Below are 41,674 nucleotides of genomic sequence, written 5' to 3'. Positions count from 1 at the left end.
AAAACACCTCATATTGTTATAATTGCCGCCCTATTGCGTGCAATTGTTCCCTGTCTTAAAAAGTCCAGGGCATTTGCTATATAATAGTAATGGAATTTAGAAATTTTTTAGAAACGAATTTAACGACTCAGCAGTGGCAATCTGTTAATAATTATATGGTTCGGAAGGGTTATGATTGGCGTGGTGCTGAGGATGCGAAAAGAATAATGACTGGTATGATGAGGGATGGGGAGATTGATGAAAAGATATTTCCCGACCATGCCGCTGCACTTCGGTCATTACATCGTAAGTCTGTGGAGCGAAGCCCAGATGAGAAGTTATTAACTCGAATAAAGCGGTATTATGGGATTACGAATAATTTTGCGGTAGCGGGTTATATTTTGGCTGATGGAAGTATGCTAAATTTTTCTGGGAGCAACAAGGGTGCTCCCGGTGACGTGCGGGGGATTGACCATCGAGAGGTTGGTCATTTTCTGCGGGATGATGTTGGTATTGTTAGTGGTTCTTGGGCCATTAGGGAATTTTGTGAGCGGTTTGGGTCGATGAGTTTACATTATGGCAATGATTATGCGAATTTAAGGATTTTTAAAATGCCAACGAGGCAGCAGATAAAAAGGATTGACGAATTGCACCGAGCAGTATCGAATTTACAACTGGGTATGTATCGTGGTGGGGGGGAGAGTATTTATGATAATGGCACGGGTAGGAAGGATAAGATGTATGGCCCCAAGGACTATAATTATGCAATAGATTTAAGGAGATTTTTTGGAACATGAAATTTAGAACATGGTTAGAAGCGACTGTGAAGTTTAAAGACATAACGGAAGCGATCAAGAAAACATTGGAGTTTGTTGTAACGGATGGAGAATGGAAATTTGAACCACGTCCATACGGATTGAGTGGCATAAAAACGGTAACAGTTGCTGGTCATTTTTATTGTACCAAGGGGCATTTCTTTTTGACGGCGAATGCTGTAGATGAGCGACCGATTGATTCTTACGATTCGATGACTGGGGAGATTGATGGTAATTCCAAGGTTGAAATTATAGGAAATATAACGGTAATGATGGGCAAGAATAGTTGGGGTGGTTACAATCTCAAAAAGGTAGGGGAGCGAAGCAATACTTCGGGAGGAAGATTGCATACGCCCCATGAATTAGCAATTTGGGTAAAAAAAGTAATAGATGATTGGCAAAAGGATGATGATGGCGATGATGAAAATGCTCCCAAACCTGAGCCAACTTATTGGGATGAAAAGCCAAGCGGTTCGAGGTTAGTGACGGTTTAAGCGAATGGAAATGCATTTAATAAATGTGCCCCGAAGTTGGGACTATATTAATTTCTACCTTTGGCCAATTGCATTTTAAACCAATCTATTTCTTTTTTTGTATCTTCTACACCATTTGCTTGTAGAACTGCATTGATCCAATCGAAAACTGGGTCTTGGTGTGCTTGATAGCTATCCAAGGTTTCCCATTCTGGATAATCGGCTTGATTATGGAAGATTTTATAGATAGCCATAGCGAAGTCAACTGGGACGTTGCTTGGATGACGAAAACTTTCTATCCATTGTTTGAAGTTCATTCTTTTTCACCGAATCCTTTTTGTTCATATCGTTTTTTAACCCAATTGATTGCAATATCTACCATAGCGGGTGTAACCTGTCCATAGGATTTAGAGTCAAGTGTAATGACTTTCATTTCTGATCGATAGCTACCTTTGTATTGGTAACGATGGATGATAGAGAAAACTCTGGGGCTAGTTTCGATAAGGTAGCCGATAGGGGTTCGTCTTCCCATATGTTCTGCAAGTCCCCAATAATGATCTTTATTAGCTGCCAAAAGTTTCATACCTTTTTCTCTGAGGTAGTTTTCGACATTAGCTCGATTTTTCAGAGCATCTTTAGGTTTGGCTACTGGTTCGGTTGGTTTGATGAATTCGATGGTGCGGACGTAATAATCGGCGGAATAGGCACCGAGGAATCGTTCCCAGCTTCGATCAGCGGACCAATAGTAGGTAATCCAGCCATAGGGTTGTTGGGCTTGTGGGATTGTTTTGATACAAACGATACCTTCTGGGTATTCGGCTCTATCTTTGGACATGGTGTTGAAGATGAAGGACAGGTATTGATCGGCGTTCCAATCTTTGCCACTTATTTTTTTCTCTTGGCTACCTAATGGTCGGCTACCAACACCGTCACCGAATTCTGCATCCATTGGCATACGATCTACTTTTGTTTTAACGAAGACATTGGTGGCACCCATTTCCATAACGGAGTGGATAAATGCTTCTAAATCTTTGACGGTATAGGATTCTGAGCCTCTGGGTTTTTCTTTTTTAGTTGTTGTTTTTACAGATGTGCCGGTATCCCAGAAGCTTTTTTGTTTTACATCGGGTTTAGTGGGTAGTGGTTGGCCATAGGATTGGAGGAAATCTTTGGCTGCGTTTACCAGGGACATTTGTTGATTACTGCCACCGGCATCGGGATGAGCGTTTTTGGCAGCGGATCGATAGGCAGCCATAAGTTCTTGTGGATCGAGATTTCCGCCCGATTTATTTGTAAGACCCAGGATTTCCATAGCGGTCCAGGGATCGTTAACCATACCTTGTGCTTCTATCCACTGTTTAAAGTTCATCTCAATAATTTCTCAGTTTACGATATATATCAACATGGAGTTTAAATTTAGACTATGGTTAGAAGAAGAGGAAGAAGACCCTGATCGTTATTTATCGAGTGATGAGGTTCGTCGCAAATATCGTAAGCCAGACAAGCCATTAGAACCAATCACATTAAATAGCAGGATTGATACGCTTTGGCTTCCAAAGAGTTATGATTATTCTGCTTCTGAGGTTATTGCCCAACTAGGTTGGTGGAACAAGCCGCTTGGTGAGATTATTAAGACGCCATATGAAGCATTAAAAAAGGCCATGTGGGACGTAACTGCCACACGATTCGGTTACATACCTTCGCTTTATCGCACGCATGCTCCTGATGAATTTCATAAAATGGGGGATGCTGAGAAGCGAATTTTTATATCTGATCGTTCAATGGGTGGTCTCCACAATGCTATTTTTGAACTACATTGGTGTAAACAGAGGACGATCACAGATGATTACAGTTACAAACAAATAGAACGCCCGCCACTTCCAGAGCCTGTAATAAAATGGCTTGATTATCTGAACGATGAGTTGGAGCATGATGAGGAGCATTTACAACACATGCATCGATTTGATGCCGACATAAAGGCTCAAAGTGAGCGTTGGGCAATGCAAAAGAAAAAGCAAGAAGATGATGCTCAAAAGTTATCAAAGGCATTATTCAAAGCAAGAAACAATCTTTCTGGCTGGGAAGACGCAACAGAACAAGAGGCTTTGACAACTGCTCGTGAGTATATGAAGGCCGCACCTCATGAGCGTGGACAATTTCAGCGATCAATTCAAGACATTGCTAGAAAAGTATTAAACAAACGATTGCCCACAAAATCTTTTTACATGGATGACAAGGAGGCAAAGCAATATCTTCAACAGGTTGTGAACACAAATCTTGTTGCGGCAACAGATCAAGAAATTTCAGACATATTAAACAAAACCATAGGCATAACAGACAGTCAAGATTTACAAGGAAATGATTGGGGAGAAAACGTTCATCCAGCTTTATCGGCGGGAGATTTGAACACAGCTTCTGGACTACGCATTAAATCTGGTGAGGAGATAAGCAATCGCATAAAGGATGCGTGGTCGAAGAAGAATGAAAAACAGATGAGACATATTTATTATGCTTTGGACAAAGAAAATAGAAAGTTGTTTTTTAAGCAATGAATTTTAGAAATTTCATAGAACGAACGTTGTATCATGGCACAGTGGTGGATAATGAGCCCTCTATTCGTCAAATAGGTTTATTTGGTCAAGTTGGTGATTTTCAAAGTAGTTCTGGATACGACGATGAAACCTACGGACAGCCACCGACCGAGAGCGATGAAGTAATATTTATGGCGGATAAGAAGGGATTGGGCAGGGCTGTGAATGCTATGGTGCATCATATTAGCAAGAAATTAGGCAAAGGATTTCAAGATGTTACGGATGACGACATAAGAAACTATGGTTTGTTATGTGTGATGCATGATGAGATTGGACCACAAGACAATATGGATAAATTTGCTGGCGAAAGAGCAACAGTATCTCGTCGTCCAGAGGAAGACAAATGGGGAGAGGAATATCCAAGGGGGGCAGAGCCTGGGGATTATTATAGTGATTCGAGGATGCCGGATCAGTTTATTAAAGGATCGGCATTATTGCGTTTATTGCAGAGATATGGGGAATGGCCAAGGGATTGGGGAAAAGAAGGCTATCGTTCAAGAGATAAGCAGTTGCGAGGAAGGTTGATGTCGGCAGCGATGCGAGAACATCCAGAATATTCAAAAGAAAAAATAAGAGCAAAGATACAAAGTTTGTCTGGGCGTGAACTTGAAAGATATGCGAAAGATTATTTACAATGGCAGCAGCATCGATAATAGCAATTATATTAGTGGTAATGGTTTCGGTTGAGTTATTATTTGGGAGGAGGATTTTCCCAGAGAAGATAAAAATATGGGGAAACATGGAAGAATCTTCCAGACAGATGTTTGATTGGTATTCTCCTTCGCACATCATACATGGTTTTGTGTTTTTTTGGTGTGGTCAATTGTGGATAGCCGTATTATTAGAGGCCATTTGGGAGATGATGGAGAATTCACCTTTTGTTATCAATCATTACAGAACTAAGACATCATCAACAGACTACACTGGTGATACCGTCTTAAATTCAGTGTGTGATATTTTGTGTGTAATAGCTGGTTATACTTTATGTCTTTATGTGCCTTATTATACAATTGTGGCATTGATAGTGGCGATGGAACTCACAACATTATGGTTGATTAGTGATAATTTGACATTAAATATATTGATGTTTGTATTACCACTTAAATCTATTAAAGATTGGCAAACTAAAAGGAATAAAAAATGATAGGTTTTTGTTTTTCTGGGGACGGCTCTAGGGGAGCGATTCAAGCTGGAATAGCGTTAGATTTATATCAAAAGCATGGAATCAAGGCTGATTTTGTCATGGGGGCATCATCTGGTTCTGCATGTTCGACAGGCTATGCATACGCTGGTCCGCAGGGCCTTGTTGATATGTGGAATGGTGTTACCACCATTCTTAGCTTATTTGGTTTTAATTGGAATTTTTTATGGAATCGTGGAATATTCAATGAGAAGCCTGCTGAAAAAGTGGTTGGCAAAATTGTGCAACAGGGTCCATTTTGCACAGGGGTAGTCACAAGACTAAATATTGTGAGCGGGGAAATTGAGTACATATGGAGCACAAAAGTTTCCAGAGAAGAATTTGCCGACGCTGCACTAGGTGCAGTGGCAATACCTGGAATTGTGCATGACAGAAATGGGTGGGTAGATGCTGGTGCTCGGCAGATGGCACCACTACAACAATGTATTGATGCTGGTTGTGATGAAGTCTATGTCATTTTGGGCAGACCATTAATAACTCCACCGTGGCAATATCCTACTGGGTTGTTTGCATTTGGCTGGATGAGTTGGCGGGCAGTAGACTTGAGCTTATATGAATTATTAGTGCGTGATATTCAAGGCTGTTTGAAGAAGAACGCAGATGGTGTCAGTCGAAAAATAAAGATACATGTAGCCGAGCCCAATGAATGGCTATATGATTCTATTTTCTTTCGTTATTGTCAACGTGGTGTAAAGTATGCATTGGATGGAAATTATGTAATTAAAGATGAACAAGCCTTACGGATGGCTTTACTTTAATTTATGCTTTTGAGATATTGTGCATACAACGAGTCCATTTGACAAACTGTGATGGCGGGCACGTAGGCATTATTTATCAGAAGGGACTTGGTACATCTGCTATAGGTGCTGCAATAAAACTTTTGTTCCGCCCGACAAATAGCGGGTGTTTTTACTGTAACGACGGGTGCTACTGCAATGCAAACATAAAAACTGTCATCAAATTCTGTTGCTGAAAAGCATGTCATACTTTATATATGTTTTAGAACAGTTCTTTATTTGCTATTTTGACCACGGGATGTGGCTTAAGAGACAGTCCTGTTGTTTCCAAGAGTGTTCTATAGACTAATCGATTTGGGCAATAGAGTTGAAAATACAGATTGTCATTTTCATATTTTTTTAATGCAATAGCGGCTGCAACTGCTGGAGAGCGAGAAGCACCTGCAAGGCAATGCACCATAAGGAGTTCAACTTTATCCCAATTTTTTTCTACAAAATCCCAAATTTGCTGAGCGTGTTCGGGAGTGAATAGAATTGGGTTCAGCTTGTGGCTTTTGTGACTTTCGGCATAATCAGTTGACTCTTCTTGATTGAGTGGTCTATCAAGATCGGCAAAAGCGATTTGAAGAAGATCAACTTGTTGGCACTTGTTGATTTTAGGCCAATCACCCGGTTCACAGCCAATAGAGATACAAGCCCACGGCTTATCGTAGGTGAAATTACTAGCAGCAGACTTTGGCAAAACCAAGAGTTTGCCATTGGTGGGTTGTCCAAAGTATTCGCATTCATTTTCGTCGCAACTTATCATTCCTCTATTATACTCCAGAATTTGGTGGTTGTAAATCACTATTTGCGGTTTCAAGCAGTGCATTTGCGGCCCAAAGCAGGATTTGGGAGACTTCTTTGGTGTCTAATTGGCTGTTGAAGGACACAGAGAAATTTTTATGTTCGGTGTTATGGGGATCATCTTCTGAGGAAATGACCACACCCAAAAAGGTGGTACGTTCCAATAATTTTTTTATCAACTCGTTGTTTGGCAAAAAGTCTATGTCTTGACAATCACATGCCATAATGTATGTTCCTTGGGTGATTCCCCGATGAGGTTTCTGGGTGATTCTCTTAGGCAAATATAAATAAAATGATTACCATTGTCAAGTTGTGTTTTTTTGGTAGGCTAAGATTACGTTTCGAACGTGATTGGTGCAGAAATTGGGGTTGTGATCTATGAAGGCGTTATAAGGATTGATGATTTGAAACTCAGGATTGTAGGCATGTTTGCTGAAGTAGGGTGGCAATCCTGCTTTGTAGTGGACAAAAGGCAGCAGAGCAGAAGAGGTTTGAGTTAGTGGAGATTCTATAGCAGCACCAAGAATGGAAAGATTGTGTTGATGCGTGATGGAATTCCATGCGGCAAGACTTGCGGGCCATTCTGTTCCATACATGTCTATTAGGATTTTGGTTGCTTCCAAAACGTTGTCAAAAAATATGGTTGGCACTTGATTAAAAATAGTTGCTCCATCGAAGGATACCCATATAGAATCAGATGGTAATTGAAGCATATCAACTACTTTTTGTGGTGGTGGAGATGGGGTAAAGCAGATGTTTTGTTTGACATTGGGTACAGGTCCAACCATTACCATATCTGTATGCAGCAATGTGAAGTTAGAGTCCAAAGCATGCAGAGCGGTTCTAAGGCAAGCTATTTTATTGATAGGTGGATAATTGAGTCCAGAAGATTCATTAAAATCCGAGCAAAATATTTTTCTGGAGTGGTTGTGGAGATTGGTGGGCAATGAGGTTGGGGCACCAACGATGGCCACAAGCAGCCTATCTTGCATTTTTAGCATTTTGAAGCTTTCGATCAGCAGTTCAACTTGCCAAAAGTGTTGATAGGAGGGCACAACGGTAACAAAGTAATCCATAGTATCAAAAGAGTTTAGTTCTGATTTTCTTTTTCAATCCAATCTTTTAGATACACCCGATAAATGCGACTATATGCTTTGCCCCATTCAATTCCGTGGTCATCTCCTCTTGCCTGCCAAGAAAGAATGTGAGACCACTCATGCAAAAGGATTAAAATAGCTGCGTCTTCATCTAGACTGTGATCTATTTTTATCATGAATTGTTTGCATTTTTTGCGTGTGGGCAACAAGCAACATTCGCCAGCAATATCAGGTGGAACAACAACTCTTCTGATGCTTACCTTGTAGTTGGGAAAATGTTTCTTTAACACATTGGATACTTGATGAAAGTTTTTCACGCAGTATTTAGAGCATAATAACAACAAAAAATATTTGCTTTGTTTCTAAATACTTATCAATTAAAGACTTGCGACTTTACTGATTGGTAATAACTTCTTGAATTTTTCTGCTTCTAGGTTATTAAGAGCCTGTGGTTTTTGGATATCTGGAACTTGTCCAACTTCTTTAGGTCCAGCTAATGGGAGATCATTATCAGCAAAGGTTCTGACGTGAAGAGCCCAAACTGGTCTGCGGTTTCTTTTTACACCACGACCATCTGTGATATTGAACATTTCTACCCAGTCTTTAATTTGTGTTTTAGATAGACCTGTACCTTTCCAAGAATTGAGGGCTTGGGGTCTATCATCCGGGGAGAATTCTTTCAAAGCCAACAAGAAAAGAACGGCTCTTTTATCTTGGGAATTCCAACCAGCTTCAGCAGAGAGGACTTTATTGACTGTTTGCAAATCATTATCTTGTAAAATCCATGCCAGAGCGAGTGGTTTGTCTTTTCTGCTTGAGAATTCAGGCGGCACTTCTCCATGAATGGTGACATTAGGGAATAATTTATTGAACAAACCGGCTTGTTGATAGATGCTGATATATTTCTTTGCATCTGTATCTGGGTGTAGCAAGCCTTTTAGAAATTCTTCCCGTACTTCGGATAACGATACACCTTCAAGATTTTTGAATCGATCCATAGCTCGTCGGATATCGGGGTCCATTTTTTCACCCTTACCAAATCTTGCGTGGAATCGAATGGCACGCAGGATACGAATTGGGTCTTCTTTGAATCGATCTTCGGCACTACCAACTGCTCTCACCAATCCATTGGTTACATCGTGCCAGCCTTTTTGAGTTGGATCAAATAATTTATTGTTTTCACCATCTGGTTTTGACAATTCGATATAAAGGGCATTGATAGTTAAATCACGTCCATTTGCATCATCATTGGGATTATCGACAAATTCTTTTGCACTGGCGACTTGAGATGTTTTGGGGTCTTTCATCATGGTGCAAATTTCGAATGGCTCTCCCTTGTAGGTGGCAATCATAGAATAGCAACCACCTTTTTTATCGGCATTGCCTACTCGCCAGCTACGTACTGCTCCTTCTTTCATGGGGCGAGGCTGAAAAGTCAGTTTAAGTTTTCCTGGGTCGCCACCTTCAAATCTAAAACCAGCACTATGAAGAATGAGTGCGGTTTGGGCTGGGGTGGCGTTTGTGCAGAGGTGGAATTCATGTGGGGACTTGCCCTTTAGGAAATCTCGGACTGAACCACCGCAAAGGAATAGGGATTTTTTGGGCAATGTAACATCTTTGCTAGTATCATCAATGACTTTAATTTCACTACTATTAAGAAAAGCTTCGATGACTGGTTTCATTTTTGGAGGGGGAATAAAGCCTTTTTCCAACGAAATGAATTCTTTTTTCCAGTCTTTTTCAGAGCTTTTTTCTTCTTTGAGTAGAACGTAGTCTTTAAAAGATCGATTCATATATAATTTACCTTTGTATTATCTATACTTAACGTAGTAGAAAATATGAAGACATTTTAGTAACTTCGTTTACTTCTTTGTGGTGCTTTGCGATGGGTTGTCACCCAGTTATTGTGGGGAACAAAAATTATTTCAGTACCATCCTGTGTTACGGTTTTCCCCGCTCTATACCAATTTAAGTTACGGATAGTTTCTAAATCAGCAAGCTCCTTTTGTTCCCCTGGTGTCAGGGTATTTACACTTTGTTTTGCTGAAAGAGAATTGTATTTTGCTTGGTTTTGCACTTTGTTTTGTAAATCTTTGGGCGTTATGGAATGAATAGACGGCCCAGATACTATCAATCCATCGGGGACAATATCTACTTGCAATCCCGGCATTATCTCGCCAAACCATTGTTTGATTAAATCGTGCTGTGGTTCTTGTGGAGGTTCGCCCAATCTATCATATTTTTGCAAAAATGTTTTCATGGTGCCAGCATGTATATTTGCGGCAGCATATGCTGGTGCATTGGTCCATGCGGGTATTTCTATGTCTCTTCCATCAATATTTGCGGTTTTTGTTTTAGAGCTAACATATGGTGAAATGCCATATTGTTGTTGCAAATAATATGGCACACCTTTTTGGTTTGGTCGGAAGTAAGCAAAATGAGCGGGGTGCTTGGAAGCTTCGATAAAGTCTCTAAATTCCATAACTTTTTCACCTCTATACTCTATATAATCAATAGAATGCAAAATCAAAATGAAATAGCGGCTATGGAAGAGGATATTAAAGACCTTATTCCACAAATGAATGTTAGTCTACCTGCGGAGGTTCAGGAAAAAGAACAATGTTTGGTAGGAGACGAAGAGCTTCTTGGAATTTATGGAGAAATTATCAAAAATCTGCGGGATGACAGAACACAAATTGATGAGTGTTTTGTTGAGTTTAAAGAAATGGTTATCAATGGTGGTGATGCTTCCACATCAAGCAAAGAGGCATTGGTCAATTTATTAAAAATAAAAACAGAAACAACGGATAAGATGTCTAAAGTTGCTGATTTGATGACCCGTATTAAATTGAAGTCTCCTGACACTTATAAACCATACTTGAATGCCAAGCAGGAAAACAAAACAACCATCAACATAACTAATAGTAAGCGACAACTGTTGAAATCAATTCAGCAGGCAGCCAAAAAGGCACAATACGATGAAGAATAAAGATATATTCGAAGATTGGTTGGTAGAACAAGACATGCCAACGATGGGTGGACAGCCTGATGCTGGCGGGATGCAGGCCCCAGGAGTTGATCCCACAGGTGGACAAATGCCACCGGGTCCAGCAGGGCAACCAAGTGGCATGAACCCCAATCAAAATGATCCCAATATTGCCAACATGCAACAAACACAGGCATCTGGAGAGGATATGTCCCAAGACCCTCAGGCCCCAGAAATGCCAGATCAAAAGGGTGTGGAAGAAGATTTTGAAATTTGGAAGAACAAATATTTCAAAGAATCCATCAAAGGCGACACCAATCAATTGATTGACATTTTGAATGAACAAAGAAACAAAGATGATTTACAGCCATATCAACGAAAATTCATTGAAGACAATTTTAATGTTCAGCTTTTGAGACAAAATTCTAACATTGAGAAAGCCAGCAATGAAATCAGAAGAAACATGAAGGATCAATTGGATCAAAACAATCCAGCTACTTCTGTTGTCAATCATACATTTAATACTTTATCCACAATGCCCATGCTTAATGCTATTTTCATTAAAATGAGTGGCTATGGCAATTTAAAGGGTGATCTACACCGCAAATTCATTGCATCGCTTACAGGTGCGGTACAGGTGGGATCAGGATCGAATACTGAAGATATTATTTACAATGAGCGTGAGTATTCAGTTATGATGTCCACTCGTTTTAATGCAGAGTGGGGTGCTATTAATTTAGGCAATTGGTCACTGAAAGAGGATGATCCTGAAAGATTCTTATCAGAACCAGAAGCAAAGCGTTTGCAGGAAGGCAGCCCTGAGGAGAAAGAGGTTTTGCGTAGAAGAGTAGTTGTCGAATCTATTGCAGATTTCTTTAAGACTAGAGCTTTTATTATCAATGTTGTAGCCGATGATGGAACGGTTTACACATTGGGTATGGATTTCTCAAACGCCTTGAAGGGTGCCTACAAGGATGGCAAGCTGGTAGTCCGCACAAGACACTCGGACAATAGTGAAGCAATGATAACAGACGATGGAGAAATAATTCCTTATATTGATTTGAACATTTATTTTGTTAAAGAAACTGGCGAGCAGGATGAAGATGGCATGCCAGCCACAGAAGAAATTGAATTTGTTGAGAGAAGGAATGGAATCTTGTTTTTGAAAGCATCTTATCAAACGATCAAAGATGCGGCTAGCGTATTGCCAGGATTTGTTTTCAAGGAAACCCCTTATACGGGTAACCCGAGTGATTTGAGAACATTACGGCGATGCGTATATTCAGCACACGACTTATTATTGAGGCAATGCTAATGAAAGATTTTGAACAATGGGTTACGGAAAAGCATCCTGAATACGGCGAGGAGCCTGTTGAGCAGGAAACGCAAGAGGAGCCGACTGAGGAGGGCCGAGGTCCAGTGGTTAAAGGCAAACAAAAGCCAATTACACCTTGGAAGGGTTCTTGGGCTCAAAAAGAGGAAGAAAGACGAAAAAATTACAACCATGAGGGCATGGATCGTGATCGTCGTCAAATTCCACTCAATGCTATTCCCACAAAGAAAAAAACATGAAAACTTTTCAGCAATTTTTAGAAGCAAGACATTGGCGAGACTGGCCACCGGAGGAACCCGATGATGCCAACTATCAGCAATATGTGCAGCAGGAAGAGGATTTGGCTGAATTAAACAGAGAAGTAGAGAGATACAATCGAATGCATGCTGGTTCTGGACAAGTTATGTCTATTTCCACTTCTGGGGATCATCGTATTCCTAGAGATTCCGATCATTTTATTCTATATATAAACAGAGAAGAAATCACCAGTGGTGACATTCCTGAGTTAATGCAAAGGATTCGACAGATTACAAAGGAAGAAGGATACTAATGAAAACATTTAACCAGTTTGTGGACAAAAAGACTCGCAAAGCCAAAAAACACCTCAAGATGATTGAGCAAATTCTTTCCAAGCAAGGATTGACAATCAAGAATCACTTGGATGAGGGCGAGGAACCCTTTTTGTTTGTGGTTAGTCCTGTTAGCAAGGTTTCTTTTCAGGGAATCAGAATTTATCAAACTGGTGAATCCATAGCTTACAGGATTCAAAAAGAGGAAAAGACACATCCTTACGGCAGGGCTTATCGTTTAGATATACAAGAAATGTATGATGACTTGGTATCTGATGATATAAATGAAGAGCAAGCAGCTAAAGAGGTAATGCAAGCAATTGTGAAAGAGTTGCAACAGTTCTTTGAAAAGAGTTATGAAGCCGAACGAGAATTAAGAACTGGTGATTATGATAGAGATGGCGATCCGTTAGGCAGAGTTATGATGCGAAGCACGGGCACCGATTACAGTAATTCTGTCATGGGGCACAATGCTTCCAGGGGTCGTTTCTAAGTTTGTCAATGAAGCATATATATTATGTAAATCCCGCCCATTTGACTACATAATAATATGCCACTAAATGTTCAAACTGCCCGACAAATACTGAATAATCTTTTTCAAAACATTCAACCAGTTCGTGGTCCCAGGTCTGTTGGTGTAGGTGGGCAGATTCCAAGAGGATCAATTATTCGTTTTGGATATCGAAATTGGAAGCATGATCCTTATCCTGTGGTGATTGTAACTGATGTAAGTTGGGCTGCACGTCAAAGAACGAATGGGGGAATCGAACAACCTTTTATTAAGGGCATTAATCTAAATTATTTGACATCATTTGATTTTCAAAGAATTGTCATAAATTGTGGTAATGCCGCTTTCTCTTATAACACTATTATGGGTGACAATCAGTTGAAAAGAGCATATCGTCATTATGTGGTCGGATTTGACAACATTCAAAATTTACAAATGTTGAATTGCGATGATATTGTGGCGGCTCGTGACATATCCAGAGCATATGATCCTAATCAAATGGATGCAATCAAGCAATCTATACAGAGACAGTTAGAACAACAAGTCAATATTAAGGCAGAAGAACTATCGCAACCACAGCAACAAAAATTTGATTTTATGCAAACACCAGGGGCTGGGCAGCAAATGGAACTACCTTTTGGAGAAGCTGAAGAATAATGGCAGACACCACCAATCCTACACCTCCTGAACTCTCGCCTGCTGATCTTTTGGGCAAGTGTTGTAATGTTCTGCGTGCCAACACAACAGAATATAATCAAAGAACAAAAGAATATGGCGAAAAAACAGATGCATTGGTCGCTGCAATGGGCGAACTAGAGGCGGGATTTAAAGAGGGTGTTGACAAACTTGGGGAATTACTCAATTTGATTACAAAACAAATGGATCAAATGAGAAAATCCACGGAGGCCACCAAAAATTTAACCAAAGAGGAAAAAAAGCTTGCGGCTGAAGGTAAGGCAGAAAAACCAAAGGGAGAAGTAAAGGCGGCAGGGGGTGGCAGTGGGGGTAAATCAAAAGGAACAGCCAAAGCAGATGGAGAATCCTGGGGAAAAGAATTTAACACGGGAATTAAATCAGCCTTTAGTTGGGGCTCAATACTTGCTGGTTCTATTGCCATTGCTGACAGTTTTAAACCTCTTAGTTCGACATTTGGTGGACTTATTCAAGATGAACAGTCTTTCATGATACACATGCGTGAAATTGGTTATGTTACCCAAGGTATTACTGGAAATTTTGGAGAAGCACAAGAAGCATTTCAAAAAATTGGCAGAACTGTGGATATTACGGGATTGAATTTATCTAAATTCCAAGGAGCATATCTTGCCAACTTACAACGTGGTGTTAAGACCCAAAAAGAAATGATAAGTGTAACCAAGACTGGACTACATGTTTCCACAATGGTTGGAGATGAAGCAGGTGATATAGCCAATACTTTGTCTGTTTGGCACATGAAGATGGGCTTATCAGTAAATCAAACAGCACAATTAGGAAGGGGAATACGAGCAGTAGCCAGAGAAACTGGAGTTTTGGGTGCAAGTTTAGCAGCAGTGGTCAAACAGGCCGAACCTCTTATTGAAACAATGAGAAATGTCGGCACTTTAACTGCCGACTCAGCTTCGGGCATCATACGTTTATTGACTGCTGCATCGAAGATTGGTGTCGATAAACAAATGACTGAAATGGCTGAGGGAGCCAGTAGTGTATACAATTTCTTTAATAAGACTAGTCCGCAAATGAAGAATTTGCTCATTATGATTGCTGATGCCACTGGAAGATTGCACGACAAAAAGGGTGGTTTGTTGAGCGGAACAATGATGGGAACTCGGGCTGGGCAAAAAGATATAGCCGCAGGATTGGAAAAGAAGGTTGCCGAAATTCTTAATGGCGTTTCTCTAAAAGGCACAGAGGCAGTAGATCAATGGCAAAATAATCTATTGCAAACAATAACAGGATATACTTTTGGCGAACTTAAACGAATGCAAGAATCGGCTGCTAATTCTGGGAAGTCTCTTACCACTCAGATGGATGAGCTTACGGGAAAAATAAATGACCAAAATACCACCGCAAAACAAAGATTATTGTTAGAGAAACAATTATCAGATTTACAATTAGGTCGTGGTATGAACCTTGTTAGCACTTTCCAAGAAGCCGCTGAAAAATCTGGCGACATGAATGAAGCTATGGCGAAGTTTTCTACCAATATATCTAAAAACGAAGACATGATGCAAGACATCAATGATCTTGGAATTAATACATCTGATTCATTTAAGATGGCAAGTGAATCTTTGATGTACGGTGCCGACAAGTTAAAGAAGGCTGGTGGTAAAGATTTTACTGGCGAAATTTCAAAGGCTCTTAGTGCTGGTAATTTAAAGGGAATAAAAACAATTGGCGAAGCAATGAATGAGGAGTCGCAGCGATTGGCAATGAAGGAAAAGAAAGCTGCCGATCCATTTAGTCACATGACTCAAATATTAGACACAATTAATGAGAGGATACGACTATACTTTGGTGGTGCTGTTAGACGTTGGTCTGGCTTGTATTTACAGGTCATGATGATAGTCAAGTTAATGGCTGAACTAGTGGCATTTTCTTATGGAGCGGGCGTAATCGGGAAAAGCTTGGCAACTTTTGGCAAAGGTGTGAGAGAAGGATTTGGAACATTCCGCACCAATGCGGCTGAGGGTGGTGGTGGTGCAAAAGGTGCGTGGAGTGCCATCAAGTCCATGTGGAAAGGCAAAGAAGAAAAAGCGGAACCTGAGGGCGAGAAAAAAGGAGTGTGGGCTTCTATCAAAGATGCTTTCAAGAAAAAAGAAGATAAGGCACAGCCCACATTAGAAAAGATTTCAAAATCCAGTGCCAATCTCTATAAAGCAGCAACAAGCAAACATACCATTTATGTGTCTTTGGCACATCTTGAAGCTCGGGCTAAGCAGGAGTTAAAGCAAATAATGGGAGGTCACGGACCTACGTCTAAGACTCAGCAAAAAACTCAGCAAATATTGGGCGGCAAACCAAAATTAGGTAAAGTTGGTGGTGTGGTGGAAAAAGGCTTGGAAGATGTCAAGATGCTTCCCGGTTCTGGACAGGTGTTATCAGGAATAGAATCTGAATTGACTGGACTTGGCACTACCGCACTGCAATCCTTGCCTCAATTAGTGGGAATGGAAGAAGTAACGGCTGGCGTTGGCAGTGCTGCATTGAAGACTTTGCCGACACTGGTTGGAATGGAAAGCAGTACAGCGGCATTGGCACCTGCCGCATTACAAGCAACTTCCACATTAGCAGGAATAGGAGCAGAGACAACAGCATTAGGTACTGCTGCATTAGGCACCACTTCCACATTAGCGGGAATAGGAGCAGAGACAACAGCATTAGGTACTGCTGCATTAGGCACCACTTCCACATTAGTGGGAGTTAGTGGCGTGGTAGAAGGTGCTGCTGGGGCGACTGCTGCTGCTGCTGGCACAACTGGTGGGGCTCTCGCTGGTTTAGGGGCTACTATTTCTGCTTTGGCATGGCCCGTGGCAATAGCTGTAGCTGTTATTGTCGCTGCTGTTTCGGTAATTGGTTCTCTTATTCAGGGATTCAAATCAATGAATAAGGCCGCTGAAATTTTCAACAAGAAACAAGAGCAACTTAGTATGCACGAAAAATTATCAGCCGGTGCTGCTGGTATGCTTACGGGTGCTTTGAATTTCATGACATTTGGAATATTCAGCAAATACATTGGAGCTACTGGAACGTTGACGGTGGCACTTGCCAAAATCTTTAGAACATTCGGCTACTTTATTCCTGTGCTAGGTCCGATAATGCTGGTATTAGAAGTTTTATTAGGCATATTGGTTGGAATTTATAGATTTATAAAGAATGTGTTAATTGGTGTTTGGGAAGGCTTAGTAGCTGCTGTAGAACCAGTTATAGATGCTGTAAAGGAAGTTATAAATCTCTTCACGGATGCTTTGAGTCCAATTCTTGAGGCGTTTACCACGCAAGGAGGTGAAGCAGTCGGTATATTTGAGACAATTGCTAATGTTCTTGGTTTCATAGGCAAAGTAATTGGTGGAATATTTAAAGCCATTGGCAAGATTGTTGGCTTCTTGATTAAGGTTATTTTGACACCTGTGATGTGGGTTGTGAAAGCCATAGCTTTTGTGGTGAAACTAATTGCAAAACTATTAGCTCCAGTGATTAAGGGTATCATTGGTTTCTTTGAAGATGTCTATGATTTGACGATGGCATTATTGAACTTTGACTTCCCATCAGTAGGCAAAATTCTTTACAAGATGTTTGTTTCCCCGTTTGTCAATGTTGGGAAATGGCTATGGGATCATTCGTTTGGTTACTTTACAGATGCTGGTGCTTGGCTTTGGAAGACAATTTCTGAGCCATTTGCAGCATTTGGTGGTTGGTTATATGACCATACAATAGGTGCATTAATTAGCATGATGCCTGGATGGCTAAAGAAGTGGCTTGGCATCAAGGAAGAAGCAAAACCAGAAGCTGCTGCCACCAAAGCTACCGAAGCTGCAATCGCTCCAGAATTTGATGCTACAGAATCAGCAGCAACAAATCGCAGAGCATACAGAGATTATCGAACCGAAGAAGGCAGAACTTATCGACAAGAAATGGGACCAAATGGACCACGCTTGGCAAGAATAGGTCCAGAAGCCACTCTTGGTGTTGATGGTCTTCGCAGAACTCCTAATGCAGCATTGCAATCCGCCGAAGTTGCTGTGGAGCCGCCTGCTGTTGGAATTCTTGGAAAGACATTCCAAATGCTGGGCAAAGTTGTGGATATATTGCTTATTCCACTTAGGGCTTTGATACAGGTTTTAGGAGCTTTGGGCACGTTTATATGGAAATACGTACTGTTGCCATTCAGAATTTTATGGACGACTCTGGGTAGTCTATTCAGTGTTTTGGGCAAATTAGCCACACTTGATTTTAGTGGAGCATGGGCAGAAATCAAGGCATTTCCTGGCAAGATTGCGAGCATGATTTGGGATGCAATAGTGAGCATACCCGAAATGATTTGGGATGTTTTAACTGCTGTGCCAGGAATGATATTGGAGGCATTTGGTCTTGAGAATATATTTGCCAAAATAAAAGAAACCTTCATGGCTGGAATGGATGCTTTATTTGGTGGCATATGGCAGGGTTTTGAAGATGGTTTAAGCGAAATATTCAGCGGTATTTGGGAAGGCATTCAATCATATGCTAGCGGAATATGGGAAGGAACTAAAGCAATATTTGCACCTATCATAGAGGTATTTACAGACCTTTGGGATACGGTTGTAGACATATTCACAGAAATTGGAAGTGTGTTTAGCACTCTTTGGGATACGATTAAATCGATATTCCAACCAATCATAAGTTTGTTTGGCGGCGGTGGTGCAGGTGGCGTAGGCGGTGAAGCTGGTGCTGCTACTGGCGGTTTTATTTCCGCTCTTAAAACCATAGGATCAGCCATAGGAACAGTTGTAAAATTTATTGGCACAATAATAGGCACAATATTTAAGGCAGTTGGATGGGTATTAGGCACCGCTGCCAAGATTATTGGAGGCACAATTGGCATTATTCTGAAAGTTCTTCTTGTGCCCATTCGACTATTGATTAAAGTTATTGGTTTCTTTGTAAAAGCATTGATGTTCCCCATCAAGTTGATAATCAAAGTATTGGGATTCTTTGCCAAAGTATTGCTTTTCCCAATCAGAATGATAATTAAAGCATTTTCACTAATTGGCAAGTTCCTTGGTTGGTATTGGAACAGTATTGTTAAACCAGCGTTTGTATTACTTGGCAAGGGGCTTAGTTGGGCTTGGAGCATCATTAGTTGGCCATTCAGAATGATGGCTAAGGGACTTGGTGTAGTCTGGGGTTGGGTAAAATCAGGGTTCTCATTGATTGGCGAGGGGCTTAGTGCTGCCTGGGACATAATTAGTTGGCCATTTGAAATGATTGGCAAGGGGCTTGATGTGGCCTGGGGTTGGGTAGAATCTGGTTTCTCCTTGATTGGTGATGGGCTTAGTGCTGCCTGGGATGTAATTAGTTGGCCATTCAGAATGATAGCGAATGGAGTTGAAAAAGTGTGGAATTGGATCAAATCCTGGTTCTCAATTGGCGAGGGCATTGGAGGCGGTCTTAGTGGTGTTTGGGACACTATTAAATCAGGATTCTCATTGATTGGCAAGGGGCTTAGTTGGGCATGGAGTATAATTAGTGCTCCCTTCAAGTTAATAGGCAAGGGACTCGGTGCAGCATGGAAGTTGATTAGCTCGCCCTTCAAACTAATAGGCAAGGGACTTGGTGTAATGTGGGGCGGAATTAAATCAGGATTTTCATTAATTGGCAGTGGTCTCAAGGGAGCTTGGGATATAGTTAGTTGGCCTTTCCAAACAATGGCAAAGGGGCTTTCGGTAAGTTGGGATTGGGTTAAATCTGGATTCTCGCATATTGGTACTGGCCTTGGTTGGGTGTGGGGCAAGGTTAAGTCGGGATTCTTGGCAATTGCTGATGGTGCTTGGAATTTGCTCAAATCGCCTTTTGAATTATTGCAAAAAGGTATTACGGAAGTTGCAAATTGGATATCAAACAAATTAACATTGGAAGAAACCAAAGCTGCTAAAACGGCAGCAGAAAAAACTGAAAGGATGGCTAAAGCTGGTGGGGAGGCGAACAAAGCAATAATAGAACAAAGGGGCAACGAAGCAAAGAAGCAAGCTGGTATTTCAGCAGCAGAAAAAGACAAGAGTGTAAAAGAATTTGAAGAACTATTGGCTGCTAATGAAGCATTCCTAGAGGGACAAAAGACTAATCTTGAAAAATCCATGAACCCAGAGGGCAATTGGTTTACCAAGTGGATGAACAGTTCAGCAATTGAAGCAGATCAAAAAGCATCTCAGGCAGCAGTTCAAGCCGCTCAAACAGAGGTAGAAACAACAAGGAAGAAATTAGAAGAAATTAAAGCCACACCAGTTGCGGCAACACCAGTAGCAGCAGCGACACCAGTGACCGCAGTTACAGTTCCAACCACACCAGTAGCGGCAGCGACACCAGCAGCCGCAGTTACAGACGAGTTTAAATTTGATCCAAATGGACGAGGAAAATCATTAGGGCCAGCAAAAGCCAGAGAACTACAATACCGACAATGGCAGCTTCATCAAGGCAAGGACGACCGTAGTAATCAGTTGAGTCAAGCTGGTAGAACATCTGGTACTTTTATAAATGGAAAACTTGTGTCTGAGTCGCCAGTTTCGGCAGCAACACCAACAGCACCAGTAACCACAACGCCAGTTTCGGCAGCAACACCAACAGCACCAGTAACCACAACGCCAGTATCAGCGGCAACACCAACAGCACTTGATTTTCACCAAAGCATACAAGCTGGTTATGCTCGTGGTTATGCACCAAATGCTTTGCCAGAAACTATGCATTCTCAGTTGTTAAAACAAAACCTTAATAATCAAGTAGCGGCTGTGGGAGCGGCAAACAACATGGCAGATGGAAGGATGCCCATTCCCAAGATAGAACCAGCCACTAATGTGCCAGCTAATGCCAGTCCTGTAAATGATGTTTATGATCGCATACGACAAGAGCAAAGTGCGTCTCAATCTGCTGTTAGTGGAACGACACAAACCACCAAGTTGGAAGCTTTGAATGAGGAGCAAGTAAAGAATTTAGTAGAAATAAATGAAAATATTGCTACTCTGGTAAGTTTAATGAAGCCGAGTGAAGTCATGCGTGCGAGCGGTCAAGGTACAACCTCTTCAAGAAGTCATATGACGCCACCAAAATCAACAGATTATGCAAGGTGGCAATTTGGATTGCAATCGGGCACTCCCTCTACAGGAGAAACTAACGTAGGCGTAGTCTAAAGGATAAATATGAAAGCAACAGATGGCAGTGGTTCATTAGTAGAAATTCCGAATTGTTGGATTATGATTCCGGGTGCTGGCACTGTTTTTATGAAAGCCTTGCCAGACATATCAGATTCTAAATCAGCACAATATAATGACGAAACAGTTATTGGTCGAGCTAGTCCTTTGAAGACTTATTCACATTCGGCCCCCAGAACAATTTCAATGACATTGCATTTTTATACTACAAAAGCAGGTGATGCTGATGAAAATTTATCCTTTTTAAGGGCGTTGGAGAGTGCAGTTTATCCAAGAGATATTGGCGGCGGCGGTGCTCCATTTATTCCACCACCAGTTTGCATGATAAGATGTGGTTCTTTATTGTCAGATAAAGACCCCTTGTGTGTAATTTTAATGCAGTATTCAGTCAAATTTCCCACAAATGTAGCATGGAATAAAACTCTTTTTACACCAGTTCAATTTGATGTAGATACTACTTGGGAAGTAGTATACAAAAGTGCTGATTTACCAGGGCAAAGCAGAATATTTACGGATGGCAGATAATGGCTAATAAATTAGAAAGAACGACCTATTCAACACAGGGTTTTGTAACAGCCACTAGCAGGTATGCTGATAGTGAAATTATTTATTATGGCAACTTTAAGCTTTTAACACTTACAACTTACAAGAGGCATGTTTATGAATCAAGGTCAGACGATATGTATGCTGTTATACCTGCTGGTTGGGAATATCGTCCTGACAGGGCTTCTATGGAGGTTTATGGCACGCCCGACTTTTGGTGGAAAATTATGGAGGCTAATAACATCTTCGATATTTATGATTTTAAAACAGGAACTAATATAAGGCTTCCGAGTAACCCATATTAAGGAAAAATTATGGCTAATTGTTTAGTTGGTTGTATCAACAGTTATTATTGTCCTCCATTATTGAAGCCCCCGCCTTACGTGAACATGGCTCCATTTGTCAAGGTTGGGCTAGGTTCAGCGGAAAATGGTGTTACAGTTGGCAATAAATCATTTCCGTCTAGACCACATGAAGCTATTATTAAAAGTTTTGAATACAACAAGTCTAATGGAATGGGGCTTACGATAGAAATTTTTGATGAACAAGGGGGAGCTTTCGATAAGTTCTTTCAAGACATGCCAAAAAAACTTGAAGAATTTGACACCAAACCAAAAGTAAGGGCACAATTCGGATGGGTTGGGAGTGATTGTAATGGTCCTATGTCACCAATATTATCCCCAATTATAGAAGCCGAAATGACAAACATTGAAACAAGTTTCAGTGAGGGAAAAATAAAGTTTATAGTAACTGCCAATGATGTTTTACAGGCTATTTTTGCCAGTAGGCACAGCGATTCTTTTGGGGGGGACAAAGTACAAAAAATGCATCTGAAAGATGCTATCATTAAACTCTTTGGTGAAAAACCACCAACCTGCAAGGTAGAGTTTTTGAAGAAAAGTCAAAATGGTGGCTCGCCCGTAGAGTGGGATTTTGGTGGTCCTAATATACCTCCTCGTGGACCTAAAGATAGATGGACGACAGACAATCAAAACAAGTTAGCAGCCGCTATGGAATGGCTAGAACCATTTCATACAAAAGATGATAAAGGAATTGTTCCTTCTTTTGATCCGCTAAGTAATACTATTATATTTTGGGAAGACCCAGAAGGTTGCAAAAATGAGAATAATTGTGAAAACAGCATTGGTACTTTTATAGTCAATGGTGGCCTTTGCAGTCCAGTAATAAGTTTCTCACCACAAATCAATTGGATGGTTTCATTCAATAAATTTGGTGCTGGCGGTGGAAATAATCCTGCAAATTCAGAGCCCATAAAAAAGGATAATAAGATTTGTCCTGGCACTAGCGAAAACACAGGTGCGTTCCAAAGCGTTCTAATATCTGCCCAAGCCGTAAATCATTTTATGGAAAAAGCTGGCAAAGAGACTGAAAAATCACAATCAGAACACACCAAGGCCAATGCAATCTTTATGCAAAAAGAGCCCATAAAAGCAGAATTAAGAATTGTGGGAAATCCAGCCAGGGAATTTTGTGGTGTTAAAGAAACTGTAATTAGATGGGCTTCTGTTGTGGTAATTAATCCTTTCCATTTGGTTGGTGGGGGAGGAAGAGATTGTGCCGATTGGTTGGCTGAGCCTGGATGCAACACTTATTTGAGCCATAAAAAATGGAAAATAACTGGTGTGTGCCACAATATCAGTGAGGGCTCATACACTACTACAATTAGTTTAGAGTTGCCACAAGATGCTAAAAATCAAGGATAAAAAAATATGAGAATGGGTCACAGAGGCAATTTGCCTAAAACAATTCCTGGTCAAATAGGAGCATTAAACCAGCGATTATTAGAAGTGGAGGCTCGTTTTGCAGAGCTTGGCTATGACACCAAAAGAATGGTCGTCAGCGAAGTTAAAAAACGTTGGAAAATAGTGCCACAAGCCGAGACATATTTTGGTGTTTATCTGGGGTTATGTGTTGACACAATTGATCCCCTAAAACAAGGCAGGGTAAGATTTTACAGCCCAGAAATGAATAATGAAAAGACACAAATTGAGCAATGTGAATGGGCTTGGCCTATTTCGGCTATGGGCGGATTTGATGATTGCGGCTTAGTATGGGTTCCACCTGCTGGCTCTTTGTTATGTATTGTTTTTGGCAGAGGTAGCCGACGCTATCCTTATTATATGGGTACAACTTGGGGAAGAAACAGAGACCCAGATGGGCAACATAATTTTCAATATAATGTTGAAGAATACTATAAAATTCACGAAGGCCATCGTAAGGGATATTTATTGCCACCCAATGACGGTTCTCAGTGCCTGCCGCAATGGAATACAGAAAACTACAATGGAATTGACGCCAACAAAGAAAGACTAATGGATGATGATGCCATTGCTAAGCGAAAGGTTACTTATCCGCATATTTATGGGTTTAAGACTCCGCAAAAGCATTATGTCAAATTGGATGATGGAAATTATAAGTGTGGACACAGATATAAAAGAATAGAAATTGGCAGTAGCCTCAATAACTGGATGATTTTCAAGGATGACTTTTTACATCCTATGGGACAATGGGCACATCCCGAATGTAGCTGTGGGGGTGGAGATGAATCAGAATGTATGGAAGAAGTAAAAAACAAAGATGGAACTTCGAACTGGGTGCCAAAAGAAAAGCCCGGCGAATGTCTTGACCCTAAAAGCAAGCCCAAATGTGCCAATCCTTATTTTAAACACCAAAATGAATGTGCTCCTTATAAAGGACCGGGCACACCACAAAACAACAAAGCTTGCCTACACCAGAGTGGTATTCAGCTTCTATCCAGAAGTGGTGCCACCATTATTTTCGATGACACTGTAGAGCAACCAAAGGTTCCTGGCGATGGTTTGGCATGGGAAGTAGGTCTGGGAAGTTTTGATTTTGGTTGCACAGATAAGTGTCAAACAAAAGTAAAAATTATTTCTCCCACAGGGCATAGATTTGAAATGCTTGACGAGGAGGATGAAACAAACAACAGAGGCCCACAAAACCTTATTAGATTAGTGTCGGCTTGTGGCAACACAGTTGAACTTAATGACCACACGGTAAACAAAGAGCTTTCAGGAAAGAAACGTGGCATTACTTTAAGAACTACATCTAAGCATATATTTGAGATGCTAGATGAAGAGAATGAACAACATTCTCCTGATCGTCAAGAAATAAACAAACCACAAGATGAAGGCTCAGAAATTATTGATCCTGAATCGAGACCTATTCCCAAGGCAAAAAAGGCTTATTGCAGACTGCGGACTGGCTATGGCTTAGAAATGCGATTTAATGATGATAATAGCCAAGAAGAATGTCAACAACAATACATTCAAATATTTAGTCCACAATGTGGAACAAAAGACAAAGAATGTAATCCATGTGGTCCACATATTTTGCGATTTCAAGAATCGCCAACAGATGGATATGTATTTTTAAGGGTTGGCGGTATTTATATAATCTCCACATGCAAAGATATGTATACAATTGTGGGATCAGAGGAACAACCAGCTAATTGGATAACTATTGTAAGCCAAACTAGTTATCACCAAAGTACAGAATATTACATAAACAAAGCCAGATTACATCTATTTTTGGCAGATTCATTGATTATTTTAGATGCTGGACAGGATTGTGAGAATGAGGATGGTACTTTGTCGGGATGCGTTCTGCCCGTAATAGTTATGGGACAGGATGGCTATCTTCATATTAGTGATAGAGTATATGCTTCGGCATCAAAGGGCTCCTCTAGAGTTCAAAGACCAATGATTGAGAATGACTTGATATAGGAAAAAAATAAATGGCTATTGATACAACATATGGTTTGGCATATCCTTTAGTACGACATCCTTTGGGATTCATGCATGTTTCTACGGGATTAAGTGTTGTTAAATCAGATTTAATGATTTTGTTATTAACCAATCCTGGGGAACGAGTAATGTTGCCCACTTATGGATGCAATCTGCGTAAATACTTCTTTGAGCCAAACGATCAAACAGTCGCCGCTCAGGTGAAAGAGATTATTTCACAAGCCATAACTACTTGGGAGCCAAGAATTACTGTGGATAATATCACAGTAAGTTTGATAGATAACACTCAATTAAATTCAGAAGATGATTTGACGGAGACAGAAAGTATTTTGTATATAAAAATTGATTTTTATGATCCAGATCACATAGCCCAGATTGATAGTTTGGTGTTGAATTTGCCCACAACGCAGATAGGAGGGGCCTAATGTCCAGTTGTCCCATTAATGTTAACCCGCATGCACAAGCGAGTCTTGTAAATACGCCAACTATGATTAGTCTAAATTATACTAATCAAGATTTTTGGTCTTTGAAAACAAGATTAAGAGATTTTATTAAAGAGCGTTTTGGTCCCAGTGGCTCAGTTTTGCCAAATACATTTAATGATTTGGTAGAATCCAGCATAGCCATCATGTTGATGGAAAACTTTGCTTTTGTTGGCGACATGCTTTCTTTTAAGCAAGATCAAATAGTCAACGAAATGTTCATCGATACAGTCACAGAAGTTGAAAATGCTTTTCGTATGAGCAAATTGATTGGTTTTGAACCACAACCACCTATTGCAGCATCCAGTATGTGGTCGGCAACCATTAACTCTACTACCAGCACAGATATTCTTATTCCAACACCTGTTCCTATAGATATTGTTTCAGGTGGTACAGCTACAACAATTGAACTATTTCAAGCAGATGAAAATAATGAACCACTATTGGATGAAGATATTATTATTCCTGCTGGTGAATTGATTAATACAAGCATTATTGGGTTAGAGGGAAAAACATACAACGATTTATTTAGCGGAACTGGGCAGGTGTCTCAAACATTGACATTGTTGCAAAGCCCAGTTATTTATGATTCTGTCAGGGTTTATGTAGATGGAGTATTGTGGGATAAAGTTGATTATTTTACTGATTCCCAACCACGCAGAGAATACAGATTAGAGTTCGATTCTGCATGGGTAGCTTATGTGATTTTTGGAAATAATAAGGCTGGTTTGCTGCCTCCACAAAACTCTAGAATTCAGGTTATTTATCGTGTTGGGGGTGGAACAGTTGGCAATATTGTAAGTGGATATGTAACTTTCCAATATCAAGCTGATATTAGTGGTGCCGACTATAGAGCACCAGTAATTTTTAACAATTATACCCAGGGTCGTTATGGCTATAATGGCGACACCATCGAAGATGTTCGCAAAAAACTTCCTTTGTGGGTTAAAACACAGGATAGGGCTGTTTCGGGAGCAGATTACAAAATTTTATCTGAACAATTGTCTACAGCATATCATGGACAAATCAGCAAAGCAAATGTTACTCTGAGAAACTACGGTTGTGCGGGCAACATTATAGACATATATGCCTTAGCTTTAGGAAGTCTGAATACCACGAATGGTATTACAACTGACTTAGAGACAGCATCAAACAATTTAAAAATGGATTTAATCACAGAATTAAATGATAAAAAAATGCTTACAGATTTTATCTGCATAAAAGATGGAATTGTTTTAAGGACAGATGTTGCCATAGAAATAACTCTAGATAAGTTTTATAGAAAGTTTCAGGAAGAAATAAAAAACAGAATCTTAGAGCAAACTGGCTTGTTTTTTTCATTATCCAACTGGGATTATGGACAAACCTTGCGATCTGTGGATTTGATAAAGCAATTGGCAATAATCAATGAAGCAAATACTTTTACAATATCATTCACCACAGATGATCCCAGCAATTCTGGGGAGATTGTATCTGCATTGTATTATCAAATTATTAGACCAGATGACATTAGTATTAGATTTATATACTCGTAGGAGCAATTGTGACATTAAAAAGAATAAATGAGTCTCCGACCATTTCTGATACCATCATTTTTGATATCCTCACACCGGATGTTAGTGGATGTTATTTAAACAATCCCGTTAGTGTCAACAAAATTACCATTTATTATGTCACAAGAGACTTTGGTTATAACACTCAGCAATTTGATAATTATGATAGTGATGCAGATTTGCTAAAGGCTTATGAGACAGCCAAAGCAATTTGGTGTGCATCACCCACTCCAGCAAATTTGGCAAAAGTTGATCGTTTATACAATCAATTAGAAGCCAGCACTCAAACCAATAGTTATTATTACAAAGAGGCTGTAGTTGTGGCTGTATTTGGCACAGACACTTCATTAGTTTGGCAAGATACTGGCAATCCTGCTGAGGATGCTTCAACAGCTTTACAATGGCATTTCAAAAACATTGATGAAGACGAAAATGAAGACCTCCAATATGGACACTGGGAACTGGAGTGGTCTCCCAACATAGGGCAGCGAGAAGGAGATTATGTAATTTGTTGGAGTTGGACACCTGCTATAGGTGCGGAGGCATTATCCGATTACCAATATTTCAGCCTATCCGGTGATACTCGATCTACTACGAGTATTCCCACTCATTTTACAAAAGAAAACAAATATGAAACATTGTTGAACAGATATTTGCCATCATTGTTTGCAACCCATTGGTCGAATAATGATTTATCGCCAGAAATTCTTCAAGAACTCAACAACTCTGTTGCGAAGGGATTTACTTTATTAGAAGATTTAACTAATCAGAGTGTTGATTTATTTGACGCCAATGCAATCAATGAGGCTTATTTGGCTTATTTGGCAAATTTGTTTAGTTTAAAACTTCGATCAGGTGATTCTACATTATGGCGACGACAAATTAAAAGGGCTGTGCCGGTATTTAAGAAAAAGGGCACATACAAAGGCTTATCAGAAGCTTTGGCTCAGGCTGGTATTGAACTTAAAAAATTTACTAAGTTGTGGCAGGTTGTTTCTCCGTATACTTGGCAAGAGCTTTTTAATGTAACATATGATGGACAAGATACATTCACTTTGTCCAAAACAGCTATCCTGCCCATAGATTTAGCTAATTTTGAGCTTTATTACAGAGGAGCAAATGATGATAATTGGACAACTCTCACAATAGATTATGTACAAATAACCAATGCATCCTCAACATCAACTCTTACTTGGGTTGGAAATTTATTATCTTTCTATCCAATAACACTTCAAGCAGGGGATTCTATTAGAGTTGTATATCAAACAAAAAATATTCCGGCCCAAACCTGTGATGGCCTTTCGGAACAGGACATAGAGACATACATTCGTGGTCTGTCATTAGCAGATCAAAGGGATGAAAGAAGTCAAGATTATCCATTAAAAAATTGGAATGTGAGATTGATTGAAGAGGATGATTTGTTGTTTGATTGTGTAATTCCAACCAGACATCCTTATTATGATCCTCTGATATTTGGCTTGGTGAGAACGGAATTTCCATACAGTGAAAACATCTACAATATGGAAGAATACAATGGGTCTACCAGAGAATCAAGAAGTCCTTGCGACATTGATAGAGATTTTATAGACCCTTGTAGCGGTGGACAGGGCAGCAAATATATTGTTGATCTGAGAATTGAGCAGCTTTGTGATGACCGCATTAGAGAGGCTTTGGAAATTCTTGATGAATACACACCATTTCACGCTGTTTTGCATCAAATGAATTTTGAAGGATTGATAAATGAGTTTTTATCACCACCAACAGAACTTGTAGAAATGCTTGTGCATTTTTCAGGGACAGATTTAACCATTTCTGGCAATGGCCAAATGTTTTTCAACAGAGTTTTAGAAAGCCCAGCCAGTTTTAGACGTGATTCTTTGGCAACAGGTGCTTTAGTCGCTGGTCCTTGGATAGCAGCTACAGGGTACAACGATTCTATTGTTGTGTTTTCACCCGATGCAGAATTTTGGGGAATGAATGAGGGGGATTCCACAAAAAACATCTTAGAAATTATGATTCCCAGCATTAGTGCTGGCACCTATACATGTAATGGCAGCCACAGTAATCAGGCAGTAATAAATGGCATGGCAGAGCCATTTACCACCTCCTCTTTTAATTTTAGACTATCACTGGACAAGTATACCAACACCAGCATTGATATTGTGCAGGAGTTCACATTTGATGATGCGGGCACCGATTTTAGAGATTTGTGGAACGCCACTAACCCAGCAACTGTATATGATGGCTCTTGGACGATTGATATACCTGCCTATTCCCCGAGTACATACAACATTATTGCCATCACATCTGATGGTGAATTACTGATTAATGATTATGCATATCCTTTGAGCACTCTTCCCACAATAAACACTACAGGAATTACTTATACAATTTATAGCGGTTTAACCACTATCGCCACAGGAACGGCTGGGAGATGGACAAAAACAAGTCGAGGAATTGTAGACTTTAGCAGCGAAGGCTCATTAGATGATGTGCGTCATTTGTTTAGCAGAGGTCAATATGTTTTGTATGGTGGCACTCAATATGAAATTGTAGATTTTGTCCCCAATGATGTTGATAGGCTTTATATTGGTGGATATACATCGGGAGATGTAACTACAGCAACAATTCATGTATATCAACGATTATTAGACAACCAAATGGGCTATTTGCAATATAAGGACATGATGTTGCGAACTACCGCAAATTATGAATCTGCCACTCCTCCTGGTTTTGGTATCCTCAATGGGGCAAATGCTCCTGTCGATCCCGATTTAATTCTGGACAGTGATTTGTGGAAAGAAAGCTTTTTGGTTGTGATTCAAAATCCACCAGATAATGATTATTATGCGATTGCACAGATTGACGGAAACACTATTACTTTAAGTGGTGTTCACAAGGATTGGGGGACATGGGATGGAATTACTAAATTTGGAACAGCAGTGAACATCAATATATACCAATACACAAAAGAGTCTTTCACCATTCCTGAAAGAGATTATCCTCCAATGGATGCTCAAACATTCCCATCAGGTAATACACCACCATTGCCGTTGCCATATTGGTCTGGTGGAGTGCTGGTGCCGCCTGTTGTGGCCATCCCGCCAGGGGGTGTGGATCATGGTGGAAATGATGCAATTGGCATTACGGCGGAAACGGCCACTCCATTTCTTCCATTATTAGCAGCTATGCCAGGGAATGAAATTTCTGAGCCAATTGGACAAAATGAATCGATAAGTTTCTCTATTGAATATAAGGATAAATAATGATTGAAAATATTAAATCAAAAGGCGAAGTAGAAATTATTAAGCAATACAGGAATGGAGATATTGAAAAATATTATCACCACAATACCATTCTTAGGACTGGTCGATATGCTCTGGCCAATAGTTTGGCAAATAGATATGGGGATCAATACGATTATTACATTTCTCAGATGATTTTTGGGGAGAATGGAACATCAGGCGGAACCCCAAAATACGTAAACACTGAACGCAATGGTTTATTTGGGTTGACAATTTTATCTAAGGGTGTGATTTCTAGCATTGACGCAAACATACCCTCAATGGTCACATTCACATCAGTGGTAGCTTTTGATGACGCCAACGGGCATAACTTAAATGAAATGGCCCTTCGCATGAATAGCGGCGACCTATATTCGATGGTTACTTTTGCAGATTTGGGCAAAACATCAAATATTCAGATTGTTTTCAATTGGCGTATATCCTTTGTTTAGTATGCAAAATTTATTGCAACCAGAATTTTGTATAAATGTAACTTATTTAAATCAGATGCAGAATACAGAAAATTTTTAAAGGATAACTAATATGATTACAAAATGCGGTGTGGTTGGCCAGGGCTTTGTTGGCACTGCTGTTAGAGAAGGTTTGCGTAATTCTTTTCAAGTCGTAACTTATGACATCAAGCAGCCAGATGATTTGGTGGTATATTCAGCCACTGGCACAGAAACCATACCGGCTATTGATAGGCTAAATAAATTAGTTGAAACAACAGATGGTCCAATTTTTGTTTGTTTGCCCACCCCCATGAAGCCCGATGGTAGTTGTGATATTAGTATTGTAGAGGGCGTTGTGAAGGACATCAATGAGTGTGCTCCCAATCGTGTAGTAGCAATTAAATCAACCATACCGCCAGGAACTACCGATTATCTCAACACATCCTACACATCAGTTTATGTGTGTTTTAATCCTGAATTTTTACGAGAGCGAAGTGCTATTGAGGATTTTAAAAACCAGGAAAGAATTGTGATTGGCGGTCCCTATGAAGCCACAGACGAAGTAAAGCAAGTGTATCAAATTGCTTTTCCCAACGTATCAATTACCCGTACAAATGCTGTAACGGCGGAAATGGTAAAATATATCACTAACTGTTTCTTGGCTACTAAAGTCTCTTTTGCTAATGAAGTAAAGCAAATATGTGATAAATTAGACATTGATTATGATCGAGTAATAGAAATTGCCACAAAAGACAGTCGATTGGGCACATCTCATTGGGGTGTTCCTGGCAATGATGGAACTGGATTATGTGGATTTTCAGGAAGTTGTTTTCCCAAAGATTTAAATGGTTTGATGTATTTAGCCAGAGAGTTAAAAATTGATCCTAAAGTCATGCAGGCTGTTTGGGATAAAAATCTGGAAATAAGGCCAGAAAAGGATTGGGAGAAAATGATTGGAAGAGCAGTTGTTTAATTCTATTGTTCAGACCATAAATAAGATATGCCAAACTTAAATCTTATACCCGAAACATTGTATCAGGCGATGATGCCATATCAAATAGATTATGATAATCTCCCCTTGCACACCATCTATACCAGAGAAGAGATTATTAACGATGCTGTTGATATCAATTCCGCTTTAATGAGAGAATCCATTGGCACGTCTGGCACTCTGAGCAATCGACTTAGAGTGGCGATAAATGACGATGGCACCTTGAAAGCCGATGCTATAGACACAGCATTGCATAATATAGCCGATCATGCTGATGATCCGCTTGGTGTTTATGTAAAAATGACATTGGCTGAGAGTGATAAGCTTGCCCTTATATCGGATACGGCTACTGCTTTCTCAATTAATGTGCATACTCCATCAGTTACCACATCATTCGTGGACGCTGTTGTGGAAGTAGAATCTAGTGATACCATCACATGGGAAGTAAATGCTCCAAGTTCTATTAAAGCCCACATGGCGTTTCCAACAACGGCTGTTCACAAACATTATTATGGTTTAGAGCCTGTCACTACAGATTATGCAAGTTATAAAACAACCTCATTATCCACAGTTTTTATAGCAGATACTTTGAGGGTTTATATAAATGGTGTGAGAGTATACTCTGATATAGTTGTGCTTGTGCCAGATTCGCTGGCAACTACTTGGACAGCAACCAGTTTCATACCCGATGAAATTACTGGCACATTCATTTTTAATCGAACCCTTGACCCAAGTGATATTGTCAGAATTGACTTTGATACACTTTATACCTAATGATTTTACATCAATATAAAAAATTAAATTTCGGCATAGGGATACTATGCCCAGAACAAAACATCGGTGCCATTATGTGTACCGTGCGATCTATCAGGAATAATCACCCAGAAGTGCCTTTTATTTGTGTTGTTCCTAGAAATGCCTGCCCGGCTTCTGTAAAAGAAATAAGTAATATTTGTTCTGTTTACAAGGGTAAAGACACAATAACATCTTTAATGAATGCTGCCATTCGCAGAGGACACAAGGAATGGAATTTATTAGTAATGGAGGGAGTGAATGTTAGGTCTAGTGTTGTGCAAAAATACTCTTTGTTCATAGATCAAGAAACAGATGTGCTTTTTCCAATTGTGATGGATCATAATCGAAAAGGCGAGCCCTGCAACATTAAAAACAAGTTTCCAGATGCCAGTCTGAATGGGACTTTTATTCACCAAAAAACATTTAAGGCAGTTGGAGATTTTTCTGATGGTGAGTCTTTGGTTGAGTCGAAACTTTGGTGGGCGGCTCATGCGATAGAACAAGGAACAAGATTTAAAGCAATTTTAGGGACTCAAATGCTCTAAAACATCAAATCCAAGTTTTCGCAAAACAGCTTCTGCCTTCTCTTTTACGCCATCCTCTGGCTGGAAACGAGGACAAGTAACATATACTTGAACAATTTCAGCTTCTTGAAGCGTTAGTATTACTGATAGGAAGTCAGTAAAAATCAAGGGTTCGTCCAAAAAATCTGGACCTTCCTCTTGTATGGCTTTATCGTAATCAGCCACCACAACACCAGCCATAGCTGGTTCGTCGCCAACCCTGTCTTTCGGAAATATTAAATATATGTTTCTCATTAAATTAGTCCATAAACAAAAGCCCAAAGAAAATCATCCTTGTGGTCTCCTGCATCGACTTCCCTCAGATAATCATATAAACTGACCCAGCCATCAAACATGTATTTGTGGTCAATGAATCCATAATACCACAATGGAACCTCTTCCTTGCGTTCAGACACCAACAAGGTTGGTATTTTTAAGTCATTGGCTTCTATGATTTCGTGATGTGTGCCTGTGGTGCGAACATCCTTGGGAAGATAGGCGACGACAATATTGGATTTTTGAACCTGTTGCAGGTCTTTTCGGACGAAACGTTTGGCTATGTCTGCCATTTTGTCGAAATCACGCTGTTTTTTAGCTTCAACAAGGGGTAAGAACCACTGTTGTTTTGGATCGGAGTATGGATCAAACACATCAATGTTGAACCATTCTTTAAACACATGCATTGGCTCTATTCGCCAATTATCCTTAGGATCAGCATGCTCGATAGCCCCACTAAGATAAAGTTTTTTACCAGCAAGATATCCCATTTTAATTCCTCTATATTTCACCCCATTACTCTATTAAATTTAACAAAAGGATAGATCAATGTCAAGAGATGTTTATAAAGAAATATGCGAACTTTTAGATACGAGAGACGTGGTAAATCGACACAGTTTCTTTCAAATGAAGTATTTCATTATTAATAAAGAACCCACGCATCAATCGAAATTATGGCGATGTATGCGGGAATTATATGTGCGACGAGATGCAGTAGATGCAATGTTGATGGAAATAGAGGAGTGCAAAGACAATTTAGAGTTATTAGATATTGAGATGGAGAGATTGCAAATACCCGACTTTCCACAAGAAAATGGGATGGAAGAACTAAATAAGAGGGAGAAAGAAATTAGGCTTCGCAAATTAGAGCGAACACGCAAAGCCGGTCATGCCCAGATTGCAACTTTAGAAAAAAAATTAATGGAAACCCAAGAGGAGGCGGCATTCTTTTACGAGGCATTTGTTTCTTTGGAGAAAAACGGAAAATTGAAACCATATGATGATTTAGCTTCGCAAAAGGAATTTTGGAACGAAAAGATTACTCAAGAGTTTCAAATGAGGGCTTTAACAGGACAACCAGCCGACGTAGATTTGGCTCGTACAACCATGAGTTTAATGGATGACATGCCCGTAAAGCAACAATTTTTACAGGCACTAAATACAAAAAAGAAACAAATGGAAATTAAAAGTGAGTAGCAGAATATCATCATTAGACGATTCTTATCAAGCGGGGGATTTGTCTGTTTTTCCAGAAACAGTTGATACTAAAGATACGCTTTATGAGGTTAAAAATAACGCAGCAACCACTTTAAAACTAACGCTTCCATTAAATAGCACTTATATTGTGGTGGAAGATGCCACATCTTTTCCGGCCAAGGGGTTATTAAGAATAGGTCCAGCCAATGCAAAGGTGCCAGCTTTTGAGGAAACTCCTGATTTGCTAAATACCTCTGGTGTGCCTGGAGTCCCCGGTGTTGCCGAAATGGTTTACTATGGAGAACGCACAGCAAATGTGTTTAAATCTTTACAAAGAGGATTTTGTGGCACTCGCCAAAGTCAGTGGTCAAAGGACACGGCTGTTAGTTGTGCTGTTTTTGCAGAGCAACACAATGCCATAAAAGATGCAATGATTAATATAGAAACTTTTGTAGGCACCAAAGAAAATCCATCTGAGACTTCTTTGAATGGCAGACTGGAAGCAATGGAATCTAAGTTCTTAGCTCCCAGTCCATTATTTAGAGCTTATCCAAGACAGGGCAAGTCTCCATTGACAGTAAGGTTTCAAAATCTTTCTAACAGTAATGTTCTTCGTTATTTATGGGATTTTGGAGATGGAACTACTTCTGTAGAGGAAAATATAACACATGTCTACAATGCCGAGGGAACTTACACAATAACTTTAAATATCATTACATCAAGTGGAGGGCAGGGTATTGTAACGAAAAATAACTACATAACGGTGGATGACCAATATATTGAGTCTTTTTTTTACACACAACAAAAAAACCCTTCTTTGCCTGCTTATTCCCAAAAAACAGCTATTGCACACGGGGGTGTGCCCGCCACTTTTGTTTTTATAGATCAAACAACTGGAACTATTTCGCAGAGATTTTGGGATTTTGGCGATGGAAATAGCACAACAATTGATGATCCTAACGTACATGTGGCGGAACACATATATGCCTTGCCAGGGAATTATATTCCCACACTAATTTGTGTATTTGCAGACCAATCGTATAAAAGAGTATTTTTAACAGATCAATTGATGGTACTATAAATGTCTATACCAAGTGTAACAAGTAGTTTTCCCACATCTCTAGATAATGACACCAATTTATATTTGGTTCATGACTCTTTGCGAGTAACATTAGCAGAGGACTACAAACCAGGGGATACCAGTATTTCAATATATGACAATAGTGGTGTAATAGTTTTTTTCCCACCAACTGGTGTGATTACCCTTACTGAGCAGTGCAGCGATATTGATGAACGAGCTATTTCTTTTTATTATGGATCAAGAACAGACACTACTTTTAATGATTTGGAAATATTGCCAGAATTTACCAATGTCTTAAAACCAAAGAATTTCACCAACATTACGATGAATGTAATGGATCGGCACCACAATGTTATAAAAAATGCCATTATTGCAGTAGAAACTTTTGTGGGTGTAAAAGGCACTACAGATGCTACTCCTTTTGGCGAAACTATTGTGGGTAGATTAAATTTTTTGCTGAAACTAGTTTTCACGCCAAAAGCTTGGTTTTCTGCTAATCGGACAATAGGATTGACGCCTTTTACCGTTGTGTTTCATGACGAAAGTTTTCGTTTAGGAGATGGTGCTGTTGTATATACTTGGGATTTTGGTGATGGTGGAATTTCCCATGTGTCGGGAATTTCTAATATATCTGATATATCTGTAACTACCGATAAGTATATTTCACACACCTATTTAACACCATCGCACTTTGATGTCACTCTTACTGTCAGTAATGCCTATGGTTCAAATACAGTAATATTGCCAAACTTTATTAATGCCCGTATAGCTGCTCCTGATGAGGCAATTATTGATTTTGTGGCTGCTGCGGGGCAGATAGTAACAGCGGGTGTGCCAACAGGCGGTCCCTATACAACATCGCCAACAATTAGATCAGCAACAGATACTTTAGTGACAATGGCGATTCCTACTGGTGTTAATCCAGCTACTGGCAAAACATATGCGGGAGAAGAAGTTATTGGTACTACACCCATAGACCCAATTGAAGAATATACATGGTCTTTAGGAGATGATTTAACGCACTCCAGCCAAAGTGGTGCTCAAGCTCTCTACAGCATAGGTGGTATTTATGATTTAATTTTAAGAACAGATACTACTTGCGGAGCTTATAGAATTACCAAATACAACAATTGTATTGACATGGTAGAAAGCCAAAATATTTGGTTATGGACAATGGATTCAGATCATATAACTTATTCTAGTTATGCTCCATTAAATTATTTGACCAAGAGCGGAAATGCCACAGCCAATGAATTTGGGTTACTTAGCGAAACATTCAAAACTGGCACAAATACTTTCGACGTTATAAGAAGCGAAACCTTTTTGGACGGCAGCAACAATGAATGGCAAGCCAAAACGGAATTCAGGCGAAATATTGGATTCAATCCAACGAATACCACTCCTTCAGGGTCTGCTGGATCGGCTAATATTTATTGGGCAAGCCAAGGATGTGCCACACCACCTCCTGGTACTTTCGCAACAGATCATGAAATCAAAATAATTGAATTTAATGGATTTGCTGACACCTACGCTGCTCAACTTCCTATTTGTCAATCTTGGAATTGGGTTAATTTAAACTCTCCTACGAAAAGCTATTTTGTATTTGGGGCAGATTATAATCAAGGAACTGTGCCTTTTCACAATTACTCTGGTCAAACAAAAACCGATTATGACCTTCTTACTCGTACTTATGCACAAAATGCTTTGACGCTATCCAATTATACAAATGGTGCCCAGGATTTAATAGAATATGCGTCTCATTATACTGCAATGGGTGTTCCCGATAATGGCTATTTTGCTGTTTATCGATCCGCTTGGAAGGATAGTGCTGGCTACTTTATCAGAAATGGAAGTGTGGGTGCTTATTTTAGGTTAAATAGTTTCTACAAAACAGAAGGCACCCTTGGCAATGAATTTCAAACAATCACCAAACTTACTGATATGACTGGTCCTGTTAAAACAGAAGGACAATTGGTGGCATTATCTGATGGCTTGTTTTTCTTTAATAATAGCGGAAATATTTCAGCATATAACACAAGTTCTAATACATGGGAAACAGGAGGTGCGAGTGCCACATCAGCTACCTTCCGATCCCTACAAGATACTTCTGTTACTGAATTTGGAAATTTTACAAACACACTTTTGGCTACGACAGACGGAGATCGTCAAGCCTATTTAAGTTATGATTATAGCCCTTATGCTTTTACAAAATTCAGCAGTCTAGACTTGGCTTTTTATAATATTGGGCCAAGACCTGGATGGGATGTAGCAAAAACTCAATTTTTAATGGGTATGTACTAATAATATGGCATTTCCTCCTGTTCCTGTATATCCGATCAAATTAGATTCCGACAGAACCTTGTTCTTGGTGTACAACACCACAGAAACAAAGCTGTCTGTTGATAATCAACCCTGGGCCGAGGAAATAGAAATAGATGCAATAACATCAAATGAAATATGGGCCGATAATGGATATGGCAACATTTCTGGGGAGCTTTTTTATTATGATTCAGTAGGCAAAGATATTGATGGCAAAGTAATAAAATTAAAAGGTTGTGCTCGGAATATCGGAGGAAACCAAACCAGATTCAATGCTGCTGGCACATGGGTGAGAAGCTATGTAATAGCCGAGCATCATAATCAACTAGTAGATGCCATAATGAGTCTTGAGAGCTTCCTACTAGACCTCAATGCTGATCTGGAGTTGTTGGAAAATGAGGCCGTTTGTGTTGATGACTTCAACTGTGCAAACGTTACTTTAATGTTCGATATAGCACCTGCCGTGGTGTGTGGCGAAACACAAGCAACTTATACAGTAGATGTTGCTGGAAATTACACCACAGTTACAATAAACTTTGGTGATGGCAGTACATCAACAAGCCTAACAGGAACGCATACTTATCCGCCCAATGCTAACATTGATCCAATTGTAGCAATAGAAAGTGATTCTTGCCTAACAATTCAAACACCCGCAGATCGAACCACAGGTGGTTATTTGGACATTCCTCCAACAACACCTTTTAGCATTCCTTTGTGTGTAATTCCTGAATTGCCACCTATCAACATTCCCTCATTTGAATTACCAAGTCTCACACTTACGTTCCCGCAAATTATTTTGCCAAGTATTTGCATTTCTATGCCTGCTATTTCTATTCCTGCTTTTTCTTTTTCTATGCCCCCAATCAACGTGAGCATAAGTGTAGAGATTTGTCCTATTTCAATTATATCATGTTTTATTCCATCTGTTATTTCATTTGCTTCGGTTGAATTTCCAACAGTGTCGTTTGCTTCCATTAGCTTCCCCACGATTTCGTTTGCTTCCATTAGCTTCCCCACGATTTCGTTTGCTTCCATTAGCTTCCCCACGATTTCGTTTGCTTCCATTAGCTTCCCCACGATTTCGTTTGCTTCCATTAGCTTCCCTACGATTTCGTTTGCTTCCATTAGCTTCCCCACGATTTCCATTAGTGTTCCCACAATCAGCATAATAAATCCCTCGCTGATTATTCCACCAATCTCAAATATCTCGCTGATTGTTCCCCCAATTAACCCCATAAGCGTTGATTGGGGCACTACACCGACTATTAATGTAAATTGGGGAGCGTGTGATTGTACGATCAAGGTGTCTTGTGTTGCTCCTGCTGCCTTTGCTCCCACAAAGGTAGCAGTACCATTTGCTGCTAATTTAGACACATTTGAAGACAATCCAGTTATTACAATACCAACACCTCAAGCCCTGGGCATACCCACGGAAATTAAAATAATGGTGCCGGAATTTAAACAAATAACGCTTCAACATGATTTGCCCCAAGTAATTGAAGTGGTTTCTCCAAATCTTCCCAGAACTATCAATATACAAGGACCAGAAATACCGCTACCCACAGAAATCAAGATTATTGGGAATATACCAGATTCTATTAGATTGGACGCAAAAGAGTTGCCACAAGTAATTAAAATTGATAGCTCAGCCTTGCCTACGACTATTGCTTTACAACCAATGAATTTGCCATCAATTATTATGATAGACGCATCAGATATTCCTGACACTATTCAAGTAACTGGCATCCCTTCTGCAATTGAATTAAAGGGACAATTGCCCAGTGAAATTTATTTAAAGATTCCAGAAAATCTCGAAGTACCACTTGTATACAGGGGTGGACCTATTCCAGTGCATTTTGATCTTGGGAAATTAGCTGACTCTGATGCTGATGATCCGCCTTGCTTTGCGATAATTCCCTGTCCAAAGAGATAGTTTTTTACTAATCTATTACATGCCTCCACGAAGAATTAAGAAGACCCACACAAATGAATACTATCTTACAGAAGATAATATTTGGGTGCGTAATTTTGCTATAGAATCTAATCCTTTGGACTTAAATTATGGTTTGTCTACATCCTCTTATAACACATTCTTAAATAATGAATTTAAGAATCTAAAAAAGAAATTACAGCCCATAGAGATCACATCTACAGTTACCAAAGCAGTGATAATATCTGATGGGTATGACTTTGCCGAAAAGCAAAAGGTTTTAGCTCAGCTACCTTTTAAGGACGTGGCTATTTTTGCCACTAATGGAGCATTAGCAAATTGGCAACTTGTGGGCAAAAGTTGTCCCATTGAATTACAAAGAGCAATTACTTGGTATGTTGTCAATAACCCATATCCTGAGTGCGGAAGATTTTTGCCATCAAAACATGCCTACTATCCATTGTGTATTGCCTCCAGCAGAACTAATACAGAATTTATAGAAAAATATAAAGGTAGCACAACTTTATATTATCCAGTCAACGATGTGCGATATTCAGGAATATCTAATACGGCTGATTTCTCAATAGATGATTATCGCAATCCTATCTGTGCGGCTATTGGATTGGCGTATCGCATGGGCGTGCGTAAACTGGCCCTGTTTTGTTGTGATGACTCATTTGAAAAACCCAGACCTGCAAGCCAACAATTGGAAAACGGACTATGGACTTATCCGCAGCAAATTGTCTCTCAAAACGTTATAGATGGAAACTTGTTTTGGTTGCAAAAAGCAGGCATTGAAGTGGTAAATTGTTCTAGTGGAAAAAATTTGAACCATTCCACATATATAAAACCAGAACAATTAGTGGAGTTTTTTAAGGATGGATAACATATTTTCTCTTGATGATTTTAAACGCTGGATGAAACAACAAACAGGATTTGCTACTAATCTTCCCTCATCATATGTCATTGGGGCAACTGTTGATTCAGGTATTCCAAAAAGTAAATTAGCCCCCAAGATGTGTGTCCGAGAAGGCAATTTAGAAGAATTGGTAAAAGATTTTGTCAAGACAGGTGGCAAAATTATTGATATTGATGGCAAACACTTAGTGATTGAAACCACCAGTGGTTCTTTTTCTATTCCCAAAGTTTGCATTCGAAGACGTTAAATTCTTTTTACTATTTCTTTCGAGCATTGTTCTGCTTTTACTTCTAAGTGCAGAAATATCAGGCTGAGGGGCTGTTTTTGTAGTGTTATAGAATTGCTTCAATGGATTTAATTGCTCTGCATGAATGGGTATATTTCTGTATCCTCTTTTTTCTAACTTGGTTTTCAAATCATTAAAATCAGCAGCTTCTTCAATCCATATTTCCCATAAAAATCGATGTT

At 39.7% G+C, this 41,674-nt stretch carries 41 protein-coding genes and 1 pseudogene (1 of these 42 only partly in view); 31 read left to right on the top strand and 11 right to left on the bottom strand.

Annotated elements, in window-relative coordinates:
* The first annotated feature begins 89 nt into the window (after nt 1-89).
* On the top strand, nt 90-776 hold the full coding sequence (locus M0R80_08880; protein ID MCK9459739.1) for a hypothetical protein: 687 nt from the start codon (nt 90-92) through the stop codon (nt 774-776).
* Complete coding sequence (locus M0R80_08875) at nt 773-1,288, top strand: hypothetical protein (GenBank protein ID MCK9459738.1); 516 nt, start codon at nt 773-775, stop codon at nt 1,286-1,288. Before M0R80_08880 ends, M0R80_08875 begins: the two co-directional genes overlap by 4 nt.
* 47 nt (nt 1,289-1,335) lie before the next feature.
* Here M0R80_08875 and M0R80_08870 read toward each other — a convergent pair whose 3' ends face one another.
* Nucleotides 1,336-1,584: a hypothetical protein gene (locus M0R80_08870; GenBank protein MCK9459737.1), complete on the bottom strand. Its 249-nt coding sequence runs from the start codon at nt 1,582-1,584 to the stop codon at nt 1,336-1,338.
* A complete protein-coding gene (locus M0R80_08865) occupies nt 1,581-2,636 on the bottom strand; it encodes a hypothetical protein (GenBank protein ID MCK9459736.1) in 1,056 nt (351 codons plus the stop codon). The genes M0R80_08870 and M0R80_08865 overlap by 4 nt, the downstream gene beginning before the upstream one ends.
* A gap of 34 nt (nt 2,637-2,670) precedes the next feature.
* Here M0R80_08865 and M0R80_08860 point away from each other — a divergent pair, with 34 nt between their 5' ends.
* The 4 genes from M0R80_08860 to M0R80_08845 are packed head-to-tail and all read left to right on the top strand — an operon-like array spanning nt 2,671 to nt 5,817.
* Entirely contained in the window at nt 2,671-3,819 is a 1,149-nt protein-coding gene (locus tag M0R80_08860; GenBank protein MCK9459735.1) for a hypothetical protein, read from the top strand.
* 44 nt (nt 3,820-3,863) lie between these two features.
* Nucleotides 3,864-4,511 (top strand): hypothetical protein, encoded by a 648-nt coding sequence (locus M0R80_08855; GenBank protein ID MCK9459734.1) that lies wholly within the window; start codon nt 3,864-3,866, stop codon nt 4,509-4,511.
* A complete protein-coding gene (locus tag M0R80_08850; GenBank protein ID MCK9459733.1) occupies nt 4,493-5,002 on the top strand; it encodes a DUF2585 family protein in 510 nt (169 codons plus the stop codon). The genes M0R80_08855 and M0R80_08850 overlap by 19 nt, the downstream gene beginning before the upstream one ends.
* Nucleotides 4,999-5,817 carry a hypothetical protein gene (locus M0R80_08845; GenBank protein MCK9459732.1) on the top strand — a complete coding sequence of 273 codons (819 nt, stop codon included), beginning with the start codon at nt 4,999-5,001 and terminating at the stop codon, nt 5,815-5,817. Before M0R80_08850 ends, M0R80_08845 begins: the two co-directional genes overlap by 4 nt.
* Before the next feature lie 241 nt (nt 5,818-6,058).
* On the opposite strand, the gene M0R80_08840 is transcribed toward M0R80_08845, so the two are convergent.
* Genes M0R80_08840 through M0R80_08815 form a run of 6 tightly spaced genes read right to left on the bottom strand, consistent with a single transcriptional unit; the run spans nt 6,059 to nt 10,221 of the window.
* Complete coding sequence (locus M0R80_08840; protein ID MCK9459731.1) at nt 6,059-6,604, bottom strand: hypothetical protein; 546 nt, start codon at nt 6,602-6,604, stop codon at nt 6,059-6,061.
* Nucleotides 6,605-6,611: 7 nt separating this feature from the next.
* Entirely contained in the window at nt 6,612-6,923 is a 312-nt protein-coding gene (locus M0R80_08835; GenBank protein ID MCK9459730.1) for a hypothetical protein, read from the bottom strand.
* 24 nt (nt 6,924-6,947) lie between these two features.
* Complete coding sequence (locus tag M0R80_08830; protein ID MCK9459729.1) at nt 6,948-7,718, bottom strand: hypothetical protein; 771 nt, start codon at nt 7,716-7,718, stop codon at nt 6,948-6,950.
* Nucleotides 7,719-7,732: 14 nt separating this feature from the next.
* Nucleotides 7,733-8,056, bottom strand: a complete 324-nt coding sequence (locus M0R80_08825; protein MCK9459728.1) for a hypothetical protein — start codon at nt 8,054-8,056, stop codon at nt 7,733-7,735.
* A gap of 60 nt (nt 8,057-8,116) precedes the next feature.
* Complete coding sequence (locus M0R80_08820; protein MCK9459727.1) at nt 8,117-9,532, bottom strand: hypothetical protein; 1,416 nt, start codon at nt 9,530-9,532, stop codon at nt 8,117-8,119.
* 56 nt (nt 9,533-9,588) lie between these two features.
* Nucleotides 9,589-10,221 (bottom strand): hypothetical protein, encoded by a 633-nt coding sequence (locus M0R80_08815; GenBank protein MCK9459726.1) that lies wholly within the window; start codon nt 10,219-10,221, stop codon nt 9,589-9,591.
* Nucleotides 10,222-10,257: 36 nt separating this feature from the next.
* Here M0R80_08815 and M0R80_08810 point away from each other — a divergent pair, with 36 nt between their 5' ends.
* From M0R80_08810 to M0R80_08725, 18 genes are all read left to right on the top strand, one after another.
* On the top strand, nt 10,258-10,728 hold the full coding sequence (locus M0R80_08810; GenBank protein ID MCK9459725.1) for a hypothetical protein: 471 nt from the start codon (nt 10,258-10,260) through the stop codon (nt 10,726-10,728).
* Complete coding sequence (locus M0R80_08805; GenBank protein MCK9459724.1) at nt 10,718-12,040, top strand: hypothetical protein; 1,323 nt, start codon at nt 10,718-10,720, stop codon at nt 12,038-12,040. Before M0R80_08810 ends, M0R80_08805 begins: the two co-directional genes overlap by 11 nt.
* Nucleotides 12,040-12,297 (top strand): hypothetical protein, encoded by a 258-nt coding sequence (locus M0R80_08800; GenBank protein MCK9459723.1) that lies wholly within the window; start codon nt 12,040-12,042, stop codon nt 12,295-12,297. The genes M0R80_08805 and M0R80_08800 overlap by 1 nt, the downstream gene beginning before the upstream one ends.
* Entirely contained in the window at nt 12,294-12,608 is a 315-nt protein-coding gene (locus tag M0R80_08795; protein ID MCK9459722.1) for a hypothetical protein, read from the top strand. The genes M0R80_08800 and M0R80_08795 overlap by 4 nt, the downstream gene beginning before the upstream one ends.
* On the top strand, nt 12,608-13,120 hold the full coding sequence (locus tag M0R80_08790; protein MCK9459721.1) for a hypothetical protein: 513 nt from the start codon (nt 12,608-12,610) through the stop codon (nt 13,118-13,120). Before M0R80_08795 ends, M0R80_08790 begins: the two co-directional genes overlap by 1 nt.
* A gap of 57 nt (nt 13,121-13,177) precedes the next feature.
* Complete coding sequence (locus tag M0R80_08785) at nt 13,178-13,792, top strand: hypothetical protein (protein ID MCK9459720.1); 615 nt, start codon at nt 13,178-13,180, stop codon at nt 13,790-13,792.
* Nucleotides 13,792-21,012 carry a hypothetical protein gene (locus M0R80_08780; protein ID MCK9459719.1) on the top strand — a complete coding sequence of 2,407 codons (7,221 nt, stop codon included), beginning with the start codon at nt 13,792-13,794 and terminating at the stop codon, nt 21,010-21,012. Before M0R80_08785 ends, M0R80_08780 begins: the two co-directional genes overlap by 1 nt.
* A 9-nt stretch (nt 21,013-21,021) precedes the next feature.
* Nucleotides 21,022-21,558, top strand: coding sequence for a hypothetical protein (locus M0R80_08775; GenBank protein MCK9459718.1), 537 nt, complete (start codon nt 21,022-21,024; stop codon nt 21,556-21,558).
* Complete coding sequence (locus M0R80_08770; protein MCK9459717.1) at nt 21,558-21,881, top strand: hypothetical protein; 324 nt, start codon at nt 21,558-21,560, stop codon at nt 21,879-21,881. The genes M0R80_08775 and M0R80_08770 overlap by 1 nt, the downstream gene beginning before the upstream one ends.
* A gap of 9 nt (nt 21,882-21,890) precedes the next feature.
* The gene (locus M0R80_08765; GenBank protein ID MCK9459716.1) at nt 21,891-23,300 is read left to right on the top strand and encodes a hypothetical protein; all 1,410 of its coding nucleotides are present in this window, start codon (nt 21,891-21,893) and stop codon (nt 23,298-23,300) included.
* Nucleotides 23,301-23,312: 12 nt separating this feature from the next.
* Nucleotides 23,313-25,343, top strand: a complete 2,031-nt coding sequence (locus M0R80_08760) for a phage baseplate assembly protein V (protein ID MCK9459715.1) — start codon at nt 23,313-23,315, stop codon at nt 25,341-25,343.
* Nucleotides 25,344-25,354: 11 nt separating this feature from the next.
* Nucleotides 25,355-25,789 carry a GPW/gp25 family protein gene (locus tag M0R80_08755; protein MCK9459714.1) on the top strand — a complete coding sequence of 145 codons (435 nt, stop codon included), beginning with the start codon at nt 25,355-25,357 and terminating at the stop codon, nt 25,787-25,789.
* The gene (locus M0R80_08750; protein ID MCK9459713.1) at nt 25,789-27,381 is read left to right on the top strand and encodes a hypothetical protein; all 1,593 of its coding nucleotides are present in this window, start codon (nt 25,789-25,791) and stop codon (nt 27,379-27,381) included. Before M0R80_08755 ends, M0R80_08750 begins: the two co-directional genes overlap by 1 nt.
* A gap of 8 nt (nt 27,382-27,389) precedes the next feature.
* Nucleotides 27,390-30,665 (top strand): phage tail protein, encoded by a 3,276-nt coding sequence (locus M0R80_08745; protein MCK9459712.1) that lies wholly within the window; start codon nt 27,390-27,392, stop codon nt 30,663-30,665.
* On the top strand, nt 30,665-31,135 hold the full coding sequence (locus M0R80_08740; GenBank protein MCK9459711.1) for a hypothetical protein: 471 nt from the start codon (nt 30,665-30,667) through the stop codon (nt 31,133-31,135). The genes M0R80_08745 and M0R80_08740 overlap by 1 nt, the downstream gene beginning before the upstream one ends.
* A 91-nt stretch (nt 31,136-31,226) precedes the next feature.
* Nucleotides 31,227-32,108, top strand: a complete 882-nt coding sequence (locus tag M0R80_08735; GenBank protein ID MCK9459710.1) for a nucleotide sugar dehydrogenase — start codon at nt 31,227-31,229, stop codon at nt 32,106-32,108.
* A gap of 27 nt (nt 32,109-32,135) precedes the next feature.
* Nucleotides 32,136-32,900: a hypothetical protein gene (locus tag M0R80_08730; GenBank protein MCK9459709.1), complete on the top strand. Its 765-nt coding sequence runs from the start codon at nt 32,136-32,138 to the stop codon at nt 32,898-32,900.
* Nucleotides 32,900-33,466 carry a hypothetical protein gene (locus tag M0R80_08725; GenBank protein MCK9459708.1) on the top strand — a complete coding sequence of 189 codons (567 nt, stop codon included), beginning with the start codon at nt 32,900-32,902 and terminating at the stop codon, nt 33,464-33,466. Before M0R80_08730 ends, M0R80_08725 begins: the two co-directional genes overlap by 1 nt.
* Here M0R80_08725 and M0R80_08720 read toward each other — a convergent pair.
* Both M0R80_08720 and M0R80_08715 read right to left on the bottom strand, forming a co-directional pair.
* Nucleotides 33,446-33,739, bottom strand: a complete 294-nt coding sequence (locus M0R80_08720; GenBank protein ID MCK9459707.1) for a hypothetical protein — start codon at nt 33,737-33,739, stop codon at nt 33,446-33,448. The two genes, M0R80_08725 and M0R80_08720, sit on opposite strands and share 21 nt — an antisense overlap.
* A complete protein-coding gene (locus M0R80_08715; GenBank protein ID MCK9459706.1) occupies nt 33,739-34,272 on the bottom strand; it encodes a hypothetical protein in 534 nt (177 codons plus the stop codon). The genes M0R80_08720 and M0R80_08715 overlap by 1 nt, the downstream gene beginning before the upstream one ends.
* A gap of 37 nt (nt 34,273-34,309) precedes the next feature.
* On the opposite strand from M0R80_08715, the gene M0R80_08710 reads away from it, so the two are divergent.
* The 7 genes and pseudogenes from M0R80_08710 (at nt 34,310) to M0R80_08680 (ending at nt 41,453) form a co-directional block, all read left to right on the top strand.
* Entirely contained in the window at nt 34,310-34,957 is a 648-nt protein-coding gene (locus M0R80_08710) for a hypothetical protein (GenBank protein ID MCK9459705.1), read from the top strand.
* A gap of 607 nt (nt 34,958-35,564) precedes the next feature.
* Nucleotides 35,565-35,669 (top strand): annotated as a pseudogene (locus tag M0R80_08705) (PKD domain-containing protein).
* Between the two features lie 51 nt (nt 35,670-35,720).
* On the top strand, nt 35,721-36,038 hold the full coding sequence (locus M0R80_08700; GenBank protein MCK9459704.1) for a PKD domain-containing protein: 318 nt from the start codon (nt 35,721-35,723) through the stop codon (nt 36,036-36,038).
* On the top strand, nt 36,039-38,339 hold the full coding sequence (locus M0R80_08695; protein ID MCK9459703.1) for a PKD domain-containing protein: 2,301 nt from the start codon (nt 36,039-36,041) through the stop codon (nt 38,337-38,339).
* A gap of 67 nt (nt 38,340-38,406) precedes the next feature.
* Nucleotides 38,407-40,290 carry a PKD domain-containing protein gene (locus tag M0R80_08690; protein MCK9459702.1) on the top strand — a complete coding sequence of 628 codons (1,884 nt, stop codon included), beginning with the start codon at nt 38,407-38,409 and terminating at the stop codon, nt 40,288-40,290.
* An 85-nt stretch (nt 40,291-40,375) separates the two neighbouring features.
* Nucleotides 40,376-41,173, top strand: a complete 798-nt coding sequence (locus M0R80_08685) for a hypothetical protein (protein MCK9459701.1) — start codon at nt 40,376-40,378, stop codon at nt 41,171-41,173.
* Nucleotides 41,166-41,453: a hypothetical protein gene (locus tag M0R80_08680; GenBank protein ID MCK9459700.1), complete on the top strand. Its 288-nt coding sequence runs from the start codon at nt 41,166-41,168 to the stop codon at nt 41,451-41,453. Before M0R80_08685 ends, M0R80_08680 begins: the two co-directional genes overlap by 8 nt.
* Here the strand turns inward: M0R80_08680 and M0R80_08675 are convergent.
* Nucleotides 41,391-41,674, bottom strand: the 3' portion of a protein-coding gene (locus M0R80_08675; protein ID MCK9459699.1) for a hypothetical protein. It continues 160 nt past the right edge of the window; 284 of the gene's 444 nt are visible here — the last part of the coding sequence; the start codon falls outside the window, past its right edge — the gene reads right to left on this strand; the stop codon is at nt 41,391-41,393. The genes M0R80_08680 and M0R80_08675 overlap by 63 nt on opposite strands.

Source organism: Pseudomonadota bacterium, assembly GCA_023229365.1.
Lineage (GTDB): Bacteria > Myxococcota_A > Polyangia > JAAYKL01 > JAAYKL01 > JALNZK01.
This window is presented reverse-complemented; position numbering and strand designations above follow the sequence as displayed.

Bases quoted from the DNA above. Each gene is read 5' to 3' on its own strand.
- M0R80_08880 (MCK9459739.1), top strand. From the start codon at position 90: ATGGAATTTAGAAATTTTTTAGAAACGAATTTAACGACTCAGCAGTGG.
- M0R80_08875 (MCK9459738.1), top strand. From the start codon at position 773: ATGAAATTTAGAACATGGTTAGAAGCGACTGTGAAGTTTAAAGACATA.
- M0R80_08870 (MCK9459737.1), bottom strand. From the start codon at position 1,584: ATGAACTTCAAACAATGGATAGAAAGTTTTCGTCATCCAAGCAACGTC.
- M0R80_08865 (MCK9459736.1), bottom strand. From the start codon at position 2,636: ATGAACTTTAAACAGTGGATAGAAGCACAAGGTATGGTTAACGATCCC.
- M0R80_08860 (MCK9459735.1), top strand. From the start codon at position 2,671: ATGGAGTTTAAATTTAGACTATGGTTAGAAGAAGAGGAAGAAGACCCT.
- M0R80_08850 (MCK9459733.1), top strand. From the start codon at position 4,493: ATGGCAGCAGCATCGATAATAGCAATTATATTAGTGGTAATGGTTTCG.
- M0R80_08845 (MCK9459732.1), top strand. From the start codon at position 4,999: ATGATAGGTTTTTGTTTTTCTGGGGACGGCTCTAGGGGAGCGATTCAA.
- M0R80_08840 (MCK9459731.1), bottom strand. From the start codon at position 6,604: ATGATAAGTTGCGACGAAAATGAATGCGAATACTTTGGACAACCCACC.
- M0R80_08830 (MCK9459729.1), bottom strand. From the start codon at position 7,718: ATGGATTACTTTGTTACCGTTGTGCCCTCCTATCAACACTTTTGGCAA.
- M0R80_08820 (MCK9459727.1), bottom strand. From the start codon at position 9,532: ATGAATCGATCTTTTAAAGACTACGTTCTACTCAAAGAAGAAAAAAGC.
- M0R80_08815 (MCK9459726.1), bottom strand. From the start codon at position 10,221: ATGGAATTTAGAGACTTTATCGAAGCTTCCAAGCACCCCGCTCATTTT.
- M0R80_08810 (MCK9459725.1), top strand. From the start codon at position 10,258: ATGCAAAATCAAAATGAAATAGCGGCTATGGAAGAGGATATTAAAGAC.
- M0R80_08805 (MCK9459724.1), top strand. From the start codon at position 10,718: ATGAAGAATAAAGATATATTCGAAGATTGGTTGGTAGAACAAGACATG.
- M0R80_08800 (MCK9459723.1), top strand. From the start codon at position 12,040: ATGAAAGATTTTGAACAATGGGTTACGGAAAAGCATCCTGAATACGGC.
- M0R80_08795 (MCK9459722.1), top strand. From the start codon at position 12,294: ATGAAAACTTTTCAGCAATTTTTAGAAGCAAGACATTGGCGAGACTGG.
- M0R80_08790 (MCK9459721.1), top strand. From the start codon at position 12,608: ATGAAAACATTTAACCAGTTTGTGGACAAAAAGACTCGCAAAGCCAAA.
- M0R80_08785 (MCK9459720.1), top strand. From the start codon at position 13,178: ATGCCACTAAATGTTCAAACTGCCCGACAAATACTGAATAATCTTTTT.
- M0R80_08780 (MCK9459719.1), top strand. From the start codon at position 13,792: ATGGCAGACACCACCAATCCTACACCTCCTGAACTCTCGCCTGCTGAT.
- M0R80_08775 (MCK9459718.1), top strand. From the start codon at position 21,022: ATGAAAGCAACAGATGGCAGTGGTTCATTAGTAGAAATTCCGAATTGT.
- M0R80_08770 (MCK9459717.1), top strand. From the start codon at position 21,558: ATGGCTAATAAATTAGAAAGAACGACCTATTCAACACAGGGTTTTGTA.
- M0R80_08765 (MCK9459716.1), top strand. From the start codon at position 21,891: ATGGCTAATTGTTTAGTTGGTTGTATCAACAGTTATTATTGTCCTCCA.
- M0R80_08760 (MCK9459715.1), top strand. From the start codon at position 23,313: ATGGGTCACAGAGGCAATTTGCCTAAAACAATTCCTGGTCAAATAGGA.
- M0R80_08755 (MCK9459714.1), top strand. From the start codon at position 25,355: ATGGCTATTGATACAACATATGGTTTGGCATATCCTTTAGTACGACAT.
- M0R80_08750 (MCK9459713.1), top strand. From the start codon at position 25,789: ATGTCCAGTTGTCCCATTAATGTTAACCCGCATGCACAAGCGAGTCTT.
- M0R80_08740 (MCK9459711.1), top strand. From the start codon at position 30,665: ATGATTGAAAATATTAAATCAAAAGGCGAAGTAGAAATTATTAAGCAA.
- M0R80_08735 (MCK9459710.1), top strand. From the start codon at position 31,227: ATGATTACAAAATGCGGTGTGGTTGGCCAGGGCTTTGTTGGCACTGCT.
- M0R80_08730 (MCK9459709.1), top strand. From the start codon at position 32,136: ATGCCAAACTTAAATCTTATACCCGAAACATTGTATCAGGCGATGATG.
- M0R80_08725 (MCK9459708.1), top strand. From the start codon at position 32,900: ATGATTTTACATCAATATAAAAAATTAAATTTCGGCATAGGGATACTA.
- M0R80_08720 (MCK9459707.1), bottom strand. From the start codon at position 33,739: ATGAGAAACATATATTTAATATTTCCGAAAGACAGGGTTGGCGACGAA.
- M0R80_08710 (MCK9459705.1), top strand. From the start codon at position 34,310: ATGTCAAGAGATGTTTATAAAGAAATATGCGAACTTTTAGATACGAGA.
- M0R80_08695 (MCK9459703.1), top strand. From the start codon at position 36,039: ATGTCTATACCAAGTGTAACAAGTAGTTTTCCCACATCTCTAGATAAT.
- M0R80_08680 (MCK9459700.1), top strand. From the start codon at position 41,166: ATGGATAACATATTTTCTCTTGATGATTTTAAACGCTGGATGAAACAA.